The organism is Rhodoferax ferrireducens (assembly GCF_049302455.1).
Taxonomy (GTDB): domain Bacteria; phylum Pseudomonadota; class Gammaproteobacteria; order Burkholderiales; family Burkholderiaceae_C; genus Rhodoferax; species Rhodoferax ferrireducens_B.
The window spans coordinates 1-56548 of sequence record NZ_JBAQMD010000027.1; the positions used below are offsets into that span (position 1 = coordinate 1).

Consider the following 56548-nt stretch of genomic DNA (forward strand, 5'->3'; position numbering starts at 1 on the left):
GCGCCGGTGCCGCTGGAGGTTTACGCCGAGCGGGTGCGCGCCCAATCGGTCACCAACCAGGCGATCACGGCAAACCAGGTGCACGCGGCATTTGCCGACCTGGTGGTCCCCGAGCGCCTGATTGACCTGCTGGGCACGGCCGTCAATTCGGGGCGGCCGATTCTGCTGTATGGCCCGGCGGGCTCGGGCAAGACCTACTTGGCCGAGCGCTTGCAGCGCCTGATCACCGGCGCCGTGGCGATCCCCTACGCGATCAGCGTGCATGGCGAGGTTATCCGGGTCTTTGATGCGCAGTGCCATCGCCCGCTGGCGCTGGACGGCGCACCGCGCGCGGCACTGGACAACCGGGCCCGCCCCGACGCACGCTGGGTTTTGTGCGAGCGGCCCTGCATCGTGTCGGGTGGCGAGCTCACGCTCGAAATGCTCGACCTCAGCTTCGACGGCCGCGCCGGCTACTACGAGGCGCCGCCGCACTTCAAGGCCAATAACGGCTTGTTTATCGTGGACGACCTCGGCCGCCAGGTGATTGCGCCGCGCCAGTTGATGAACCGCTGGGTGGTGCCGATGGAGCGCCGCCACGACCACCTGATGCTGCGCAACGGCGGCAAGTTCACGATTCCGTTCGACATGGTGCTGGTGTTCTCGTCAAACCTGCGCCCGGCGCAGCTGGAAGACGCGGCATTCCTGCGCCGGCTGGGCCACAAGATCGCGATCACAGCCGTGTCACTGGCCGACTACGCACTGATTTTTGAGCGCGCCTGCGCGGCCGAGGGCATTGCCCACGACCCGGCAGCATTCCAGGCGCTGGTGGACGGCTATCACCGGCCGCAGGGTCGCCCGCTGCTGGCGTGTTACCCGCGCGACCTGCTGCACCTGATCGCCAGCCGCGCCCGCTATCTGGAGGTGCCGGCGAAGCTTTCCGTCGAACTGCTCGACTGGGCCTGGCAAGCATATTTTGGCAACGAGGCGCTGATTGAAGCGGCGTCTGAACCTGGGAGTCCATCATGAGATCACGTGGCATATTGATGCTGTTTATTGCGCTCATTGCGGGCTTGGCCGCGGTATTTCTTGCGACGCGCTGGATGCAGGGCCAGGGCGGCGACGGCGGCCGCATCGCGGTGGCGAACACCGACATCGAGCTCGGCGGGCGCATCTCGCCCGAGATGATTCGCATGGCCGACTGGCCCCTGGGTAGCACGCCCACCGGCGCCTACAAGGAGGCCGCCAAGCTCGAAGGCCGGGTTGTCCTGGTGTCGATGCAGCGTGGGGAGCCGCTCATTGAAGCGCGGCTGGCGCCAATCGGCACCAAGGGCGGGTTGTCTGCCGTCGTGCCGCAAGGCAAGCGCGCCATGACGGTGCGCGTGAACGATGTGGTTGGCGTGGCCGGCTTCGCGCTGCCGGGTACGTTCGTTGATGTGATGGTCAACACCCAGGATGAAGGCGGCCAGCGCAACGACCGTGATCACTCGGTCTCAAAAATCGTGCTCGAACGCATCCTGGTGCTCGCCGTGGCCCAGGAGGCCGACCGCGACTCCACCAAGCCCAGGGTGGTGAATGCGGTGACGCTGGAAGTCACCCCCAGGGACGCGGAGATGCTCGACCTGGCGCGCAGCGTGGGCACCTTGTCGCTGGTGCTGCGCAACCAGACCGATCCGAAGGGGGTCGCTGCCACGGGCGGCGCCACGAAGGCCGAATTGCTCGGCCTGGCCAAACCTGAAGCCGCCAAACCAGCTGTGACGCCATTGGCCCCGGCACGCCGTGTCGTGCGTCGCGTTGTCGCCCCAGCTGTGGCGGCTCTGCCTGCGGCGTCCAAAAATTGCGTTGAGATCATTCGTGGCCTGAGCAAGGTGACCGAGTGCTTCTGAATCATCACCCACAACAACACCAAACCGGGAGAATGCTGATGTCATCACCCTCACGCGCTATGGCCATCGCCAGCATGGCACTGGCAGCAGGCCTGACCTTTCCTGCGCCGGGCGCTACGGTACAGGCCGGCAAAGCGACGGCGGCGAAGCTGCCTGCGCCTGCAACTGCGCCTGCGCGCCAGGCGCTCTCAACGACCGCACTATGCTCGCGCGTCAACATTGCGCCCGCGGTGCTGATTCCGGTGGGTAAGTCGACCGTGTTGCGACCGAGTTCGCCCGTCACCCGCATCCTGCTGGGCAATCCCGAAAACGCGCGTGCCGCGCGCCCGGCCGAGACCCCCGATGGCAAGAAAGATGAAGGGGTCAAGACGCCGGCCATCAACACGCGCCCCGGCGTCGCCGATGTGGACGTGCTGTTGCTCGCACCGACCGAGGTTTACCTGCTCGGCAAGACCATCGGCACGACCAATGTGGTGATGCTTGACCGCGACGGCACCTGCACCGCCTTTGATGTTGTCGTCGCCATGGACACCATGGCATTGCAGGCGGTGATCGGCCAGCTGCTCCCCATCGAGAAAGAGGTCAAGGTCACATCGGCTTTCGATTCGATCGTGCTGTCAGGCATGGTCTCCGACACCGAAGCGTTGACACGGGTGACCGACCTCGCCAATGCCTATGTGCGCGGCCAGGATGGCGGCGGCCAGAGCAACCAGCGCGTTGTCAATATGCTGGAGGTGGGCGCGCCGCAGCAGGTGATGCTCGAAGTCAAGGTGGCCGAGATCTCAAAATCCTTGCTGGATCAGTTCGGCATCAATTTCTCCCGCGCCTATGTGCCGGGTGACGGTTCGATGATGCGATTTTTGTCGGGCATCTTCGGCGGCGCTGCCGGCGTCATGGGCCAGATCAGCAATACGGGACCCAACGGCGTGCCTTTCAGCTCGGTCGACGCGGTGATAGGCGGCACGGTGCCAATCGCAGGCGCCAGCGGTGGCAACGTGACGGTGACCTATGACGCCACCACGGGGCGGCCCACCTACACCACCAGCTACGGCACTGTACCGGGCCGCGGCGTGTCCAACACGACGCTGAACATGCAAAAGAACGATGGTCTGGTCAAGGTGCTGGCCGAGCCGACGATCATGGCCATCAGCGGGCAGACCGGCAGCTTCCTGGCGGGCGGCAAGATATTCATCCCGGTGTCGAAGGACAACGCTAGCGGGGGGAGCACCACCACGCTGGAAGAAAAGGAGTTCGGCGTTTCGGTCAGGTTCACGCCCACCGTGCTCGGTAGCGGGCGCATCAACCTGCGCGTGCGGCCTGAAGTGTCCGAGCTCAACGTTGCGGGCGTTCAGATCAGCAGCGGCGGCCTCAACGCGGTGCTGCCATCGTTCACCTCGCGCAAGGCCGAAACCACGGTGCAACTGATGGATGGCCAGAGCTTCGCCATCGGTGGCTTGATCAAGAACAACACCACGACCAACATCAGTGCCTTCCCGTTCCTGGGCGAGCTGCCGGTGGTGGGCGCACTGTTTCGCAGCACCGAGTTTCAGACTGACCGCTCGGAGTTGGTGTTCGTGATCACGGCGCGTCTCGTCAAACCGCTGCCAGTGGGCTACCGGCTGCCCACCGACGGCTACGTGCCGCCAAGCCGCAGCGAGCTGATTCTGGGCGGCAAGCTGGAGGGCCAGCGCACCGATGACGCGGCCAGCGGCGACAACCCCGCCCAAGGCGGCTTCGACAAGGAGAAAAAATAATGCGCGACTCAAACCTCATCGCCGCGGCGGTCTGCCTGCTGGCGCTTGGCGGCTGCGCCGCCACAGCCTCGCCCGACTGGGACGCCCGATTCGGCGACAGCGTGCGAATCCTGAAAGCGCAGCAGTTGATCGAGCCGGGCGCACCTGCACGACATGCGCAGGCGAGTTCACCCACCGACGGCCGCATCGCTCGCGAGGCGATGGACCGTCACGTCGAGAGCTACCGCAGCCCGCCGCCCACGACCGTGATCAACATCGGCGGCATCGGCATGGGGCGCTGAGCGCGACCAGACCGCTATCACAAAGGCGCCATCATGAATCGTTTGCCTTGCCGTCGCCCGCCAGTTCCTGGCCGTCGGTCGCGTCAGCGCGGCGCGGTGGCAATCGTGGTCGGACTGACGATCGTGGTGCTGATGGGCTTCGTCGGCCTGGCGCTTGATGGTGGGCACCTCTACCTCACCAAGACCGAGCTGCAGAACAGCGCCGATGCCTGCGCGCTGGCGGCGAGCTACGAGCTCACCGGGGCACCGGACATTCCGGCTGATGCCTTCAGTCGAGCCGAAGCAGCCGGCAAGACCGTGGGCGGGAAGAACAAGGTCGACTTCCAGGCTTCGGCCATCGCCAGCAGCGATATCGCTGTGTGCTTCGGCACTGCACTGAACGCCGGTATCGGTGCCTGTCCCAGTATCGGCTGGGTCAGTGCCGGGGCAGCGTCGCCCAGCTCGAAGTATGTGCGTTGCACGGTCACGCGCGGCGGCATCTCGCCCTGGTTTATGCAGGTGCTCGGCTTCGGCGACCAGACCGTCAGCTCGCTCGCAACCGCCTCGCTCGAACCGTCGCAATCCAACTGCGCGTTGCCGATGGCGCTGTGCACCCAGGGTGCGGCGCCCAACTATGGCTATTCGCCCGGTCAATGGGTGCCGATGGACTTCCAACAAAACGGGAACGGCAACAGCGTCAACAATTACACCGGCAACTTCCGCTGGATCGACTTCGATCCCAGCGCGCCAACGCCCGGGTGCTCGGGCGGGGGCGCCAACGAACTGGCCTGCCTGCTCGCCGGTGTCGGCCAGTGCAGCCTACCCGAGCCGACGAACGCGGCCTGCTCGAGCAGCGGCAACGCAAACCCGACGCCAGGCTGCGTCGGACAGACCGGTTCGATCAATTCGCTCGACAAGGCCTTCAATACGCGCTTCGGTGTGTATGCCAATGGCGGCGGTTATTCGCCGGCAACGGCTCCACCCGACTTCACCGGCAATGCCTACAGCACAGAGAACTGGACGTCAGGCAACAATGCCTATGCGGGAGTCGTGGCCGGACAGACGAACTTCAAGGACGCCCGCGCCGCGCACTTGCAAATCACCAATCCTGTTGCGGTGACTCCGCCCTTTTACAGCAACAACGACACGATCGCGACTCAGGTCCAGTACGCCGCCAATGGCGCTGATCGCCGGCTCGTTGTCGTGCCGATCGTCGACTGCAGCAGTTTTGTCGGTACCCAGCATGCGCCGGTACGAGCCTACGCCTGCGTGCTAATGCTTGACCCCTACCGTCGGCAGGGAAACGATGTGAAATCTCGGCTCGAATACCTAGGGCGTTCCGACATCCCGGGCAGCCCCTGCGCCACCTCGGGCATCGCCGGCGACGCCAGTTCACTGGGTCCGATGGTGCCGGCCCTGGTGCAATAGCGAATGCCCGACATGAAAAAGTTCACACTTCTTCATTCGTGCCAGCGGGGCGTGGCGGCCGTCGAGTTCGCCTTTCTCTTGCCACTGGTGTTGGTGCCAATGATCCTGGGCACGATCGAGCTAGGGCATGCGATCTACACCTACAACACGCTTGACAAGACGGTGCGTGACGCGGCCCGTCACCTGTCGCAGCATGGACCGGGCGACGCAGTCATCGCCGCCGAGGCCAAGTGCCTCGCCGTCACCGGCACCACCGACTGCTCGGGCTCGCCAGTCGCCCCCGGCCTGACGACCGGCATGGTGTTGATTTGCGACGCGAGTTCGTTAGATCCGACGATTTGCCCCCCGCATGCGAACCAGTCGACCGGTCTCGGGGCAATCAACCTGGTCACGGTCAGCATCCAGAACTACGCTTTCGACTCATTGGTCAAGTTCGTGATTCCGAAGGATTTCCCCTTCAACAACATCTCGGTCACGCTGAGGGCGCAACTGTGAACACAACCAACCAGCCTTCGCGCCAGCGCGGCGTCGCGGCGGTCGAGTTTGCGATTGTCGCGGCATTTGGGGGTCTCTTTCTTGCGCTGCTTGGCGCAATGGAGATGGGGCGCTTGCTCTGGACCTGGAACGCCGCCGTTGAGGCCACCCGACTGGGCGCGCGCCTTGCCGTCGTCTGCGATATAGATCGAAGCATGAATGCGCCGATCAAGTCACGCATGCACGACATGCTGCCGGCACTCACGAACGCCAACATCACGATCAGCTACATGAACCCTGCGAATACGGTTGATCCTTCTTGCACCAACGCCACGTGCAAAGCCGCCCGCGTGAGTTTGTCCGGCTTCGCCCATACCCTCATCATTCCCTTGCCGCTACCGCCGCTGACGTTGCCCCCCTTCAGCACAACGCTGCGCAAGGAGTTTATGAGTAGTACTGCCAACGAGGTGTGCCCGTGAAAATCAAGCTCATCACCCCTGACCCGTTCAACGCCGAGGCGTGGACCGATGTCCTGCGCGTTGAGCCCGCGTTCGATGTCACGCCGATTGTGTGTGCGTTGCGCGACGTGAAGGTGATTTTTAATGGCAGTCGCCCTGACCTCGTGCTGGTCGAGACCGCTACGCCACAAGACTTCGAGGCGCTTGAGGCGCTGGCCAATGCCCACCCCGAGATTGACTACGTGCTGGTCGGCAGCGAGCTTAGCCCCGAGTTTCTGTTGCGCGCCATGCGCGCCGGCGTGCGCGAGGTGCTGCCTTCGCCCGCGGCGCCGGAGGCGGTACTGGCGGCGCTGCGGCGCCAGTTGCGCAAACGCACGCCGTCTACCGCCTTGCCCGCCACGCACCACGCCGAGGTGCTCGCCTTGGTGTCGTGCAAGGGCGGCAGCGGGGCCACCTTTATCGCCGCCAACCTGGCCCATCTGCTGGCTGCGGGCGGGCAACGCCAGGTTGCGCTGATCGACATGAACCTCCAGTTTGGCGATGCTGCGCTTTTTGTCAGCAGCCAAACGCCGGTGAGCAACGTGGCTGATGTGGCGCGCAACATCAACCGGCTCGACGCCGACCTGTTGCGATCCTCGATGAGCGAAGTGGCGCCTGGCCTGTGGGTGCTGGCGGCGCCGGATGACCCGGCCCAGGCGACGGACGTGACGCCGCAGCATGTGCGGCAGATCGTCGAGCTGGCGCGCGAGATGTTTGACTTCGTGATCATCGATGTCGGGCGATCCTTGAGTTCGGTCACGCTGCAGGCACTGGATCTGGCCGACCGGGTCTACGCGGTGTTGCAACTGACGTTGCCTTTCATCCGTGACGGCAAGCGCCTGCGCAATGTGTTTCGCTCGCTTGAGTATCCCGCGCACAAAATTCAGTGGATCGTCAATCGCTACCAGAAGGGCAGCCAGTTCACCATCGAAGACCTGAAGAAAACGCTGGCGATCAACCAAGTGATCACGCTGCCGAACCACTATGAAGCGGTGGCGGCATCGGTCAACCAGGGGGTTCCGGTCGAGCGCATCGCGCCGAACAGCACGATCGCCAGGAGTCTTCGCGAGCTCGCTGAGAATATCGCGCCACCGCCCCTTGGCCAGGCCCGCACAGGCTGGCTGTCGGGTCTGTTCCACGGTGCACCGCAATGAAAGGAATGCCATGAGTTTGCGCGAAAGACTGGGGGCTGCGGCCCAAGGGTTCCCGCCAGCGGGCGACCCGGTGCCCGACGACGCGGGGGCGCCCACCCGCGCGTACCAGGATACCAAGGCACACATCCATCAGGTGCTGCTCGGGCGCCTGGACCTTGAGGCGATGGAAAACCTGTCGCCCGAGAATCTGAAGGAAGAGCTGCGCCAGATGGTTGAGCGCCTGCTGCTTGAAGAGAACCTGGTTCTCAACGCCAGTGAACGTCGCAATCTGGTGCGCGACATCCAGTACGAGATGCTCGGCTTCGGCCCGCTCGAACCCTTGCTGGCAGACCCCACGGTGTCGGACATCCTGGTCAACACCTACCGCCAGGTTTATGTCGAGCGCCGCGGACGGCTTGAGTTGACCGACATCAAATTCACCGACGACGATCACCTGATGAAGATCATTGACAAGATCGTCTCAAGAGTCGGGCGTCGCATCGACGAATCCAGCCCGATGGTGGACGCCCGCCTGCCCGACGGTTCGCGCGTCAATGCGATCATCCCGCCGCTGGCGATTGACGGCCCGATGCTGTCGATCCGGCGTTTTGCGACGGTGCCGCTGAAGCTCTCCAACCTGATCGAGTACCGGTCACTGTCAGACGAAATGGCGCAGTTCATCGGCGCCTTGTCGCAGGCCAAAGTCAACATTCTCATCTCGGGCGGCACGGGATCGGGCAAGACCACGCTGCTCAACATTCTGAGCGCCTTCATCGGCACGGCAGAGCGCATCGTGACCATCGAGGACGCGGCCGAGCTGCAGCTGCAGCAGCCCCACGTCGTACGCCTGGAGACGCGCCCGCCCAATATCGAAGGACGCGGCGAGGTGACGCAACGCGCGCTGGTGCGCAACGCGCTGCGCATGCGGCCCGACCGCATCGTCCTCGGCGAAGTGCGCGGCGCCGAGGCGCTCGACATGCTGCAGGCGATGAACACCGGTCACGAGGGATCGATGACCACCGTGCATGCCAATTCTCCGCGCGATGCGCTGGCGCGGCTGGAAAGCATGATTGCGATGGCCGGCGTGGACTTGCCCGCCCAGGCGGCACGCGCCCAGGTGGCCTCGGCGATCGGCGTGATCATCCAGGAGAGCCGCATGAGCGACGGCACGCGCAAGCTGACGAGTATCCAGGAGGTCACCGGCATGGAAGGCGAAACCGTGACGCTGCAAGAAATCTTCATCTTCAGGCAGACCGGTGTCGGCCCCACCGGTGCCGTGGAGGGGTACTTCATGGCAACCGGCGTGCGGCCGCGCTGCTGGGACCGCCTGATAACACGCGGCATCAAGCTGCCACAAACCCTGTTCGAGCCGGTGCGGCACGAAGTCTGAAGGAGCTGCCATGGACCTGTCTTTTGTACTCTTCGCGGTGGTGGCCTTTCTGGCCGTGGTGCTGGCGCTCGAAGGTGCGTACAACGTCTGGGCCTCGCGCAGCAGCCCCGAGGCCAAGCGCATAGCGACGCGGATCGAGGCGCTGGCCGGTGAGCCCTCGGCGCCGGCGAGCATCGAGCGCTCCCGGCAGCAGTCGCGCATGCCGCGTCTGGATGCCTTGTTGGGCGGCTTTCCCGCAGGCCAGCGCATGCAGCACTTCGTCACGGCTTCAGCGATGGCGGTCTCGGCGGTCGAGTTGATCATGATGTCGGCCGCACTGGGTGCATTCGGATTGTTCCTGCCGGCGTTGCTCGGCAAGCCGCTGATCTTCGGTGCGGTGCTGGGGCTGGGGCTGGCCGTGCTGCCCTGGTGGCGCGTCGCCAACCGGCGCCGCGGCAGGATTGAACGCATTGAGCGCCAGTTTCCCGAGGCGCTGGATTTGATGAGCCGTGCGATGCGGGCGGGCCATTCGTTCCCTTCCGCGGTCAAGATGGTGGCGGACGAGATGACCGATCCACTGGGGCACGATTTCCGTATCCTGTTCGACGAGATGAACTATGGCGTACCCACGAACGATGCGCTGGCGAATCTGGCCGAGCGCGTGCCGGTGCCCGATGTGAGCTACTTCGTGGTCGCCGTGATGATTCAGCGCGAGTCGGGCGGCAACCTCGCGGAGTTGCTTGACAAGATATCCCTGATCGTGCGCGAGCGTCTGAAACTGCTCGGCGAAGTTCGAACCCTGTCCGCCGAAGGCAAGCTGTCGGCCATCATCCTCACCGCCTTGCCCTTCGGCGTGGGGCTGGTCGTGAACCTCGTCAATCCGAAGTTCATGGCCGTGCTCTGGACCGACCCCGCGGGCTTGCGCATGGTCGGCGTCGCGCTTTTCATGATGCTGCTGGGCATTTTGTGGATGCGCAGCATCATCCGCATCCGGGTATGAAGGAGACACTCTGATGACACCGATCCAGCTCGCTTTTATTGCGCTCATCTTCGTCCTCGTCGTCGCCGGCGTTCTCGGCGTCTCCAGCCTGATGAACCCGAATGTCGCACGCCAGCGGCTGGTCGGGCTGGTGGCCGACGCCCCGCCGCGACCGCCGCTCGCGCATCGCTGGCTGCACTGGATCGCCGATGTGACGCGCCCCATCAGCAAGCTTTCGATGCCCGAGGAGGGCTTTGAGAAGTCGAGCCTCAAGCTGCGCTTTGCCCACGCCGGCATTCGCAATGCCAACGCGGCATCGGCGTTCTTTGGCATCAAGACGCTGTTGACCCTGGGTCTGCCCTTGGTCACGTTCGCGCTGCTCACGTTGTCAGGCTCGCCACTGAAAGGCAACACCTTGCTGCTCACCATGCTGGCGCTGGCCGCGTTGGGCTACTACGGCCCCAACCTGGTTCTGTCGCACCTGGTCATGGTCAGGCAGCGAGAAATATTCGAGTCTTTTCCTGACGCACTTGATTTGATGACGGTCTGCGTGGAGGCGGGTTTGGGCACTGAGGCCGCGATGATGCGCGTGGCCGATGACCTGCAATTCAAGAGTCCGGCACTCGCAGAAGAGATGCGTCTGGTCAACCTTGAGTTGCGAGCCGGCGCCGTGCGCGAGCGGGCCTTGCGCAACCTGGCCATACGCACCGGCGTCGAGGAGGTGGACGGTTTCGTCACCATGATCAGCCAGGCGGAACGGTTCGGTACCAGCATCGCCGCTTCACTGCGCATCCACGCCGACTTGCTGCGCACGCGCAGGCGCCAGCGCGCCGAGGAGGCCGCCGCCAAGATCGCGCTCAAGCTGCTGTTCCCGCTGATCTTCTGCATCTTCCCTTCGTTGATGGTGGTGCTGATGGGCCCCGCCATGATTCAGATTTATCGCGTTCTGTTGCCCACGATGGGCGGACACTGATTGGAGAATTTACGATGGACACCTGCCACCCTTGTTCAAGCTGTCATGCGCTCTCGGTGATGGCAATCGCCCTCGTCTTGACCGGTTGCGCCGCACCCGTGCCCACTGTCTGGCGCGTGGCGCCGAACTATCGCATCTCCAATTCAGGCCCGGACCGAGTCGCTGCCAACGGTTACATGGCGTTGGCGCGCCAATTTGAGGGCGAGCACCGCTGGCGTGATGCACGGGACGCCTGGCGCAAAGCCGCGCTCGAAGCGCCGAACAACGCCGACGTCATGAACGCGCTTGGCATGGCAGAAGCGGCTCAGGGGTTGTTCGGCAACGCGGTCGCGGCTTTGCGTCGCGCCGTGGCGCTGGCACCGCAGCGCGCGGCGCTGCTCAACAACCTCGGGTATGCCCTTTTGCTCGATGGACGCACTGACGAAGCGAAAGACGTGTTGCGGGAGGCACTGGTGCTTAATCCGGAGCATCGTCTGGCACGCAGCAACCTGAACCGCGTTGATCAGGTCGCGCTCAACGCAACCCCGCTTGCAACACCACCCAAGGACGCTTCCGCGACGTCTGAGCTTGCGGCATCGACCCAGGCACCGCAATTGCAGAGCGTACCCAACCTGGAGCCCATGCCACTGAGACAGGCCGGCTTGTCCGCTGTGGCAGCGGTGACGGTCCCGCCAATCGCGTCGCCCGCCGTCCCGGTTGCAGAGGCGCCGCCGACCGTGGCGCCAACGCCACCCGTCACAGGGCGCGCCCGCGAGGTGCTTCAACCGCGGGTCGAAATCGCCAATGGCAACGGCGTTGAAGGCATGGCCGCGTGGCTTGGGGGGTGGATGCGTGCGCGTGGTCTGGTGCAGCGCACCGCTCTGACCAATGCGCGGCCATTCAACACCGCGACCACGGTGGTGCAATACCGGGTGGGATATTTCGGCGCTGCGCAGGCATTCGCCGAGCGCATGCCGCATCCCGTCAAGCTTGCCTCCGAGCCGGGCGGTGCACTGGGTGCCGATATCAGGATCGTGCTTGGCCGCGACTATCGTGCTGCCGCCCCATGCCAGCGTCGCTGCCCAGGTTACGACGCGACGACTCTGGCTAAAATGGGCCTCTAGCCCCCGATGGATGGTCGTCTATAGCTATCAAATTTGTAGCGTAAAAGAGTCAACCCGAGCCAGCGGCCAGTGCTGCTGGTAGACCAGCGGCAGAGTGCTCAAGTTGTCTTGCAGCAGGGCGCCCACGGGCAGCGGGGTCAGCAGCAACTGCGCCAGTGACTTGACTTGATGCTTGGCCGTGCGCCGCAGGATATGGTGCGCCGTGATGTCGCGCGGCTGCGTCAGCCCCGCCGCCTGCACCAGCTCTTTGAGCGCGCGCAGGGTTTGCTGATGAAAGTTGTAAACGCGCTGCGCCTTGTCCGGCACCACCAGCGAGCGCTGGCGCAGCGGGTCTTGCGTGGCCACGCCCGTCGGGCACTGGTTGGTGTGGCAGTGTTGCGACTGAATGCAACCCAAGGCAAACATGAAGCCGCGCGCACTGTTGCACCAGTCGGCGCCGAGCGCCATCAGGCGCGCCATGTCAAACGCGCTGGTGACCTTGCCGGCGCAACCCAGTTTGATCTGCTCGCGCAGGCCCGCGCCGCGCAGCGTGTTGTGCACCAGCAGCAGGCCTTCTTCCAGCGGTGCGCCCACATGGTCGGTAAATTCCCGGGGTGCGGCGCCAGTGCCGCCCTCGGCGCCGTCCAGCACCATGAAGTCGGGCGTGATGCCGCTGGCCAGCATCGCCTTGACCAGCGCAAACCATTCCCACGGGTGACCGATGCAGAGCTTGATGCCGGTCGGCTTGCCCTCCGAGATGTCGCGCAGCCGCGCCACGAACTGCAGCAGCTCCAGTGGTGTCGTGAAGGCGCTGTGGGCGGCGGGCGACACGCAGTCCACGCCGGTGGGCACACCGCGGGCGGCGGCAATTTCGGGCGTGACCTTGATGGCGGGCAGCACGCAGGCTCCGCCTGCCTGGGCGCCCTGGCTGAGCTTGAGCTCGATCATCTTGACCTGCGGGTCGCGCGCCTGGTTGGAAAACTTGTCCGCGTTGAATGTGCCATCGTCATTGCGGCAGCCAAAGTAGCCCGAGCCAATCTCCCAGATCAGGTCGCCGCCGTGGACGCGGTGATGGCTGGAGATGGAGCCCTCGCCGCTGTCATGGGCGAAACCGCCGCGCCTGGCGCCGGCGTTGAGCGCCAGGATGGCGTTGGCACTCAAGGCGCCAAAACTCATGGCCGAGATGTTGAACACGCTGGCGCTGTAGGGCTGCGCCCGTTCGGCGCCGATGGTGAGGCGAAAGTCGTGCGAATCCAGGCGCGTGGGTGCCATGGAGTGGTTGAGCCATTCGTAGCCTTCGGCCTGCACTGCCAGTGAGGTGCCAAACGGGCGTTGCTCGAATTGGGCCTTGGCGCGCTGGACCACCAGGGCACGCTGGGCGCGTGAAAACGGGGCGGCTTGACGCTCGCTTTCACCCATGCCCTGGCCTGCTTCAGGCTGTAGATACGCCAGCATGAAGTGAAGATGGCCGACGATGGGGTAGTTGCGCAGCAGGGCGCGCCGGGTTTGCAGCAGGTCAAAAACACCAATGCTCACCAGCAGCAGAAACAGCAGCGCAAGTGCGGCCCCCTCACCCAAGGCCACCAGCGAAAAAATGGCCAGCAACAGGCCGAAGCCGCTCAGGCCAAAAACGGTGTAACGAACCGGAAAGATCGTATTCAGATAGTCGAGCATGGCGGCGCTCCTTTCAAGGCCACCATACTAGCCGCAATGCCTTGCGCCCCGAATGCAGCCCGGCGGCAGGGCAAAATACGATGATTTCCCAAACCATGAACAAAGCCAGCACCATGAGCCCAGCACCCAGCAGCGCAGCAGACCCCCTCGCCGGATTTGCGATCGAGCCTTTGAGCCCGCAAGAATTTGACGAAATCGACGCCATTCTGGACGATCTGCGCACCCGCTACGACGAGACGCCGCAATGGGAATTTTGCGAAGGCTTCATGGCCGCGCTGATCTGCTGCCGCCGCCTGATCATGCCCTCGGAGTACTTGCCCGTTTTGTTGGCCATTGGTGACGAAGGCATGCAGGATGAAGGTTCGTTTGCCGACGACGCCCAATTCGGTCGTTTCATGGCGCTGTGGACACGGCGCTGGAACGAGGTGGCCCAAGCGCTCAATGCCAAGGTGGAAGATCTGGGCGACGAGGCCGCTTACTTTCCCGAGGTGGTGGATATACGTGGCGCTGTAGCCTCGCTGCCCGAGGAAGCACGGGCCGAAATTGGCCCTGAAACACCGCCGTCGTACGCGCAAATCTGGGCGCTGGGCTTCATGTATGCGGTGGAGAGCTGGCCCGAGGAATGGGCGGCGCCGCGCGACAAAGAGGCGGCCCAGTGGCTGGACGAGGCCTTAGAGGCCATTGTGGCCCTGACTGACGACGACACCGACCCACCCACGCTGTCGGTCTACGATGAAAACGGCGCACCCAGCGTCAGCACCCAGCGCCTGGACGCCTATGCCAGCGCAATCTGGGCCGTGTACGACCTGCGCGAACTCTGGCGCACCCTGGGGCCGCGCCAGCAGACCGTACACAAGGCGCCTACGCCCGGCCGCAACGATCCCTGTCCTTGCGGCAGTGGCAAGAAATACAAGAAGTGCTGCGGGGCGTGAGATACACCTTCAACCGTCGAACCGCTTATCGGGCAGATTCACCCAGCCGGCCATCGCGGAAATCACTCAGGGCCTGGTAAATTTCATCTTTCGAGTTCATCACAAACGGGCCGTACTGAACGATGGGCTCTTTAAGTGGCTGCCCTGAAATGAGCAGCACTCTGGCGTCAATGCCGGCCTCGATCACCACGCCATCGGCCTGCGCGTCATTGGCCAGAATGGCCATGCGCTGCACCGGTACGACCTTGCCGGCAATGCTGACTTCACCGCGGTAGACGTAGATAAAGGCGTTGTGGCCAGCGGGCAGTTTTTGCTCGAAGCGCGAACCACTCGGCAGGTGCAGGTCGAGGTAGTTCGGCCGCGTGGTGTCGCGTGTCACGGCGCCACTGATGCCATGGCTTTCACCCGCAATGACCGTCACCGCCACGCCTTCTTCAGTCACAAACTTGGGCAGATCTTCGGCCTTGAAGTCACGGTACCAAGGGGCGTTCATCTTGTCGCGTTGGGGCAGGTTCAGCCAAAGCTGAAAGCCTTCCATCACACCTTCCTCCTGCTGCGGGATTTCAGAATGAATCACACCTTTGCCGGCGGTCATCCACTGCACGCCGCCGTTTTCCAGCAGACCCTCATGGCCAGCACTGTCACGGTGCAACATGCGCCCGGCAATCATGTAGGTCACGGTTTCGAAACCGCGGTGCGGGTGATCGGGGAAGCCGGCAATGTAGTCGTCTGGCTGGTCGCTGCCAAAGGCATCGAGCATCAGGAACGGGTCGAGCCGATGCTGCAGGTTTTGTGTCAGCACGCGGGTCAGTTTGACGCCAGCGCCGTCGGACGTGGCCTGGCCGGCAACCAGCTGCTCGATGGTGCGTGTTACTTCAACGCTGTGCTTGTCGGTGGTGGTGTTCATTTGCAGTTCCTTCTTGATTCGGTGGATTGCGATGGATGAAGTTTATTCACCAACAATGGGTTTGAAAATCGCTTGAAATGGATATCATTGATCCCATGATGGAACAATCGAACGCGGGCATCGACCCCAATGACCTGCTCATTTTTGCCAGCGTGGCCGAGCTGGGCAGCTTTAGCCGCGCAGCGGAACGCATGGGGTTGCCCAAATCCACCGTATCGCGCCGACTGGCCGCACTGGAGCAGCGCCTGGGCGAGCGCCTGCTGCTACGCACCACCCGGCGCCAGTCTTTGACCGAGTTCGGCCTGCAACTGCTGGAGCATGCGCGTCAGGTGGTGTCTGAAGTGGAGGCGGTGACGGCGCTCAGCGAGCGCCGCCAGGCCACGCCGAGCGGGCGCTTGCGGGTTTCCATGCCCAGTGACTTTGCCAACCTGCTGTTGGCCGATACGCTGGCGGCCTTTATTGCGCTTTATCCGGCGATCCAGCTGGAGCTCGATTTGTCACCGCGTCGGGTTGACCTGCTGGGTGAAGGCTTTGATGTCGCCCTGCGCATGGGAAACCTGCCCGACGATGCCTCGCTGGCAGCGCGGCGCCTGGCCGTATTTTCTTTCGGTTTGTACGCTGCCCCCAGCTATCTGGCCGAGCACGGCGAGCCCGCTGACCCGGATGATCTGGTCCGGCATGCGGCCATCAGGATGCTGCAGGCCAATGGGGAGGCGGCCTCCTGGACGTTGGCACAGGGAGAGCAGCGCTGGCAGGGTGTGCCGCCGGGCAGGGCCAGCGCCAATGCGCCTGAGCTGCTGATCAAGCTGGCCTGTGCCGGCGCGGGGATTGCGGCGGTGCCAGACTACTTTGCCGCACCTGACGTTCGCCGGGGCGCGCTGCGGCGGGTGTTGCCTGGCTGGTGCCTGCCCAGCCACCCGGCGTGGGCGGTGTTTCCGGAGCGCAAGCTGATGCCGGTTAAAACACGGGTCTTCATCGACATGCTGCAAACTGCGTTGGCACAAGTGCAGCCTTGATATATCAGCAGTTTTGACAGGCTTGCATCGCACTGTTGACTTCAATGCGCGTCTGCTCGGACAGATACTCCAGAAAAACGCGCGTGCGCTCGGGCAAAAACTTGCGACTGGGAAGCGCCGCATACAGAGGATCGTCCTGGCGTGCCGCATTGAACAAGCGCCATGTGCGCGGACGCAGCCCTGGCGCCTTCAAGCGCAGGACTTCGTGCTGTGGCCAGGTCTTGCGGTGTTGCCGGCGCACCCTTACCCTCGCCTTGGCTGCTCTGGCTTGCGCTCGCAGCATTGAGAACTCCCATTGGATGATTGTTCTATTTTTGGAACTATGTATCTCAGTAAGAGGGGCTTATCAAGAAATATCATCATAAATAGAATAATCAAACTTGCTGACCAAACTCGTGTCGGCACTTCCAACCAAAGAGAACATTGATCATGAAATTACTGCACGTTGACTCCAGCATCCTGGGCACCTATTCCGTTTCCCGCCAACTCAGCGCCGAAATCGTCGCCGAATGGCGCAAGAGCCGTCCCGACACCATGGTCGAGTACCTCGACCTGGCGCTGAATGCCCCCAACCATTTCGGTGCCGATGCCATCGCCATCAAGGGTATCGCCCAGCCCGAGCCCACCGAAGCACAGCGCACGGAGAACGCCTTGTCCGAGCAGCTGGTGAGCCAGTTCCTTGCTTCCGATGTGATCGTCATCGGTGCACCGTTCTACAACTTCTCCATCCCGACCCAGCTCAAGGCCTGGATCGATCGTCTGGCGCAACCGGGTCGCACCTTCACTTACAACGAGAAGGGCCCGGTGGGTCTGGCAACCGGCAAGACCGTGATCGTGGCGTCCACACGCGGTGGTGCCTATTCGACCAGCGAAGGCGGTCAGGCCATGGAACACCAGGAGAGCTACCTCAAGGTGGTTTTTGGCTTCTTCGGCATCACCGACGTGCGCATTGTTCGTGCTGAAGGTTTGGCGATGGGTGATGCACCCAAGGCCGCAGCACTGAGCGCAGCGCGCGTCGACATGGAGCTGGCCACGGTCTAACCCTCACCATCAGAAAGTTACATCGTGCGTCGTCAGTTATTGATTCGTCTGTTCGCAGTTTTCGCCCTGGCAACAAGCAATCTGCTGGCGGTGCCGGTGCGTGCCCAGGATCAGACTGCAGATGCCTTCATCAAGCACCTGTCCTCGGAGATGCTCAACAGCATCAAGACCGACCCTGCAAGTCGGGTTGGCAATGTGCCCGCCATCATCGCGTTGGTGGACGCCAAGCTCATGCCCAACGTGAACTTCAAACGCATGACCTCTTCCGCCGCGGGGCCGACCTGGCGGCAAATGACGCCCGAACAGCAAAAGCGGTTGCAGGAAGAGTTCAAGATCTTGTTGGTACGCACGTATGCCGGTGCTTTGTCCCAGATCGATGATGTGACCATTGCCGTGAAGCCCTTGCGTGCGGCCCCGGATGAGAAGGAACTGGTAGTTCGTACCGAAGTCAAAGGTCGTGGTGACCCGATTCAGTTGGACTACAGGCTGGAGAAAACCCCCGGAGATGGAAGTAGCTGGAAAATTTACAACCTGAACATCATGGGTGTCTGGCTGGTGGAAACCTACCGCAGCCAGTTCGCGCAAGAAATTAACGCCAAGGGTGTTGATGGCTTGATCGCTACCCTGGCAGATCGCAACAAGTCCAATGCGAAAAAGGGTTGACGCCAACCGGTTCGCCTGTGGAAGCAGTTGATTCAACAAGTCACTGTCAGCCATGGGCACGATGCAGGCCCAGCTCGTGGTCGGTTCTAAAGGATCTTTGACACCCAGGTGGCCAGCAGACTGAGCACAATCGTCGTGCTCAGCGGAATGAACCAGTCACGACCGAACAGCCGGAACGAGAAGTCGCCGGGGAGTTTGCCAAAGCCCAGTTTCTGTAGCCAGGGCATGAGCCCGTTGAGCAACAGCAGGGCGAGAAAAACGACGACGAGCCAGCGCAACATGAGGGTCCGTGAAGCAGGCGGGTGGCGGCACACGCGCTACAGCGTGTGCGTGCGGTCACCTTCGGAAAAGCCCAAGGCCTGCCACGGCTCGCCTTTGTAAAAACCGATGACCTTGAACAGCTCGCCCATCTCATGCTCCATGATCAGCTTTTGCGCCCGCACCCGTTCCTGCAAAGTGGCGTCTTCCATCCGGGCGACCAGACCGCAGTTGATCAAGAACCGCGCCTGCGTGCAATAGCCCAGCACGCCCCAATCCTCCATCTGGCAGGCCAGCGCCATGCCGGTGAAATTGACATGCGCGGTGATGTCTTTCAGGCCCACGTCGGCCAGCGGGTCGGTATCGGACTGGTGGCTGCGGTGGCACATCACGGTGCCCATGTGGCGCTGCGCATGGTAGTACTCGTGCTCGGGAAAGCCATAGTCGATGAAAAAAGCCGCGCCGGCGCTCAGCTTGTCGGCCAGCGTTCGGATGAACGACTCGCCCTGGGGATGGATTTCGGTCAGGTAGTCATGCTCGCCGTCAATGGCCAGCGGCGGGCGTAACTCGGTCGGGCGATCCTGCCAGATCAATTCTGAAGCCGCACCGAGTGCCACGCCGCGCTCGTACCAGGCGCCCTTGACCCGGGCCAGCAACTTGACCGGCATGGCATCCAGCACTTCATTGCCGATCACCACGCCTTGCAGGGTGTCGGGCAGTTCATTCACCCATTGCACGGTGTCGCCGAATTTTTCCAGCGTGGCTTGCTGGCGCTCGCGCAGGCTGCCGGACAAATCAACAATGCTGTAGCGCGTCAAAGCTTGCCCCTGCGTTGCCAGTGTCTCCAGCACCTGCAAGGCCAGCGCACCCGAGCCCGCGCCAAACTCCCACACCTCGTGCGTCTGCGTCACCTGCAAGGCCTGCGCCACCTGGGCCGCCAGGGTCTGGCCAAACAGCGGCGTCATCTCGGGCGCGGTGACGAAGTCGCTGCCCGCCACGGTCACGCCCGCTTGTCTGGCATAGGGCAGGGCGCCAAATTTGGCGCTGTCGTTGGCGTAATAGCCCAGACCCGGCGTGTACAGCGCCAGGGCCATGAATTCATCAAAGCCAATCCAGCCGCCGTGGTGAGCGATGGTTTGGCCAATGTGGGCGCCGAGGGCGCTCGTTAAACTGTAGGGTATTGTCATAACACGCTGAATTGTCCCCGAATGTCTGCCCCCTCTTCAACCCGCACGGTCCTGGTTACCGGCGCTGCCAAACGCCTGGGGCGTGAAATCGCGCTCGCGCTGGCCAAAGACGGCTGGCAGGTGGCGGTGCATTATCGGGACTCGCTTGAAGATGCTAGAAAAACAGTAGCTGACTGCGCAGATTTGGCGGGGGCTAGCGCCTTGTTTCGTGCAAATTTGACGAACGAGGCAGCGGTGCGTCATTTGCTGCCGCAGGTGATTGCCCAGTTCGGCCGGGTTGACGCCATCGTCAACAGCGCCTCCACATTCGAGCATGACAGCGCCGCCAGTTTCAGCTTTGCGGCGATGGACAAGCACATGCGCAGCAATGCCGGGGCCGCCATCATTCTGAGCCAGGCGCTGCACGCCCACGTGGTGGGGCGCGACGGCCCGGCCAGCGCGCAGGCCCGCCACCCGCTGGGCGTGGTGGTCAACCTGCTGGACCAGAAGTTGTGGAACCAGAACCCGGATTTTTTCAGCTACACACTGTCCAAAGCCGCACTGGAGGCGGCCAACACCATGCTGGCGCTGGCGCTGGCGCCACACCTGCGTGTGGTCGGCGTGGCACCGGGCCTGACGCTGACCAGCCACTTGCTGAACCACGACAAGTTTGAAGCGCTGCACCAGCTCTCGCCGCTGGGCCGCTCGTCGACGGCGGCAGATGTGGCGGCGACGGTCAAATTTGCCATCGACAACCAGTCCATCACCGGCACCACGCTGCTGGTGGATGGCGGCCAGCACCTGATGAAATTCGAACGCGATTTTTCCATGCTGTGACCCTCGGCACGGCCAACTCTCTCACCCCCAAAATGATGAATTCCCCCACCAGCGGCCACAGCCTGGGTCAGCAGACCCTGACCCTCACCGGCTTGCGTTTTGATGCCAACCTGGGCATTCTGGAAGCTGAAAGAACAGCGCCACAGCCGATTCAGGTCGATGCCGAACTGAGCCTGGGCGCGCAGCCGCTGCTGCCCCATGATGACGAGATCACCCATGTGCTGGACTACCGCAAGGTGCGCAAAATCATCATTGACGAATGCACCGCCGAGCACGTCAACCTGCTCGAAACCCTGATTGGCAAGCTGGCCAACCGCCTGATGCAACTGCCCGGCGTGCTGGGCGTGCGGGTGAAGATTGCCAAGCTGGAGATTTTTGACGACTGTGAAGTGGCGATTCGCATGGAAACCGGACAGTGGTCGTAAGACCTAATAGGAACAAGATGATGAACGCAGTCTGGACAGACAACGATACGCAAGCCGAAGATTTGAGCCCGCAAGCTCGCGTTGCAAGCCAACTGGTCAGGCTGAAGTCTGACCTGCAAGCTTTTGCTGCCGCGACGGCGAGTGCCCCGGCAGCGCGCGAACCCAAAATCGAGCGTGAAACCCACAAGCTTGAAAAGCGCCTGTGCCGCCAGGTCGGCCAGGCCATCATGGACTTCAACATGATTGAAGAGGGCGACCGCGTGATGGTCTGCGTCTCGGGCGGTAAAGACAGCTACGGACTGCTGGACATCTTGCTCAAAATGCAGCAGCGCGCGCCGATCAACTTTGAGATCGTGGCCGTCAACCTGGACCAGAAACAGCCCGGCTTTCCGGCGCACATCCTGCCCGAGTACCTGGCCAAACTCGGCATCGAGTTTCACATTGAAACCCAGGACACCTACAGCATCGTCAAAAAAGTCATCCCCGAGGGCAAAACCATGTGCAGCCTGTGCAGCCGCCTGCGCCGGGGCATTTTGTACCGGGTGGCTGACGAGCTCAAAATCACCAAAATTGCGCTCGGTCACCACCGCGACGACATGCTGCAAACCTTCTTTTTGAACATGTTCTTCGGTGGCAAACTCAAGGGCATGCCGCCCAAACTGGTGAGCGACGACGGCGGCCACATCGTGATCCGTCCGCTGGCCAATGTGGCCGAAAAAGACCTGACGCGCTGGGCCGCGCACCGCCAGTTCCCGATCATCCCGTGCAGCTTGTGCGGCAGCCAGGAAAACCTGCAGCGCCAGCTGATTGGCCAGATGCTGCGGGACTGGGAAAAACAGTACCCTGGGCGCACCGAGACCATGTTCACCGCGCTGCAAAACGTGGTGCCCTCGCACCTGATGGACGCCACGCGCTACGACTTCAAGGGCCTCAAAATCACCGGCGTGCCGGATGCCGATGGTGACCGGGTGTTCGATGAAGAAACGTTCCCGATGGCCAAACTGGCTGGTATGCAGGTGCTGGGTTCGCTTTGCTGAATTCATAAGAAATCAGCCTCTAGCCCTTATGTAACATGCGTATTATGCTATTTTAATGATAGCACGTAGTCATCCCCATAAACGCACTCCAATCGCTCAAAACACCATGCACGCCACCCGCATCATTGCCATTCGCCACGGCGAAACCGCCTGGAATGTCGATACCCGCATCCAGGGGCAGCTCGACATCGAACTCAACGCCAAAGGCCGCTGGCAAGTCCACCGCCTGGCCAAGGCCCTGGCGCGTGAGCCCATCAGTGCCATTTATTCCAGTCATCTGCGGCGCGCCCATGACACCGCACGCGCCATTTCCAGTGCCACCGGCCGCACGTTGCAGACCCACGCCGGCTTGTCCGAACGCGGTTTTGGCGTGTTTGAGGGCAAGACCTTTGCCGAGCTTGAAGCCGTCTGGCCCGAGCAGGCGCTGCGCTGGCGCCAGCGCGATCCGCTGTGGGCGCCCGAAGGAGGCGAGTCGCTGACCGACTTGCGCGAACGCATCACGCGCACCGCCTCCGAATTGGCGGCGCGCCACGTGGGGGAGCAGATTGTGCTGGTCGCGCACGGCGGTGTGATGGACGTGCTGTACCGCGCCGCCACCGGGCAAGAGTTGCAGGCGCCGCGCACCTGGGACCTGGGCAACGCCGCCATCAACCGCCTGCTGTGGACGCCGGGTGGCTTCACGCTGGTGGGCTGGTCCGACACGCGCCATCTGGACGACGATGCGCTCGATGAGACGAGCGCCTGAGGGCGCCGAGCTGCGGCCCCACTGCCATGAGCCGGCGTTCCCACACCTCCATGGCCGGCCGTAGCCCTCGGCTGGTGTTGCTGCTGATCTTGGTGGCAGCTCTTTCGACTGCGACCCGCGTGCTGGACCTGACAACGCTGCACTTTGTCTTCAAACCGCTGACGATGCTGGTAGCTATTACTTTGGTAGCTGCTCGTTCCTATTCGACGGGGGCTGGAGCCCGATTTGATGTCTATCTTATGGCCGCGCTGGCGGCCTCGCTGGCGGGCGATGTGTTTCTGATGTTGCCCGGCAATTACTTCATCCCGGGTCTGGCCTCCTTTCTGGTGGCTCATCTTTTCTACATCGCCTTGTTCCGTCAGGGTGTGCCCTGGTTTCCCAGCCGCCGCGCCTTGGCTGGCACGCTGGGTATCGGTGCCGCCATGTACGCCTGGGTCTGGGGCGCTCTGGCTGATCCGGTGCTGCAAGTCGCCGTGGCGGCCTACGTCAGCGTGATTGCACTGATGGTGGCGCAGGCCATCGGCCGTGCGGCGACGGTGCGTGATGCAGGCGCCAAGGCCGTGGGCTTGGGTGCTTGCGTCTTCATGCTCAGCGACGCGCTGATCGCCGTCAACCGCTTTGTGCAGCCGCTGCCGCTGGTGTCTTTGTGGGTGCTGGCGAGCTACTACACGGCGCAGATTCTGATCGTGCACAACGCCCGGCCGGTTGGTCCAGTTGTTCCGGCGGCTCCCGCTACACTTGCCTGACATAGCCCGCGTCAACGTATTCAGCGACTTCAGCGCCCAGGCAGTGTCTTGTTTGGGGCGCCAACTTTTGGAGAATTTCAGTGCAGCTCGTTTGTCTTGACCTTGAAGGTGTTCTCGTTCCCGAAATCTGGATCGAGTTTGCCAGTCGCACCGGCATCCCGGCGCTCTCGCGCACCACCCGCGACGAACCCGACTACGACAAGCTGATGAAATATCGGCTCGACTTGCTCAAGACCCACAAGCTGGGTCTGCCCGATATTCAAAAGGTGATTTCGGATATGGGGCCGATGGCCGGTGCGCGTGACTTTCTGGACGCGCTGCGGCGCGACTACCAGGTCATCATCCTGTCCGATACTTTTTACGAATTTGCAATGCCTCTGATGGCGCAACTGAACATGCCAGTGCTGTTCTGCCACAAGCTGGAGGCGGACGCTGATGGTTTTTTGGTGAACTACCACCTGCGCATGCCGAACCAGAAGAAAGAAGCGGTGCAGCGCTTTCGGGAGCTGCAATTCAAGGTGATTGCGGCCGGGGACTCCTACAACGACACCGCGATGCTGGCCGCGGCCAACGCCGGCATCCTGTTCCACCCACCGCAAAACGTGATCGACGAGTTCCCCCAGTTTCCGGTCACGCTCAATTACACCGAACTGCGTTCTGAGATCGACAAGGCAGCCAGGCGCTAAGCGCTTCAATCGCTTCCCGTTCTTGGCCCATACTGGCGGCCATGCTGTCAGTATGGGCAATTCATCCATGGCAACTGTTTGCTTCGAATTGTCTCCAGCTCCCTACATGAACAGTCAAGCGCACCATGTAGGCGCAAGCCAGCAAACCCCGTAGAGTTGGCAGCAGGATTGGTTTGGACGCACCCACGGGGCGGGCCAATCAACATGAGAGCGACAAAACATCATGCAGACCGTTCAAACAGGATCGGCCCAAGCCGATTGGCTGCCCGTGGCCGCCCCCATTATTGCTTCGGCTGAACCGGGCGGTTCGGCGTCGGACACTCAGATTTCGCGCCTGGTCGGCCAACTCTACGAGTGCGCCCCAACGGCCGAGCAAGTCCCCTTGCTGGAGCATTTGTTGAGCCCCTTGGGTGCGCTCGCTCGCGTCACCGTGGCCCATGGTGTTTTTGCGGAAAGCGTGTTTCGCAGTGGCTGGCGTGACTTGCAGGTTCGACTGGCGGATGTGCCGAAGGTGCGCATCGACCACGTCATCGACCTGGTCGATTATGTCCAGCAGGTGAGCGTCGAATCTGTCGATGCCTTGGCCGAGAAGATCAAGGCGTGGCCGGTGATCGCCAGTTCGGTGACTTCAGGACTGCTGGTGACCGAACTGATGCAGCGCGCAAAACTCCATCGTCTGGTGCGTGATCGGGACGACTGGGAGTCATGACGCACGCGCCGCATCGCTTGACCTGATGCAGGTCCAAGCTGTTACTTATTTTGCCTACTCTGGCCGCATGGCGCCAAACATATCGCCACCGTTTTGCGCAGCAGGCGGCGTAACGCCCAGGTGTTTGTATGCCGCCAGCGTGGCAATACGCCCGCGCGGCGTGCGCTGCAGGTAACCTTGCTGGATCAGGTAGGGCTCAATCACGTCTTCAATCGTTTCTCGCTCTTCGCCAATGCTGGCGGCAATGTTGTCCAGGCCCACCGGGCCGCCGTCAAAGCGGTGGATCACCGCTTCCAGCAGCTTGCGGTCCATCAGGTCAAAGCCTTGCGGGTCAACGTCGAGCATGACCAGGGCGCGGTGGGCAATGTCGAGCGTGATCTCGCCCGCACCTTTCACATCGGCGTAATCGCGCACCCGGCGCAGCAGGCGGTTGGCAATGCGCGGCGTGCCACGGGAACGCCGGGCAATCTCAAAGCCTCCCTTTTCATCGGTCGGCACCTTCAGCAGGCCGGCACTGCGCCTGACAATGCTCGCCAGTTCTTCGGGGGAGTAGAACTCCAGCCGCGCCACAATGCCAAAACGGTCACGCAGCGGGTTGGTCAGCATGCCGGCGCGGGTGGTGGCGCCGATCAGGGTGAAGGGCTGCAAGTCGAGCTTGATCGAGCGCGCCGCCGGGCCTTCGCCGATCATGATGTCGATCTTGTAGTCTTCCAGCGCGGGGTACAAGATTTCTTCCACCACCGGGCTCAGGCGGTGAATCTCGTCGATGAACAGCACATCATTTTTTTCCAGATTGGTCAGCAGCGCCGCCAGATCCTTCGGTTTTTCCAGCACCGGGCCGCTGGTTTGGCGCAAGTTGACGCCGAGTTCGTGCGCAATGATGTGGCTTAGCGTTGTTTTGCCCAGGCCGGGGGGGCCAAACAACAGCACATGGTCGAGCGCCTCGTCGCGCATCCTGGCGGCACTGATAAATATTTCAAGCTGCTCGCGCACCTTGGCCTGCCCGACATACTCATCGAGCAGCTTGGGCCGCAAGGCGCGCTCCACCGCCTCCTCGTTGGGAGAGGCGGGCGCGCCCGACAGGATGCGTTTGGGCGGCGGGGCGGCAAAGTCGTCGGTTTGAATGCTCACGGCAGGCGGGGGTGCTAAAGGGAGCTTGACTATAGCGCGCAGCGGGGCTCGCAAACGTGCACCGGAGGGGTGAATTTTCCCTCACCACGCGCGCCCGGTGCAGGCGGTCCCTGGGCGGCTGGCACGATGCTGCCTGGCTGGCGTGGGCCGCCCAAAGAACGGCGACAATTGCGCCATGAATACTTCAACCAACTCCAGCGCTTTTGCGCCTCTGAAAAACGACACCTTCCTGCGCGCCTGCCTGCGCCAGGCCACTGACTACACGCCCATCTGGATGATGCGCCAGGCCGGGCGGTTTTTGCCGGAATACCGGGCCACGCGCGCCAAAGCGGGCAGCTTTATGGGTCTGGCCACCAACACCGACTACGCCACCGAAGTCACGCTGCAGCCGGTCGAGCGCTTTCCGATTGATGCTGCCATCTTGTTCAGCGACATCCTCACCGTGCCCGACGCCATGGGCTTGGGCCTGTCGTTTGCCTTGGGCGAAGGCCCCAAATTTGCCCATCCGGTACAGGACGAGGCCGCCGTTGCCAAGCTGGCCGTGCCCGACATGGACAAACTGCGTTATGTGTTTGACGCCGTCACCTCGATTCGCAAGGCCCTCAACGGCAAAGTGCCGTTGATCGGTTTTTCAGGCAGCCCCTGGACGCTGGGCTGCTACATGGTGGAGGGTGCCGGCTCGGACGACTACCGCTTGGTCAAGACCATGCTCTACAGCCGCCCTGACCTGATGCACAGGATTTTGCAAATCAACGCCGACTCGGTGGCGCAGTACCTCAATGCGCAGATCGAAGCGGGCGCCCAGGCCGTGATGATTTTTGACAGCTGGGGCGGTGTGCTGGCCGACGGCGCGTTCCAGGAGTTCAGCCTGGCCTACACGGCCCGGGTGCTGGCGCAGCTCAAGCGTGAACACAACGGGGCGCGTATTCCGCGCATCGTCTTTACCAAAGGCGGCGGCATGTGGCTGAAGGAAATGGGGCTACTTGACTGCGACGTGCTGGGCCTGGACTGGACCGTCAATCTGGCCAAGGCGCGTGCCATTGTGGGCGACAGCAAGGCCTTGCAAGGCAACATGGACCCCAACGTGCTGTTTGCCTCGCCGGCCCAAATTGCCGCCGAAGCGACCAAAGTGCTCGACAGTTTTGGTACGCCCTATGCTGGTGAAGGAACCGGTCCGACGCATATTTTCAACCTGGGACATGGCATCAGCCAGCACACACCGCCGGAGCATGTGGCGGCGCTGGTACAGGCGGTGCATGAGCACTCGCGCAAGATGCGGGCCTGAGGTCGCCTTGAACCGGCCGGTGCCAGGCCTTTTCATCATTTTGACCTGAACGCCTAGCACTTTTTGATCCGAATGGGGGATGTTGCGATTTAACTTATGCACAAAAATTTGTCTTTGTAAAGAGCTACTGCCCTGATCACAAGCAATTTGCTATTAAACAAATAGCGATCACAAGTGATTGATTTATAACGATATTAATTTTTGCTAATTTTGTAAGCAATTTAAACAAAGCCTTGATCTGCAAGGGTTTGAGGGCAATCCAGGCAAACTATCAACAAAGTTATCCACAGAAATTCTGGATGATCATCAAATCGCTTATGAATCAAGGGTTTAAGCCAGCTTTCGCAAGTTCACATCAACAAAATGCCCAAAGTCGGGCGCTGGCATGAGCCATCAGCTTGCAGTTCTGGTTCACACGCCAGTCCACAGTGCCGTCGCCGGGACGCTGAGCTATGTCAGTGAGCTGCCACTTACCGTCGGCAGCCTGGTGCGTGTGCCACTGGGCCAGCGTGAGCTGTTGGGCGTGGTGTGGGACGCGCCACTTGATCCCCCAGCGGCCAGCTTTGATCCGCAGAAACTGCGTCCCATCAGCAGTGCCCTGGAGGGCATTGCGCCGCTGAGCGCCAGTTGGCGCCAGCTGGTGACCTTTGCGGCCCATTATTACCAGCGCTCCGTGGGCGAGGTGGCGCTGGCAGCCTTGCCGCCACAATTGCGCGACCTGAGCACCCAGCAGTGGGGCCGTCGCCTCAAACGTCACGCCAAGGCGGGGGCAGTGGGTGAGCCTGCCCTGGCTGATGCTTCTGAATTGGTAGCGCTTAGTCCAGAGCAGACGGGGGCTATAGCCCAATTTAATATAAATTCAGGGCCGTTTTTGTTGTTCGGCGCCACCGGCAGCGGCAAAACCGAAGTCTATTTGCAGTGCGTCGAGCAGTTGCTCGCGCGCGAGCCCGATGCCCAGGCGATGGTGATGGTGCCCGAGATCAACCTCACGCCGCAGTTGGAGGCGCGTTTCATGGCGCGGTTTGCTCCCATTTATGGTGACAGCGCCGTGGTGTCCATGCACAGCGGCATGACGCCGGCGCAGCGCTTGAAGAGCTGGCTCGCGGCCCACAGCGGTGCCGCCCGCATCGTGCTGGGCACACGCATGGCCATCTTTGCCTCGCTGCCCAAACTCAAGCTGATCATCGTGGACGAGGAGCACGACCCCAGCTACAAGAGCGGGGAGGGCGCCCGCTACTCGGCGCGCGATCTGGCGGTGTACCGGGGCCGACTCGACGGTGCCAAGGTCATGCTGGGCTCGGCGACACCGTCGCTGGAGAGCTGGCACCACAGCCGTCCGGCAGCAGAAGGCGGGCGCTACCTGCGCCTGGTCATGCCCAGTCGCATCGGCAGCATCACCGCGCTGCCCACCGCGCAAGGCGACACAACACGGTTGGTGAACGATGCGACCGCCGCCAACGCTGGCCTGCCCGTGGTGCGCCGGGTGGACATGAATCATCAGCCCAAGCATTGCGTGTTTTCGCCACCTCTGCTTGCCGCCATCGTGGAGCGCATTGCACGCGGCGAACAAAGCATGGTGTTCTTGAACCGGCGCGGCTACGCCCCGGTGCTGCACTGCGCCGACTGCGACTGGAAAAGCGAATGCCCGCATTGCAGCGCCTACCGGGTCTTTCACAAAATCGACCGCACCCTGCGCTGCCACCACTGTGGGTACGCCGAGCGCGTGCCTCGTGCCTGTCCCGCTTGCGGCAACCCCGACATTGCGCCGATGGGCCGCGGCACCGAGCGGCTGGAAGAGCACCTGGCCGAGCTGCTGTTGGACGTGCGTCGCCCCAACTCGGTGTCAGATCAATGGCCCGAGGGCGAACCGGTGCGCATCGTGCGCATCGATGCCGACAGCACCAAACTGAAAGGTGAGCTCCAGGCGCAGCTGGCCCGGGTGCATTCGGGTGAGGTGGACGTGCTGGTCGGCACGCAGATGATTGCCAAAGGGCACGACTTTCGCCGCATCACGCTGGTGGCCGCCATCAACCCCGATAATGCGCTGTTTTCGAGTGACTTCCGGGCGCCGGAGCGCTTGTTCAGCCTGCTGATGCAAGCCGCCGGCCGCGCCGGGCGGGACGCCGACATCAGCGGCCAAAGCGAGATGTGGGTGCAGACCTTCCACCCGCAACATCCGCTGTTTGAGTCCCTGAAACGCCACGATTACCCGGCCTTCGCCGCCGAGCAACTGAAAGAGCGCGAGCAGGCCGGTATGCCCCCGTTCAGTTTTCAGGCGCTGGTGCGGGCCGAGGCGCGCACGCAAGAGGTGGCGCAAGGTTTTTTGAGCGCGGCCAGTGCTGCCGCCACCCAGATGGAACAAGCCGACCAGTTGCTGGCGCACTTGACCCTGTACCCGGCGGTGCCCATGAGCATCCAGCGCGTGGCCAATGTGGAGCGGGCGCAAATGCTGATCGAGAGCCCGTCACGCGCCGCGCTGCAACGCTTTTTGGCGGCCTGGCAGGCGGTGCTGCACGCGACCCGCAAACAGCCCGCGGGACGCGGCTTGCTGCGCTGGGCCATTGACGTGGATCCTTTGGCTATTTGAGCTGTAGCCCGCGTGTTGTATGCTTAATTAGCTACATAAATAGTAGCATCAAAGAACTGCAAGCCCGCTCTTGCATCCTGACTGACACCCGGCTGAACGCTAGATATGGTCAGTCTTGTTGATTTTGCTGGGCGAGTAGGTGAGCACCTCGCTCGACAGCGTGCCCGGTGTGGCGTTCCGGTTGGGTAGAGAGGTGTCGAACTGATTCTTGACCTGCTGCTGCACCTGGACCGCGCTGGCACTGGCAAGCCATAGCGACTTGATATGGTCCATCAACAGTTGGGAAATGGGCACCGGCGGCGGGTCTTCGACTTTTTCAGGCGCTGGCCGGTGAATGGTCCAGTCTTTTTCAGACGTGGCGGCTTCGGAGCCGCGCCGCGCCGGATCAGACACGCTGGTGTAAACCGCCTCGCCGGTGCTGGGCTTGTTGGCCTGATTCACCAGGTTGACCACACTGGGTGTCGGCTCTGCCGGTGTGATGGCCGCATGGGCTGAAGGATTGACGGGCGCCACCGGTATGACTCTGGCCGCCGCCATGGACAACGCTTCAGCGCCAATGGGCCGAAGATTGGGGGTTCGTTCAAGGGGCGGCAGTTGCATTTTTTGTGGGGCGGCAGATCAGGTCTGGGGCTTTCCTCCGTATTCGTAACTTCTTAACGGCAGATTTAGGGGGTTATTTAGGGTTATTTCTGAAAAATTTCATTTATTTTCAAATATTCTGAACATTTGAAGAAGCAAACAGGCCCTGGACTTGATTACACGGTGCCAGTTTGGCCAGGCGCACCCGGCAGGTTTCCCCACCGGTTGGCTGAAAACGCCTTGATGAAGCTTTCCAACTGGTGCGCTGGCAGCTGGTTGATGCCCGCCGCCCCGGCCCGTCCATCGCCGCCGAAACCGCGACAAAACTCCGCCGCCCCGGCCGGGGCAGACATGGGCGCGCGCACGCTGACGATGAAGTCACCCGAGGCCGTGGCCGTCAGCAGGGCATGAGCATGTTGCGGATGCGCTGTCGCGAGCACGTTGCTGAAGCTGCCTGACACACGCCGGCTCCATGGGGCGTCCGGCAGAAGGTAGACGCTGACATGCGCGTCCTGAAAATAGGGTTGCATGGCTTGTGCCTGTCGCAAATCACTTTGCCGCCGGGCGGCAAGCTCTTGGCCAATGCGCTCATGTTCAAGAAAAAGCAAGGGGTCGGCGTAGCGAACCAGTCGTTCATACAGATGCGCCGGTGTGATGTAAACATCTTGCTCGCTGTCGCCATAAGCGTTGTAGTTGATCGACTCGCCCAAGGATTGCAGACGCCTGCGGTCCTCAAAAGACAAGCCCAGCGCCACGGCCAGATCTTCGGCCACGCCGGTCAGATTGTCCCCAAAAGCACCCACCACGGCCCAGGCCCGGAACCGGCCACCGAGACAGTGGTCCATCAGCAGACTTGTGCACGTGTTGCTGGCAACATCGATATGCGCCTGCAGCAGCGGATGCACCGGAATGTCGTCCACCTTGTGATGGTCGAAGTAGCGCACCGATACGCCGGCTTCCAGCAAGCGCATCAGCGCTGGCCGGTTGCGCCGCATGGACAGGTCGCACACCAGCAGTCTGTCGCCCGGCCCGGCCTGGACACGCTCCAGCAGTTCAATGTCGCGTTTCAGCCCGGTGATCAATTGGGCCGGCTGCGGCTCGTGCAAGCGCCACTGCACCACGGCACACAGGCCGTCGGCGTCGCCATTGCATACGTCGATGTGCATCGCCCGGCGCCCCATTTGACTCACGCGCGCAGCACGCATTTCTCGTACAAGCCCAGCATGCGCCCGGTCGGGTCGTACCTGGCCTTGAGCGCCTGATAGTGCGACAGGCCATAGGCTTGCGCAAACTCTTGCGGTGTGAAGTAGCTGTCCGAGTAGAGCGACTTGATGCCGCCCAGCCGCATCACTTCGCGCTCCACCAGCCGGTTGAAGTGGCCCGGCTCGTAGGCGCGCGCAGTTTCGACCACGTCCCAGAATCCGAAGTTCGCATAGAGGCTGTCGGGTGCCAGGGGAAACAGGGTGAATCTTGCATCGGGAGCAGGCCCACGCACGGGGCAGATCCAGATCGGCAGGATGCCGATCTCGCGCAACAGAAAGGCGAGGAAATCGGGCGCGGCAGCCATCGGAATATCGACGTCCTGGATGACGGATTCGGTAAAACGCCCGCGCCAGCGGGCCAGCCGGCGCGTCAGGCCCCAGCGGGCGTTCCAGCGCATGACGCGGGTATAGAAACGAGAATTGAGCCTGGCCCTGCCAAGCAGTCGCCGCACCAGCGGCTGCTGCGCATACAGGTTCTTCGAGCACCAGAACCAGTCGGTGTCCCAGCGCCAGATATAGTCCTGCACCGTCAGGTAATCGACTGGCTTGTCCAGTAGTGAACGGTAGTAGATGTGCTCGAAGCGGTAGTCACTGAGCCAGGGTGCGGCATCAACGAAGCAGGCCCGGTTGATCACCTGCTGCTGCGGCCCGAACACCACGCCATCGACAAAGTCAGCAGTGCCCTGGCAGTGCGCGGCGAGGTTGCTGAAAAATGCGCCCGGCGCATCAGACTGCAAATGTTCCACCTTGACGTACGGCTTGACCGGCAAGGTGCGCAAGCGCAGGCGCAGCGCATAGCCCAGTGTGCCGTAGGAGTTGGGAAAACCGAAGAACAGGTCGCGGTGCTCGTTGTCGGGCGTGCAGTGCAACACCTCGCCGTTGGGCAGCAACACGTCGAGTTCCAGCAGGGTGTCGTGGACCAGACCGTGTTGATGCGAGGTGGCCTCGATGCCGACGCCGGCGGCCGCACCGCCCACGGTGATGGTCTTGAGCTGCGGCACCACCGCCGGCATGAGACCGCGGCGCAGGGTTTGCGCGACCAGTTCCTCGTAGCTCGTCAATCCCTCGACATCGACCCAGCCGCCTGCCGTGTCGATGTCAAGCACGTGGCAGAAGGCGCTCAGGTCCAGTCGGCGCTTGGCGCCCTCGTGGCGGTCCCGAAACAGGTTGGAGCTGCGTTTTCCAAGACCGAGCGGCGCCCCGCTGCCCGCTGTGCCGGATTGCATGGTGGCAAGCAGTTCGGCCCGGCGCCGGGCATGGGCCAAGGCTTCAGGCGTCATACAAGTACGCCCGGCTCATCGGGAAGCTGGCCGGCGTGACGTTGCCCTTGCTGAAGACAATCTGGAACAAATGGGTGTAACCCCCCGGCGAGCGGAACATTTCGGCGCACCCTATCAGGTAGGTCCGCCAGACCCGGTAAAAGCGTTCATCAAAACGCTGCGGGTCAAGTGCCCGGATCGTCTCCCATTGCGCCTCAAAACGCCGGGCCCACTCGTCCAGTGTCAAGGCGTAGTGGCGGCGCAGGTTTTCAATGTCAAGCACCTCGAGCCCGCAGCGCTCCATCTCGACGATCACCTCGGACAAGCCGGGAATCCAGCCGCCGGGAAAGACGTGCTTGCGGATGAAGAGGTCGGTCTCGCGCGGTCCGACATGGCCAATGAAATGCAGCAGGCCCAGCCCGCCGGGCTTCAAGAAGTCGGCGTGTGCCTGGATCACCGCGGCCAATTGGTCACGCCCGGCATGTTCGAGCACGCCGATCGACACCACCTTGTCATACTGGGTATCGGCCGTGCGGAAGTCGGCCTCGTGGACACTGAGCTTGTCGTCCAGGCCACGGCGCGTGATTTCGTTGCGCAACCAGTCAACCTGTTCGGTTGTGGTGTTGATCCCGGTGCCGATCGCGCCCAGCGTTTCCCACGCCCGGAACATGAAGCCGCCAAAGCCGCAGCCGATGTCGACAAAACGCTCGCTGCGCGCGAGCCGGATCTTGCGGCAGACATGGTCGATCTTGCGCTGTTGCGCCTGCTCCAGCGTCTGCGTGCCCTCAGACCAGTAGCCGCAGGTGTACATCATCAGTGGCTCGTCGAGCCAGAGGCGATAAAACGCATCTCCCAAGCCATAGTGAGCACGGGCATTGGCCTTGGCCTGCGCCGGGCTGTGGTTGGAATAGCGCAGCTCATGCAGGCCGTTCTCCATGGTGATCAAGGCCTTGCCGTGCAGATCCAGGCCACTGAGCAGGCCGGCCGCCAGCGCCGCGCCGAAATCGCCTTCGACGTCGACGCTCTGGTCGAAATAAGACTCCAGCAGACCGATTTGCCCGCGTGTGAAGGCCTGCAGCAACGCGGCGTCGGAGCGGAACAGCATCGTGAACGCCGGCTCGCCCGGGCCGGCGCGGTAGCGGCTGCCATCGGGCAGCCCGATCGCAAACGACATCCCGGTTCGGGTCTGCATCGCGTCGACGATGTTCTGCATGGAAAAAAGCACGCGGGGTTCTCCGGTTGGGTGCGCAGGCCCTGATGCCAGCGAACTTGATTTAAGCTGTTTGCTGGCAGCGAGACTTGCGCATAATCAAATCGGCTTGTATCCGCTTGTCCACCTCTTCGGCCAGTTGCCTGAGCGGCGGCGCCAGGGTCACGCAGTAAGGTGCTGTGGCCGGTGTCAATGCACGCAAATGGACAGGAAGTCTGGCCAATTCGGCGTAGGCGTGTTCGCGCACCGCATTGAGCACGGGCATGTTCGCCAACCGCCGTCCTTGCCGCATCACCGGCACCAGCAGCGGCTCGCCCGGCGCGACATCGTCAGTCGTGGTCAGCACGTCGCCCGTCATGAGGCCGTCAGCGCCGTAGCTGCGGTACACCTGCTTGCGCCCGGGCCAGGTGGCTTTACCTTCAGACTGTTTGCGCCGGGCCAGCCCGGCGTATTCCTGCAGCTTGTAGGCGCAGTCCAGATAAGGTTGGTCAGCCGAGGTGTTCATGCGGGTGCCCACGCCAAAGCCGTTGATCGGCGCGCCGGCCGCGACGAGTTCGGCCAGCCTGTATTCATCCAGGTTGCCGCTGGCAAAAATGCTGATGCCGGGCAGACCACCTTCATCCAGAATGCGCCGCACCTGGCGCGCATGCGCCGCCAGGTCACCACTGTCCAGCCGAACCGCTTGAATGGTGATGCCCTCACCCGCCAGCTTTTTGGCCAAAGGCACCAGGCGCCGTGCGGCCGCCTCGGTGTCAAAGGTGTTGATCAGCAGGGTGCACGCCTTTGGGTACGAGCGGGCGAAATGCTCGAACGCATCAACTTCCCCGTCATGGACCTGGATGAATGAGTGAGCCATGGTGCCGTAAAGGGGAATGCCCCAGTTCATGCCTGCCAGCACGGTGGATGTGCCGTCAAAGCCGGCCAGATAGCTGGCGCGGGCTGACAGCAAGCCCGCCTCGGCACCGTGCGCACGACGCAGGCCAAAGTCCACCAGCAATTTGTCCACTGCCCCCAAGCGCACACGCGCCGCCTTGGAGGCCACCATCGTCTGAAACTGCAGCAGGTTGATGATCCTGGTCTCAACCAATTGAGCCTGGGGCAGTGGTGCGACCACGCGCAGAATTGGCTCGTCAGCAAAGAAAACAGTGCCCTCCGGCATCGCCTGCACCTCGCCCGTGAAGCGCAGGTCGCGCAGCGAGTCGACGAAGCGGCGGTGGAAGCGCCCGCACCCTGCCAGCCAATCCAGCTCCGCGGGGGTGAAGTGCAGGTCCTCCAGAAAATCGAGTACCTGTTCCAGCCCCGCCGCCATCAGGAAGTTGCGCCCGGGCGGCAGCTTGCGCACGAAGAATTCGAACACTGCGGTGTCGGCCATGTTTTGGTCAAAGTAGGCCTGCAGCATCGTCAGCTGATAGAGATCGGTGAGCAGGAGACTGGTGCGCTCCGTCATGTTGATAGCACCCTGATTTGTTTCAAGGTCACGGCCATGGCGCCTTTTTCCAGCATTTGGCCCATAGCACGCGCGCCATCACCCGGATGAACATCCACCGCGCGGACCGCGTCTTGCAGCAACACCGTTTGATAGCCCAGTTTCAAGGCGTCACCCACCGTATTGAGCACGCAATAGTCAGTCGCCAGACCGCCAATGAAGAGACGCCTGACCCCGGCTTCGCGCAACAAACGGTCGAGTTCGGTGCCTTCGAATCCTGAATAGGCATCACGGTTCCGGTCGGTGGCCTTGGAGATCACGATGACATCAGCCGGCAGCTTGAGCCCTGGCGCAAGGCTGGCTCCCGCACTGCCTGCCACGCAATGCGGTGGCCAGGGCCCGCCTTGCGGCAGGAAGGAACAATGATCGCTCGGGTGCCAGTCGCGCGTGGCCAGCACCGGCAGTCCTGCCTGCTGGAATGCGGCCAGATAGCCATTGAGCACAGCGATCACCTCATCGCCCCGGGGCACCGCCAGACTGCCGCCGGCGAGGAAATCGGACTGAACGTCAACGATCAGCAGTGCATCACCGGTTTGCAGTGAAATGGGGTGCGTATGACTCGACATGATGCCCCCAATTCAAAGTAATACGATCCACTTTGTAGCGTCACCACTACCCTGCGAAAAGAATATTCGACGCACGGGAACGGTGTATTGAGAATTGTCAGCGTAGAGCACGGTCACTGGCCCACGCCGCGAGTCATGGTGGCAGCCAATAGGGAGCGCAACTGACCCAGCGTCCGGGTGTTGAGCACATCGCCGGTTTCCAGCCAGCCGCGCCTTGCCTGACTGACCCCGAAGCGCAGATTGTCAAATTGCAGATGACTGTGCGCATCCGAGTTGATGCTGACGAGCACGCCCTCACTCTTGGCCATCCGGCAGGCGGCATCGCTCAGGTCGAGCCGGGCCGGATGCGCATTGAGTTCCAGAAAGCAGCCGCGTTCGCGCGCCTTGCGGATCACGCGCGGCAGGTCGATGTCACAGGGTGGCCGTTCGTTAATCAGTCGCCCGCTCGGATGCGCCAGAATGCTGAAACAGCGGTGGTCCATGGCCCGCAGCAGCCGATCAGTCTGCTTCTCGCGCGTCAACCCGAAGCCACTGTGCACAGCGCCCACCACGAGGTCAAGGCGGCCCAGAATCGCATCAGGCAGGTCGAGCGTGCCATCTTCCAGGATGTCAACTTCCACGCCTTTGAGCAGGACGAAGTCACGCAGACCGGCATTGATCTCATCGATGCGGTCGATTTGCCGCGAGAGCCCGTCGGCGTCCAGGCCGTGCACCAAGGCCAGACGCTTCGAATGGTCCGTGATCGCCAGGTACTGCAGACGGTGCGCGCGGGCGGCCTCGGCCATGGCCTTTATAGGGTCGTGACCATCGCTGTCTTTGGTGTGGGCATGCAAGTCGCCACGCAGATCAGAGAGCTGCAGCAGCCGGGGCAGGGCGCCGTTGCGTGCCGCTTCTATCTCGCCACGGTCCTCGCGCAGTTCCGGTTCGATAAAAGGGAGGCCCAAGGCCTTGTACACCGCAGTTTCGGTGTCGCCTGCAATGCGCTGCTTGCCGCGATACAAGCCATATTCGTTGAGTTTGAGGTCTTTGTCCTGTGCCAGTTTGCGCAGCGCAATGTTGTGTGCCTTCGACCCCGTGAAGTAAAGCCACGCCGCACCGAAACTCGCCGGGGCCACGGCGCGCAGGTCCACCTGCACGCCGCTCTTGAGCACGACGCTGCTGCGCGTCACGCCTTGTTCCAACACGCGCTGTACATCTTCATGTGCTGTCAGCCGATCCATGACAGTGCCAGGGTTCTCGGCCGTCACGAGCAAATCGAGGTCGCCTACCGTGTCGCGCCCCCGGCGCAGGCTGCCGGCCGCAACCGCCTTGTGCACGCCTGGCGTGGCGTGCAGATCGGCCAGCAGCGCCTGCGCCACCGGCTCCATATCGGCCCACTTGTAGCGGCGCTCTTGCTGCAACAGGCGGCCGGTGGCCTCCAGAATTTGCCGCTCACTCTTCGCGCCAAAACCATGGACCAACTGGATGCGCCCTTGCTCGGCCGCCTGGCGTAACTGTGCCAGCGTCTCAACGCCAAGCTCCTGGTGCAGCGTGCGCACGCGCTTCGGGCCCAGCCCCGGAATTTTCAGCAACTCGGCAATCACCGGGGGCAGTTCCTTGCGCAGTCGCTCCAGCAGCGCGCAGCTACCGGTGGTGACAACCTCGACAATCTTGCCAGCAAGGTCAGGCCCAATGCCGGGCAGCGCGTCGAGTTCCGCGGGGCGGTCGACCATGGTTCTGACACTGCGGCCCAACTCGCCCAGCATGCGCGCGGCATTGCGGTAGGCGCGCACGCGAAATGGATTGGCGCCTTCGATTTCCAGCAGATCGGCGATCTCCGAGAAAACAGCAACCACGTCGGCATTGGTAATTGGCATGACGCTCACCGATCAAGGTTTTGAGCCGGTCGCAAGCGCACGCAATTTTTCATACAAGTCGCGCTCCGGGGTGCTCAGCTGCTGCGGCACTTGCACCTTGATGCGCAAGAACATGTTGCCACGCGGGCCCTCGCCGAAGGCGGGCAGGCCTTGTTGTTTCAGGCGCAACACCGCATCGGGCTGGGTGCCGGGCGGCACCACCACGCTGACAGAGCCCGTCAGCGTTGGCACCGTCAGGTTCGTACCCAGAACGGCGTCTGTCACGGAGATGGTTGTCTGGCGCAGCAGGTCGGTGCCCACGCGCTCGAAACGCGGATCGGGTTGAGTCCGCACGACCGCGAACAGATCACCGGCGACACCACCGGTATCGGGACTTGGCATGCCTTTGCCGGGAATGCGCAGGCCCAAGCCTTCCTCGGCACCGATGGGAATCTTCACCGTCAACGACTCTTCCTGCTCTACTTCGCCACGCCCGTCGCATTGGGGGCAGGGATGCACATGGGTGAAGCCCTGGCCCCCGCAGGCGGTGCAAGTCGTGATTTGCTGGATGAGAACTTGCTCCTTGTCGTCGCGCCGGCTATGGGTGATGCGCCCGCTGCCGTGGCAAGCCTCGCATTTGGGCGGCGCAGCTCCGCCTGCCTCACCCGTGCCATGGCAGGCCGGGCAAGTGACCGGGCGTTTGAGACGCACTTGCGCCTCGCCCCCGCTCACAATCCGCTCCAGCGGCACAGTGACTTCTACTTCGATGTCGGCACCGCGCGCCGGCCCGGAAGGGCGGCGACGAAAGAAGCTCTCAAACGGGCTGCCCCCGCCGAAACCAAAATTCAAGCCGCCAAAAATATCTTCAAAATCAATACCGCCAAACAAGTCCTCCCGGCTGAAGCCGGCCACGCCGGCAAAGCCGCGGGCATCGTAGTCGGCGCGCTTCTTTGGGTCCGACAAAATGGCATAGGCCTCGGCAATTTCCTTGAACCGTTCCTCGGCACCGGCTTCCTTGTTTCGGTCCGGATGGTATTTCAAGGCAAGGTCGCGAAAAGCATCCTTGATTGCCTTCGCGTCTGCGTCTCGGGCAACACCCAGCACCTCGTAATAGTCACGTTGCGCAGCCACGGCAGTTCAATGGTTCCGGTCCATTTTTTTCTCTTCCGACGGGTGGGCAAACGCTTTGCGCAGGGCGCTGAGTCCAGCCACCCGCGCCGCGACCCGGCGATTGATGCTCTCCATCGGGTATTGACCGTCTGCCCCCGCCTCTCCCGCCGGCACGCCGGTGAGAATCGTCATGGCCTGATCCACATGGTCAACGGCGTAGATGTGGAACTGCCCATTCTCTGCTGCCGCGACCACATCGCGGCGCAGCATCAAGTGCTTGACGTTGGCAGCGGGTATCAACACCCCTTGCTCACCGGTCAATCCGCGCGCCGCGCAAATGTCAAAAAAACCCTCGATTTTTTCGTTGACGGCCCCAATCGCCTGCACCTGGCCTAATTGATTGACCGAACCCGTCACCGCCAGCGACTGCAGCACCGCCGCATTGGCCAGGTTGGACAGCAGCACACACAGTTCGGCCAAGGATGCGCTGTCGCCCTCGACCTGGCCATAGGACTGCTCAAACACCAGGCTGGCAGTCAAAGACAGAGGCTGGTTGCGTGCGTAGCGGGCGGCCAGAAATGAGGAAAGAATCAGCACCCCCTTGGAGTGGATGGCGCCGGAGAGCTTGACTTCGCGCTCGATGTTGATCATTTCCCCCTGACCCAGGCGAGTGGTGGCGGTAATACGGGTCGGCTGGGCAAAGGCAAAGTCCCCCAGTTCGAGCACCGAGAGTCCGTTGATCTGGCTGACCACCGCGCCTTGCGTGTCGATCAACAAGGTGTCGCGCAGAATCGCGTCCTGCAACTGGGTGCGCAGCCGGTCCTGCCGACGAATTTGAGCGTCAATGGCTTGTTGAACGTTGTTTGCCGTTGTCACCGCCAGACCCGCCTCGCGCGCCCAGAAGTCGGCCTCCTGCAGCAAATCCGCAATGCTTCGCATATGGGTGGACAGGCGCTGCGCATCGCCGACCAGCCGCGCGCTGTGCTCAATCACCCGGGCGACGGCGTTGCAATCAAGCGGCAATAACTTTTCCTTGATGCAGAGCGTGGCGATCAAACGGGCATACAGCAGATGCGTCTCGGCATTGCGCTCAATGCGGTCCTCGAAGTCTGCCGCCACCTTGAACAGTTCAGAAAAATCGGGGTCGTACTGCTGCAGCAGGTAATAAAACAGGCGATCGCCAAACAGCACAATCTTGACGTCCAGCGGCATCGGCTCCGGCTCCAGCGACACGGTGCTCACCAGGCTGTACATCTGTCCCAGCGATTCGATGCGGATCTCGCGCGCCTGCAAGGCGCGCTTCAGGGCGTCCCAGGCAAACGGTTGCAGTAGTACTTTGCGCACGTCGAGCAACAAGTAGCCGCCATTGGCGCGGTGCAGCGCACCCGGTTTGATCAGGGTGAAGTCGGTCACCAGCGCGCCCAGTTGGGCAATGTGCTCGACCCGTCCGATCAGGTTGCTGTAGGTCGGGTTGTCCTCGCTCACGATCGGGGCGCCGGCCTGCTTGCCGTTACCGACCAGCACATTCACCTGGTAGCGATGAAAGCTCTTGCGGGTCACGATCGTCAAGCCGGAGAGATTGGCCGATTCCTCCTCATTGCGAAAGTCGTCGGCGTTCTCAATCATGTCTTGCTGCACCCGGTCGAGGTAGGTCCGGATCTCGGGCAGATCGGAGAATCGGGTGCGCAGCTCGTCCATCACATGCGTGACGACCGCGCGCGTGGTTTCGCGGTTGAGTTGCTTGACCTGTTCACCGCGTTCTTTCATCCACTGGGGAATGTGGCTGAGGATTTTCTCCAGTCTTTCCTGCAGTTCAGCAATGACGCGCCTTATTCTGTCTTTCTCCTCTTGGGGCAGCTTTTCGTATTCATCCGGCGCGATCACTTCCTGATTGCGGGTGGGTGCAAACGCAAACCCGCCCGGTGTGCGCAGCAGGACGATTTGCTGCGTGACAGCGTCGTCGCCCAGTTCCTTGAGTGCGCTCTCTTGCCGCTTGGTGAATTCATCCTGGATCGCCTCGGCCTTCGCCCGGTATTCCTCACTCTCAAATAATGCCGGAATGGCGGCGCGCAAATAGTCAACCAATTGCGCCATGTGGTGCTGCAGCTCCGCGCCCTTACCTGATGGCAAGCGGATGGCCTGGGGCTTATGGGGCTGCGAGAAGTTATTGATGTAGCACCAGTCGGACGACTTGGGCTCGGCCTCTGCCTTTTTAGCCAGAAACTGGCCCACCATGCTGCGTTTGCCCACGCCAGCGGGCCCCAAGACAAAGATGTTGTAGCCCTCATGCCGGATGCCCGCGCCAAAGCGCACAGCCTCTGTGGCTCGGGTCTGGCCAATCAACTCGTTTAAGGCCTCCAGTTCAGCCGTGGTCTGGAACCCAAATTGCGCCGGGTCACACGATTGATGCAACTGCCGGGATTCAAGCGCAAGTGGGGGCAAAAGTCCTGGGGGGTTTGTCATTTTTGTTTGTTTTCCCGGTACTCGGCATCCATGACCTTGCCCCGGGGCCCATCGCCGCTGGGGTTGGCCTGCGCGCCTGCGGCCCCGACATGGGGTTGTGGCGTGGGGCCTTGCCAGCGGGTCTCCGCATAAGGCCCCCCTTTTTCGGCCTGCCCCGATTGGGTGTAGAGCGTGGCGCCGGCTTCTTTCAGCACCTTTTTCAGGGCTTCGGCACGGTCCGTGGCCTGTGCAACATCCTTCTTGAGCAGCGCATCTTTGGTCTCTCGCAAGGAGGCTTCGAGCCGCTTCTTCAACTCGTCGGTGAGTTTGTCGGCGAAGTTGGCCAGCAGTTTCTCGGCTTCGTAGCAGGTGCCATCCGCGGCATTGAGCTTTTCCGCATCGTCGCGGCGTTTTTTGTCAGCGTCGGCATAACGTTCGGCATCTTCCACCATGCGCTTCTTCTCACTCTCCGGCAGGCGGGTGGAAGACGTGATGCTGATGGACTGGGACTTGCCGCTGGCCGTATCGCGCGCTGCAACGCTGAGGATGCCGTTGGAGTCGATGTCGAAGGTCACCTCGATCTTGGGCACGCCGCGCGGCGCGGGCGGCAATCCATCCAGTGTGAACTCACCCAGGCTGGTGTTGTCAGAAGCCATGGGCCGCTCGCCCTGGAAGACATGAACCGTCACGTTGGTCTGCATGTCGGCCGCCGTGGTGAACAGCTCGGTGCGCTTGACCGGGATGGGCGTGTTGCGCGCAATCAGCGAGGTGGCTATGCCGCCCAGTGTTTCCACGCCCAGCGTCAGCGGCGTCACGTCCACCAGCACAATGCCGCCGACCTCTCCGGCCAGCACGCCGGCCTGAATGGCGGCACCTGCGGCCACGCATTCCATCGGGTCAACGCCCATCTCGGCCTTGTGGCCAAACATCTCCTCGAAAAAAGTGCGTACCGCGGGCATCCGGGTGGGGCCGCCGACAAACACCACGCGGTCCACCTGCTTGGGGGTAATGCCCGCGTCATGCAGGGCCTGCTCCACCGGGGCGCGGCAGCGATCAATGACCGGACGCACCAGGCGTTCAAGTTCGGTGCGGTTGAGATCGAGCTCCAGGTGACGCGGCTCACCCTGCACCGCGGCCAGATAGGGCAGGCTGACATGGGTGCTGACGCTGGCGGTCAGGTCGATTTTTGCCGCTTCGGCTGCCTCCATCAGGCGCGCGGCGGCCTTGGGGTCAGTGCGCACGTCCACACCGGTTGCCATCTGGAAGCGCTCGGCCAGATGCTCGTAAATGCACTGATTCATGTCGGTGCCGCCGAGCTGGGTGTCACCGCTGGTCGCCTTGACCTCGAACACCCCTTTGCCAAACTCCATGATGGTGACATCGAGCGTGCCGCCACCAAGGTCAATCACCGCAATGCGCAACTCTTCGCTCAGGCGGTCCAGGCCATAGGCCAGTGATGCCGCCGTGGGTTCGTTCACCAGACGAATCACTTCCAGGCCGGCAATGCGGCAGGCGTCCTTAGTGGCTGAACGCTGGTTGTCATCAAAGTAGGCGGGCACGGTGACCACGGCTTTCTGAACTGGCTCGCCCAGAAAGGCCTCGGCATCACGCTTGATTTTCTGCAGCAAGAAGGCGGAGAGCTGTTCGGGGGAGTAGTCGCGCCCCCGCAGCACAATGGTTTCGCGCCTGCCCATCTTGCGCTTGAAGGCCGTGACTGTGCCTTCCGGATTGGCCGTCGCCTGGCGACGGGCCGGCTCGCCGACCAACATCTGGCCATCCGCCGTCAGGGCCACATAGCTGGGAAACGCCTTGCCGCCGATGCTCATGCCCTCGGCGCTGGGGATGATGACCGGTCGACCGCCGCGCAGCACGGCAGCGGCCGAATTGGAAGTCCCGAGGTCAATACCAATGATTGTCATGCCTGCTCCTTGCCCATCTATCTCAACTCATCACGCTGGGTATACCGCGCTAAAGACTTGTGCCAACGCCATAAAGCCGCAGGCCTCACGACACCGACAGTGACCTGGCCTGGTCTTTGCCTTCCTTGGGCAAGCGAACCGTCAACACGCCATTCTTGAAGCTGGCCTGGGCCTTGTCGATGTTCACGTTGCGCGGTAGAGGTATGGCGCGCTGGAATGAACCGTAGGCGCGCTCCATGACGTGGTAAGTGCTGTCACTGGTTTCGCGTTCAAAGCGTTTCTCGCCGCTCAGATAAAGCGTGTTGCCGTCAATGGTGATCTGACAATCGTCCTTGTCCATGCCGGGCAACTCGATCCGCACCAACACATCCTTCGCCGTTTCTTCCAGTTCACCGGCCAGCAGACTCCAGCTTGGAAACACCGCAAGCGCGCTGCCCTGAGTTGGAGCCTCTTCTTTGTGGCGGGTGAATTTGGTGAGAGAGTCGCTGCTGCGGCTGAGCAATTCGCGCCAGCCGTCGGACAGGCTATCCCAAGCGTGACTGATCTCGTGCCCAATTTTTTCACCGGTCTTTTTGAGGGAGTTCAGCATGGTCATCGTTTCAATAGGTTGGATTGAACCAGTCCGCTACCGCGATGGGCCGACGCAATCGAGCGTGATTGATCCAAAAAAAGATCGCTGAAACGGAACGGCTTGACTCTATGACGCTGCGTCACGGGCGGCTTGATATTTCACAACGACGGGGGTCATCCTGAGACCATTCAGCGCCGCGTCCGGCCGCAATCAACCGATCCGCGCAGAGGTCGCCAAGGACTGCAGAACCGCCATGCCTGGTCAAGACTTAGTGCCTGGGACCAATTCCCTGCAAAAAATGATTGTTTGTGTCGGGTTCTTTTACAGTTCAAATATCCGCAACAGCTGTTTTTATCTAACTCGTTGATTTGTAAGCATTTGTTTTATCGGTATGTTTTTTGCTTATGTTCTCTGCAGAGATTTTTCCAAGCGATCGGGGAATCTCGCAACACAATTCAACGTGGAGAATTTAAATGAAAAATAAGTGGATCAGCAAGGTCTTGTCACCGGTCGTCGGGGCCGCTCTCTTGATTGCAAGTGCCGGTGCTGGCGCTGCGCAGATCTACTGGACCGATTGGACCGGTCAGAACACTGTGGCGCAGGGCTTCCAAGGTGTTGGAACGATCACAACAGGCACATCGACGATTCAGGTGACGTACACGAATACGAACGGGATCGGTTTTTTTAACACGGGCGGTGGCACCGATTATTGGACCGGCGGGTCTGGCGCAACCTCGCCCTATACAAGCACGGCCGTGGACAACCGCCCCACCGGATCAGACATCATCGCGCTGAGCAAGGCCGGGACTCAAACCCTGCAGTTCTCACAAACGGTGGCCAATCCTGTCTTTGCGTTTGTCAGTCTCAACGGCAACGGTTATGCCTTCAATCAGGATTTCCAGCTTCTCAGCCTGGGTGGCGTTGATGGCAACGCCTGCGGCTACTGGGGTTGCGGCGGTGCAAGCAAGGTGGTCGTCGATCTTGGCGGTGGAAATTTCGAGTACCAATTGAACAGCAATGGCGTCGGCGGGTCGGAGCCGCATGGCGCACTTCAGTTCACCGGCGCATTCGACACCGTCACCTGGAGAAGCGCCACTAACGAATTCTGGAACGGTTTCACCGTGGGCGTGCAAGGGACGGCCGCGGAGGTTTTCCCCGGGACGAGCGTTCCAGAGCCAGGTTCACTTGCGCTTCTGGGGCTGGGTCTGTTGGGTCTGGCCGCAACACGCAAACGCAGGCAAAGGTAGCTTGCGAGCCAACACGCATGACACATGACCTCGCTTCGGCGAGGTTTTTTATTTCTGCGGCATCCGTGACCGCCCGCTCATGGTCGGCGCCGCTTTGGCGTCAACGCAATTGCCTGGCATCTTCGATCGCTACTGCCGCTGCACCGCGTCAATGCCAAGCACGCAACAGTCGTCAGCGCCGTGTCCGGCCGCAATCAGCTGATCCATACGGGTCGCCACCGACGGCAGCACCGCCATGGGTCGATCACCCGCAGTCTCCAACATGAGCCTCACATCTTTGCGCGCCATCGTCAGCTCAAAACTCGGGCTGTAGTTTCCTTTTGCCATGTTCACGCCACGCCCGGCCACGATGGCATTCAAATCGATAAAACCCAACAGCTTGATGGCGTCTTCGGCGCTGACATCGCTCGCCTGTGCCATCGTCAGTACGTCCGCCATCACCGCCGTCACGCCGATGATCATGGCATTGCCGAACAGTTTGTTCACGGCGGCCACATCCGTGCGCTCACCCATGTACGCCAGCCGACCCGTCATTGTGGCCAGATCAGCTTTGACGCTTTCGAACAGCGCCCTGGGCCCGGCGACCATCATCGTGCCCTGCGCATTGCGCGCCGCGGGCGGGCCCATGAAGACGGGGCAGTGCAGGTACTTCACTCCTTCGGCATGGAGCCGTTCGGCACGCGCCGCAGTGAGTGTCGGTAATGTGGTGGTGTGGTCAATGATGATCGCATCGGGTGAAAGCCCGGCGCGCGCGGCCGCCAGCACCTCTTCAACCACGGCGTCATCCTTGAGCACGATGTGGACGCGCGCCGCATTGCGCACCGCCTCGGCCGGGCTCGCTGCGCCCATCACGCCAAACTGCGCCAGCGCATGAACTTTGTCGGGTGAACGGTTCCACGCGGTGACCGTGTCGCCGCGCTTGGCGGCAGCTTCGGCGAAGGCGCCGCCGAGCAGGCCGGTGCCGAGAAAAGCGATGGTTGACATAGGTGTGATCCTCGAAAAAATGTTTGGAATGTCATCGGGTGCTGACTCAGCCAAACTCAGAGTCGGCGCCACCAGTTGGTTTCAAATAAAGTCCTTGGCCAGTTGCTGCACGTCGACCCGTGCTTTGAGCCGGGCTGCCAGCAAATACATGCCACCGAGCTTGCGATGCAAAAACAAAGTGTCCACCGGTGGTATGTGCCAAAAATCCCGGCCCAACGCCAAGTCCATGCCGGCAGCATGCAGGCGCTGCGCTATATCGGAGCGCCCAAAATCATAAACTCCCGCGAGACGAAACGGCTCCAGCGCGGTGTCAACCATGCCGAGCACCGCCAACTGATGCTTTTCCTGTGTGCCGGCATCAAAGTAGCCCAGTGACAGAGCGGCTTTTTGCATGGCCTGCTGATCGCCCGCCGCAACGGCCATCAGCAGTCGACGGTAGGCCCTGGCCATGGTGTCCTTGTAGGGCCGGGTGGCGCCAAAATCAAGCAAAATCAAGCGCTTGGACTTGGTGTCATAGCGGTAATTGGCAAAATTGGGGTCGGTCTGAACCAGCCGAAACTCAAAAATCTCGCGAAACAAAAGACGAACCAACAGCGCGACGATTCTGTCGCGTTCTTCCTGGGGCGCATCGACCATCGATTCAACGGGAACACCGCCAACGAAGGACATGGCTAAAACACTTGGGGTCGTCAATTCGGAACACAGTTCGGGCACCAGAAACTCTGGCGCATCAGCCAGCAAACTGGCGTAACGCTGCAAATAGCCACCCTCGCGCAGGTAATCGGCTTCCTCGCGCAGTTGGCGCTTCGCCTGGGTGAGCAGCGGTTTGATGTTCAGCGTTTTAGGCAGCAAACCTGACATGCGCAGCAAAGAGGCCACATTGTTCACGTCGCTGTCGATACTCTCCCTGACCCCCGGGTATTGGATTTTGATGGCCAAGTCCTGACCGTTTTTGGTCTTGGCCCGGTGGACCTGGCCGATGGATGCCGCGGCGATGGGGGTGAAGGAGAATTGGTCAAATTGCCGCTGCCAGTGCACGCCCCAGTTGGCATCCAGCACGCCCTGCACCTGCTTTTTGGGCATGGCCTGCGCGTCCGAGCGCAAGCGCGCCAGAATGGCGGCCAACTCCGGTGGCAACATGTCACCGGCGTCCATGGAGATCATTTGCCCCACCTTCATGGCGGCACCCCGCAGCTGGGCAAGTTGCTGTGTCACCCGGCGGGCATTGGCGGGCGTGAGCAGCAGGTCGCTGATGCGCGGACGTTTGCCCTGAGCCAACTGGCGCGCGCCCTCCATCAACATGCCGCCTGCGACCCCTGTGGCCATGCTCCCCAGACGTGCCAGCCGGGACAAGCGTCCACGGGGGACCGGTGCGCTCAACGATTTATTTGAATTGGGCAAAACTCTGGGTACCAGGTTGAAGTTCAGCAATCATTTTGTCACCCCGGCGGCAAGGTCTTCGCTGAGTCGCCACAATCTCCACACTCCTTGAAAGCAAGCACGCCGCTTGATGCCCATGACCAACAACCACCGCTTTGTGAAATCGACCCAATGGATGCGCCCTGTCATCCGATGGTCTACCCGCTTTTCTTTGAACTCGCCGCGCTGGTTGCCCGCCTTTGTGCGTCACGCGCCCTTGCGCTTGTCGTCTTTCATCCTGCGCTGCTATCACCTGGCATTGCGTTAACCAAGGGGATGCCCGCGTTGGCCGCTCTTGGGGTATTGGGCTTCCATGACCTCCATCAGCCGGGCCATGGCACCACCTGTTCCAACTTCTCCAATAGCAAGAGTAGTTGTCATCGGTGGCAATAGCCACGCACCAAATACAAGCAGCTGCGCACCAATTCAACCAATAGTGACTACTAACTGGCGCGGGTTGAATCCCTTACCAATGCATTTTCAAACTTCCAATCAAAAAAACGATGGCATGTGTTTTGCTTATCCATAATTGCAAGAAAAGCGATTTGTGCAACGGTGCACAAATGCTCTAGCGTAGGAGCACTAGGGTTCCGGTTGCCGAATGTTGAATTCGCGCGATGTCTGGTCCGAGAGTGCTCCGGCCTCGCAAGAGGCTCCACGGAGGGATAAAAGCCCGGGAGAACGATGTACAGATCGTCTCTTCCTGCGCCCTTTATTTACTTCAGGAGCTTCGTCATGCGTTCGTCAAGTTTTTCTCCCACCACCGCCACCTCGTCCCTGCTGAGCCGCTTGTTCAAGCCCGCCTTGGTCTTGGCCGTGTCCCTGGCTGCTGCCTCAAGTTTTGCAGCCGGCCCCACCACCATGAAGATTGGTACGGTGGTCTGGATCGGTTACGGTCCCTTCTATGTGGCCGAAGCGCTGGACTTGTACAAAAAATACAATCTCAAAGTGTCCTTGCAGGTCTTTAACGACCCGGCCTTGATCCCCTCCGCCATCGCTTCAGGTGCCATTGATGGTGGTCATTTGACCTATGACCAGGTGGTGGGCCAGGTGGCCGGTGGCAACGCGCAAAAAGTGGTGATGCCCATCGACTACTCCAACGGCGGTGATGCCATCGTGGCCGACAGCAGCATCAAGACCGTGAAGGATTTCAAGGGCAAGAAGATCGGCTTCAACCCCTTGTCGCCGTCCGACTTTTTGTTGTCTTACGCGCTCAAAACCAATGGCATGAGTGACAAAGACATTGTTCCCGTCAGCATGACCCCTGAAGCAGTGCCTGCCGCCATGGCCTCTGGCCAGATGCCCATAGGTGTGACTTACGAACCCAGCCTGTCGCAAATTTTGGGGCAGGGCGGCGGCAAAAAATTCAAGGTGGTGTTTTCGTCCAAGAACGCCCCTGGTCTGATTGCCGACGTGATGGTGTTTGACGACAAGGTCATCAAGGCCAAGCCGACCGAGATCAGCGGCATCATCAAAGCCTACCTGGATGGCCTGGCCTATATGAAAGCCAAACCCGATGAGTCCGCGAAGATCATTGGCAAGTTCATGGGCGTGAGCGCCAAAGAGGTGAAGGAACAACTCTCCGGCGTGCACAACATCGCGCTGGCCGAGATGCCCAAAGCCTTTGTGAAGGCCAAGGAAACCACCTCCTACTATGCCAGCGGCGAGATCATTGGCGAATTGCTCAAAGCCAAGGGCCAGATTAAAACCATCCCAGCCGCAGAAGCCACGTTTGACGCGCAATTCGTCACAGCGCTGGCTAAGAAGTAGTGTTTGTTTGACTCGTTGCAGAAGTGGCGGGCCGGTTCCGTCGCGTTCTGCAAGCCCTGTCTCTTGACTTAAGAGGTGTTTGATGGCGCAGATTTTTCACTACCCTGATGGCCGCTGGCCTAACGTGTTCGCGCTCGGCTTTACCTTGTTTGGCTTCGGCACCGGCATGGCCCTGCTGGGTTCACCGTCTTGGACGCTCAACGCATTAGGTTTCTTTCTGGTAGCCCAAACCCTGGTTTGGTCGGCCTATTTCATTCATGAGTTTGCCCACAAAGCCATCTTCATGACCGCCAACGCCAACGAGCGTTGGGGCACGCTGATGAGTTGGATCAACGGCAGTTGCTACGCCAGTTTTGCCGACATGCGGCGCAAACACATGCGCCACCATGTGGAGCGGGCCGATGTGATCACGTTTGACGTGCGCGGCTTTTTGCTGCGCGCGCCGGCCTGGTTTCGCAACGCCGTGCTGGCGCTGGAGTGGGCGTACTTTCCGGCGGTGGAGTTCTTGATGCGGGTCTTTGTGCTGGCACTGCCGTTTCAGGACGAGCGCAAGCGGTCGGCCAGAGGCCGTATTCTGGGCATTGCCGTCATCCGCCTGAGTGCCTTTGCCCTGCTGGGCTGGTGGTCGCTCAAGGCCTTGCTGCTGTACTTTTTGGCTTACCTGGTGTTTGTCACGGTGCTGCGTTTTGCCGATTGTTTTCAGCACACCTACGATGCCTATCCGATCCTGAACGACCAGCCCATTCCGGCTGACAAGGTGCGTGACCGCGCTTACGAACAGGCCAACACCTACAGCAACGTGGTGGGGCTGAACCACCCGTGGCTCAACCTGCTGTGGCTCAACTTTGGCTACCACAACGCGCACCATGAGCGTCCCGCCGCCCCCTGGCACCGCCTGCCCGCATTCCACCGTGAGCTGTACCCGCAGGACTACGCCCAGGTGACCCCGGTGCGTGAGCTGTTGCGCAGTTTTCATGTGAACCGTGTCAAGCGCGTGCTGGCCAGCGACTACGGCCAGGTGCTGCCACCCGGCACGCCAGGCCGGGCCAATGACTTTCTGGGCGCGGTGGGCGTGTCCTTTTTAACGGCGGTTTAAGGTGAAACCCAACTACGCCTTGCAGGGCAAGACCGTGCTAATCACCGGCGCAGCCGGTGGCATTGGCCAGGGGCTGGCACAGGCGTTTGCCGCACAAGGTGTGCGCCTGATGCTGCTGGATCGGCAAGCGGCTTCGCTGCAAACTTTGGCCGAAACGCTGGCCGAGCAAACCGAGGTGCACACCGCCGTCTGTGACCTGGGTGACGATGCCCAAGTGGCCGACTTGGCCGGGCGCTTGCAAGCGTTATGGGGCCGGGTGGACGTGCTGGTCAACAACGCCGGGGTGGAATACCCCACACCCATCAACAGCCGCGCCCCCGATGCCATGGCACGCTGGGCCAGCCTGCTGGACAACAACGTGGTCAGCATGGTGCGCTTGACCCGTGCGCTGCTGCCGCTGATGCAACCAGGTGCCAGCGTCATCAACCAGTCGTCCATCTGGGGCAAGACCGGCGTGCCCGATTTCTCGGCCTACGTGGCGAGCAAACACGCCGTCATTGGCCTGACACGTTCGCTGGCGTTTGAGCTGGGCGGGCGTGGCATTCGCGTCAATGCGGTGTGCCCAGGCTGGATTCGCACCGAGGCCGCCATGCGTTCGCTGGCCTGCATGGCGCAGCAGCAGGGCCGCAGCGAGCAGGAGGTGGAGCGCGAATTACTCGCCCGGCAAGCCTTGCCCGGCATGCTCACCCCACAGGACCTGGCGGGCATCTTTCTCTTTTTGGCCAGTGCCGATGCGGCAGCCTTGACCGGGCAGGCCATGGTGGTCAGCAACGGCGAGGTGATGAGCTGATGGCCGCCGCCGCATTGTCGCTATCGCTGTCGCTGGCTGGCCGCACGGCACTCGTCACCGGGGCTGCCACCGGCATTGGCCGGGCCATCGCGCTGGTCTTTGCACAGGCTGGTGCGGCGGTGGTGCTCAACCACCTGGGCCGTAGCGAGCAGGCTGGTGCGCTGGTGCAGGAGATTCACAGCCTGGGTGGCCAGGCCTGGGCCTTGGAGGCCGATGTCAGCCAGTCTGCCGACGTGAGCCGTCTGGCCGCGCAGGTGCAGCAGGCCTGCGGTGGGCTGGATGTGTTGGTCAACAACGCCGGCATCCTCCAGGAAAAACCGTTTTTGCAGACCACCGAAGCCGACTGGGACCAGATGCTGGGCGTGGACCTGAAGTCGGTGTTTTTAACCTCACGCGCCTTTTTGCCTGCCATGCTGGCACGCCAGGGCGGTGTCATCATCAACATCGCCTCTGACCTGGCGCTGCTGGGGCGGGCGCAGTTTGCACCGTATTGCGCGGCCAAGGCTGGGGTGATTGGCCTGACACGTTCGCTGGCGCGTGAATTTGCGCCGCAGATTCGCATCAACGCCATTGCGCCGGGGCCGGTGGCCACCGCCATGGTGTCTCTGGAGGCCATGAGCCAGAGCGCCATCGACAAGGAGCTGGACATTCCCCAGCACCGCCTGGCCGAGCCACAAGAGATTGCCGCCACCGCACTGTTTCTGGCCTCTGACTTGTCACGTTTTTATTGCGGCCAGGTGCTCGGGCCCAATGGCGGCTCGGTGATGCCATGAGCACCCCGCTCACCCGCTCCACGGCGCTGCCTTTGCTGGTGCTGCTGTTTTCCTCGTCGCTGTGGGGTTTGTCCTGGTGGCCTTTGAAGCAGTTCGTCAGCGTGGGCCTGGGCGGGCCGGTGTTGTCGATGTTGGTGTACGGCCCGGTGGGCTTGGTGCTGGCGTTTTATCTGTGGCGCGAACGCTCTGCCTGGCGACCACAAGCAGGGCTGGTACTGGCCCTGGCGCTGGTGGGCGGCTGGGCCAACACCTCGTTTGTCAATGCGCTGATGGCAGGTGACGTGGTGCGTGTCATGTTTTTGTTTTACCTCTCGCCGGTCTGGTCGGTGCTGGGCGGCTGGCTGTTTTTGGGGGAGCGGGTGGATCTGCGGCGCAAGCTGGCGGTGGGGGTGGCGCTGGCCGGGCTCTGGTTGGTGCTGGGCGGCGCACGGGCCTTGGCCACGCCCTTGAGTGTGGCCGACGTGCTGGCGCTCACGGCGGGGCTGGCGTTTGCGGGCAACAACATCCTTGCGCGTGCCGGCCAATTGATTCCGATTCGCTCCAAAACAGCGGCTGTGTTTCTGGGTTGCGGCCTGCTCTCGGGTCTGTGGGTGCTGGGCTTGGGTACACCGGTGCCTGCTGTGACGCTGACGGTGTCATTGGCCGTTTTGGCCTACGGCTTTGGCTGGATGCTGCTGGCCACCGCTACCTGGCAATTTGGCGTGACACACATGGAAAGTGGTCGCGCGGGCGTGGTGATGCTGGCCGAGCTGCTGGTGGCGGTGCTCAGCGCCACCTGGTGGGGTGGCGAGCACTTGTCCACTCTGGAATGGATCGGCGGCGCACTGATTGGCTGCGCCGCACTGATTGAGGCCACCGACACCGGCGTAGCGCCAACCCCTGTCAACGTTTTGAAGAAGGAAACCCCATGAGCACCGTCTGGATGAATCAACTCTCGTGGCTGGACTACCAGCGCCGCATCACCACCGACCAGCCGCCGGTGCTGCTGCCGGTGGGCGCGCTGGAGCAGCACGGGCCGCATTTGCCGCTGGGCACCGATGGCCTGCTGTCGGCCTCGGTGGCGGCAGATACGGCAGCCCGTGTCGGCGGCCTGGTGGCCCCCACGCTGTCTTATGGCTACAAGTCCCAGCCCAAGTGTGGCGGCGGCCAGCATTTTTGCGGCACCACCAGTGTCGATGCGGCCACGTTGATTGGCTCGGTGCGTGATGCCGTGCGCGAATTTGCCCGCCACGGCGTCACCCAACTGGTGGTGGTCAACGGCCACTACGAGAACCAATGGTTTTTGATCGAAGGCATTGACCTGGGGCTGCGCGATGCGGGCCCCAACACCCAACTCGAAGTCATGCGGCTCGAATACTGGGACTTCATGACCCCGGCCACGCTGGCCGATGTGTTCCCGGATGGCTTCCCCGGCTTTGCGCTGGAGCATGCGGCCGTGCTTGAAACGTCGATGATGCTGCACTACCACCCCTCACTGGTGCGGCTGGACCTGATCCCCGACGATGGCCCGGCCGACTTCCCGCCGTATGACATGTACCCCGCGCGCACCGACTGGGTGCCGCCTTCCGGCGTGTTGTCTTCGGCACGCGGTTCAAGCGCGGACAAGGGTCGTTTGCTGGCGCAGGAAGTCGCTGCGCGTATGGCCCAGGCGATTAAAAGCGGGTTTCGCCAAGTGAGGTTCTCATGACGCAAGTGACAAAAATGTGGCCCTTGCTGACGGCCACCCACCGCTACGACAAGTCCATCTCCACCTTCAACCGGGGCCGGGGTCAGCAGATTGAAGCGCCCATATTGGCCTACCTGATTGAAACCGCGAATGGCCGCATTTTGTACGACGTGGGTTGCGACCACGCCAAGATCCATGACCCGCAAGCCCGGGCCCGCTACTACAACCCGGATGTGTTTGAGTTCGGTGCGCCCGAGATGCTCGAAGAGCAGCGCATTCCCCGACACTTGTCGCGTTTGGGCCTCACACCTGCCGATGTGGATGTGATCTTTATCGGCCACCTGCATTTTGACCACGCCGGTGGTTTGAAAGAGCTCAAACGCTGCGGCTGCGGAGCCGAGATTCATGTGCAGGAAGACGAGGTCACGGCTGCCCGCAGTGGTGCCGACCCCGCTGTTTTTGCCGACGAGCTGCTGGACGACGCCGGCGCGCCGCTGCAGTTTTGCCTGAAACACGGTGAGTACAGCGTGCTGCCCGGTGTGCAGGCGGTGGCCACACCGGGGCACACGCTGGGGCACATGTCGATGCTGATTGAACTGCCCAAAGGCCCGCCCGTTTTACTGGCCGGCGATGCCGCCGACCTGCAGGAGAACCTGGATGACGAAGTGGCCCCCGGCACCTTGTGGCAGGGGCGTGAAGCGCAGGCGGTGCAGAGCATCCGCAAACTCAAGGCCCTTGCCGCCGAGACCGGTGCGCAGATTTGGCCCAACCACGACATGGCCTTTTACCGCAGCCTGCCCCCGTTTCCAAAGGCCTGCGAATGAACCCCGTGCCCGAGCACTACCGCGGTGTCTGGGTGCGCAAGCTGCTGGAGACACCGCAGCAGCGGGACGAGAGCACCTTTGTGCGCTGGCTGCAGACCAGTGTGTGGCATGCGGATGTGCGAATTCCGGCAAGTTCACCGGCGGCCGCTGCGCAGCTTCGGCTGGCCAGCCAGCAAGGGTTTTGCGGTGTGACCCAGGTGGAGCCACAAGCCCAGGGCGAGCTGTGCAGCTGGCACCGCCGCAGTGATTACCAGCCGCCCCGCGCCGATGGGGACGTGGGGGTGATGGTGTTTGAAAACCCTGAGCGTGTCATCGAGACCGGCGTTCATGCGCCGTATCTGGAGGTGTGGGAGCGGTTGCCGCAGTCCACCGGTCGCTTCATCGCGCTGGCCGGGCTGGACGAGGCGGGCGGCGACACCCAGGAACGCTATTTGGTGGCCGGCCGCTACGCCATGCACGTTCGGCCCCGGCGCATGGCCTGGCCGTCGGGCACTCAAGCCGGGCAGACGTTGGGCGATGTGCTGCTTCTTCATCCCGCCATTGCACAGGATTTGCTGGACTTTGAAATCTCGTTTGGCACGCTGGAGGATGGTCAGTGGACCGTTGAGCAATCAACCTTGCCCGCGCTGCAAGGCGCCAGCTTTCCTTTCGCCGTGCGCCAGCTCAACGACACCCAAGCCAGCATTGACAGCCCTGCGGGCGCAGCGCGTTGGCAGATTCTGGAGTGGAGCTGCACTGAGTGCTGCCTGTGATGTGCGCGGCCATCAGGCCGACATCGCTATGAAATTTATAGCTTATGGCCCAGGTATTTATTGGGCTAGAGGCACATTTGGCATGTAATTGTCTCCGCACTGAGGAGACAATCAAGTTGCATTTGCCAACATGGCCTGTGGCCGCCGTCCCATCTGCTCATGCAGCTGTAAAAGCTATAGTGCATTGGATGTTGCCCAATCCACGACGTGAAGACCGACCATGAACATGCACCCCGCTTTCCCCATCCGCTACGTCAACCCGGTGTTTCGCCCACCCAGCGAAGCGCAGTCGCTGATCCTGCCGGTGACCAACGGCTGCTCGTGGAACAAGTGCACTTACTGCGAGATGTACACCGCGCCGCAAAAGAAGTTTCAGGTGCGCGACGAAGCCGAGACGCTGGCGAGCATCCGCAGCTGTGGCGAACAGTCCGCAACCGACGTGCAGCGCGTCTTTCTGGGCGATGGTGATGCCATGGTGCTGTCCACCCGCCGGCTCATGACCTTGCTGGCCGCCATCAAAGACCATTTGCCCAAAGTCAGGCGCATTTCCAGCTACTGCCTGCCGCGCAACCTGCGCAACAAAACCGTGGCGGAGCTGCAGGAACTGCGCGAGGCGGGCCTGTCGCTGGTTTACGTCGGCGCCGAGTCGGGTGACGACGAGGTGTTGCAGAAGGTCAGCAAGGGCGAAACCTTGGAGTCCACCCGCGAGGCCCTGGACAAGTTGGGCGCAGCGGGCATCAGCCGCTCGGTGATGCTGCTCAACGGCCTCGGTGGTCGCCAGTTGTCACAGCAGCATGCCGCCAACTCGGCGCGCCTGGTCAATCTGACCCAGCCGGAATTCCTGGCCACCCTGGTGGTCAGCTTTCCCCAGGGCGAGGAGAGATTTCGCCAGACTTTTGCGTCTTGGGAGCCACTCAATCAGCAGGAATTGTTTGCCGAGATGGCGCAGTTTCTGCAAGCCCTGGAGCTCAAACGCACCGTGTTTCGTAGCGACCATGCCTCGAACTGGCTGGTTCTCAAAGGCATTCTGGGTGCGGAAAAAGAGCGACTGTTATCGGAAGTAAAAAACGCCATGAGCCGCCCGGAGTCGGCCCGGCTGCGCGCGGATTGGCAGCGGGGTCTGTAGGCCAATTGACTGTTCACCGCTGTGTTGGCGCAAGCTCTGGCCGCCTCACTGCTGCACCTGCGCGTTAAAGAAGGGCCTGCATCATCCCGCCGTGCGTGCCGCCGACGCACTGCGACCGTGCCAAGTTACCAATTTGGTGCAGGCCCGCACATAAATACCTTGTTTCAAGCTGGCATCCAAGTTGCTTAGTTAAATCCAAGAGA

The 56548-nt window shown here is 61.9% G+C and carries 55 protein-coding genes and 1 riboswitch; of the genes, 36 read left to right on the forward strand and 19 right to left on the reverse strand.

Going from position 1 to position 56548, the window contains the following annotated elements:
• From WA157_RS04370 to WA157_RS04425, 12 genes are all read left to right on the forward strand, one after another.
• Positions 1 to 1008: ATP-binding protein (locus WA157_RS04370; protein ID WP_422619800.1), on the forward strand; the 1008-nt coding region annotated here is incomplete at its 5' end.
• Positions 1002 to 1865 carry a Flp pilus assembly protein CpaB gene (gene cpaB / locus WA157_RS04375; protein ID WP_422619869.1) on the forward strand — a complete coding sequence of 288 codons (864 nt, stop codon included), beginning with the start codon at positions 1002 to 1004 and terminating at the stop codon, positions 1863 to 1865. The genes WA157_RS04370 and cpaB, both read left to right, overlap by 7 nt.
• A 38-nt stretch (positions 1866 to 1903) precedes the next feature.
• Complete coding sequence (locus tag WA157_RS04380; RefSeq protein WP_422619801.1) at positions 1904 to 3619, forward strand: type II and III secretion system protein family protein; 1716 nt, start codon at positions 1904 to 1906, stop codon at positions 3617 to 3619.
• The gene (locus WA157_RS04385; RefSeq protein ID WP_422619802.1) at positions 3619 to 3900 is read left to right on the forward strand and encodes a hypothetical protein; all 282 of its coding nucleotides are present in this window, start codon (positions 3619 to 3621) and stop codon (positions 3898 to 3900) included. The genes WA157_RS04380 and WA157_RS04385 overlap by 1 nt, the downstream gene beginning before the upstream one ends.
• A gap of 33 nt (positions 3901 to 3933) precedes the next feature.
• On the forward strand, positions 3934 to 5307 hold the full coding sequence (locus WA157_RS04390; protein ID WP_422619803.1) for a pilus assembly protein TadG-related protein: 1374 nt from the start codon (positions 3934 to 3936) through the stop codon (positions 5305 to 5307).
• A gap of 12 nt (positions 5308 to 5319) precedes the next feature.
• Positions 5320 to 5802, forward strand: coding sequence for a TadE/TadG family type IV pilus assembly protein (locus WA157_RS04395; RefSeq protein WP_422619804.1), 483 nt, complete (start codon positions 5320 to 5322; stop codon positions 5800 to 5802).
• Positions 5799 to 6260 (forward strand): TadE/TadG family type IV pilus assembly protein, encoded by a 462-nt coding sequence (locus tag WA157_RS04400; protein ID WP_422619805.1) that lies wholly within the window; start codon positions 5799 to 5801, stop codon positions 6258 to 6260. The genes WA157_RS04395 and WA157_RS04400 overlap by 4 nt, the downstream gene beginning before the upstream one ends.
• Positions 6257 to 7432, forward strand: a complete 1176-nt coding sequence (locus WA157_RS04405) for an AAA family ATPase (RefSeq protein WP_422619806.1) — start codon at positions 6257 to 6259, stop codon at positions 7430 to 7432. Before WA157_RS04400 ends, WA157_RS04405 begins: the two co-directional genes overlap by 4 nt.
• 10 nt (positions 7433 to 7442) lie before the next feature.
• Positions 7443 to 8801 carry a CpaF family protein gene (locus WA157_RS04410; RefSeq protein WP_422619807.1) on the forward strand — a complete coding sequence of 453 codons (1359 nt, stop codon included), beginning with the start codon at positions 7443 to 7445 and terminating at the stop codon, positions 8799 to 8801.
• A gap of 10 nt (positions 8802 to 8811) precedes the next feature.
• A complete protein-coding gene (locus WA157_RS04415) occupies positions 8812 to 9780 on the forward strand; it encodes a type II secretion system F family protein (protein WP_422619808.1) in 969 nt (322 codons plus the stop codon).
• 13 nt (positions 9781 to 9793) lie between these two features.
• Positions 9794 to 10732: a type II secretion system F family protein gene (locus tag WA157_RS04420; RefSeq protein ID WP_422619809.1), complete on the forward strand. Its 939-nt coding sequence runs from the start codon at positions 9794 to 9796 to the stop codon at positions 10730 to 10732.
• A gap of 59 nt (positions 10733 to 10791) precedes the next feature.
• Positions 10792 to 11835: a tetratricopeptide repeat protein gene (locus WA157_RS04425; protein WP_422619810.1), complete on the forward strand. Its 1044-nt coding sequence runs from the start codon at positions 10792 to 10794 to the stop codon at positions 11833 to 11835.
• Between the two features lie 27 nt (positions 11836 to 11862).
• On the opposite strand, the gene WA157_RS04430 is transcribed toward WA157_RS04425, so the two are convergent.
• Positions 11863 to 13488, reverse strand: coding sequence for an FMN-binding glutamate synthase family protein (locus WA157_RS04430; protein ID WP_422619811.1), 1626 nt, complete (start codon positions 13486 to 13488; stop codon positions 11863 to 11865).
• A 113-nt stretch (positions 13489 to 13601) separates the two neighbouring features.
• On the opposite strand from WA157_RS04430, the gene WA157_RS04435 reads away from it, so the two are divergent.
• Positions 13602 to 14420, forward strand: coding sequence for a UPF0149 family protein (locus tag WA157_RS04435; RefSeq protein WP_422619812.1), 819 nt, complete (start codon positions 13602 to 13604; stop codon positions 14418 to 14420).
• A 25-nt stretch (positions 14421 to 14445) separates the two neighbouring features.
• Here the strand turns inward: WA157_RS04435 and WA157_RS04440 are convergent, their stop codons facing one another.
• A complete protein-coding gene (locus WA157_RS04440) occupies positions 14446 to 15327 on the reverse strand; it encodes a pirin family protein (RefSeq protein WP_422619813.1) in 882 nt (293 codons plus the stop codon).
• A 77-nt stretch (positions 15328 to 15404) separates the two neighbouring features.
• Here WA157_RS04440 and WA157_RS04445 point away from each other — a divergent pair, with 77 nt between their 5' ends.
• Complete coding sequence (locus WA157_RS04445) at positions 15405 to 16343, forward strand: LysR substrate-binding domain-containing protein (RefSeq protein WP_422619814.1); 939 nt, start codon at positions 15405 to 15407, stop codon at positions 16341 to 16343.
• Positions 16344 to 16347: 4 nt separating this feature from the next.
• Here WA157_RS04445 and WA157_RS04450 read toward each other — a convergent pair whose 3' ends face one another.
• Positions 16348 to 16626, reverse strand: coding sequence for a hypothetical protein (locus WA157_RS04450; protein ID WP_422619815.1), 279 nt, complete (start codon positions 16624 to 16626; stop codon positions 16348 to 16350).
• A gap of 146 nt (positions 16627 to 16772) precedes the next feature.
• Between WA157_RS04450 and WA157_RS04455 the strand changes: the two genes are divergently transcribed.
• A complete protein-coding gene (locus WA157_RS04455; RefSeq protein WP_422619816.1) occupies positions 16773 to 17384 on the forward strand; it encodes an FMN-dependent NADH-azoreductase in 612 nt (203 codons plus the stop codon).
• A gap of 24 nt (positions 17385 to 17408) precedes the next feature.
• Entirely contained in the window at positions 17409 to 18047 is a 639-nt protein-coding gene (locus WA157_RS04460) for an MlaC/ttg2D family ABC transporter substrate-binding protein (RefSeq protein ID WP_422619817.1), read from the forward strand.
• A gap of 86 nt (positions 18048 to 18133) precedes the next feature.
• On the opposite strand, the gene WA157_RS04465 is transcribed toward WA157_RS04460, so the two are convergent.
• Positions 18134 to 18328: a DUF2905 domain-containing protein gene (locus WA157_RS04465; protein ID WP_422619818.1), complete on the reverse strand. Its 195-nt coding sequence runs from the start codon at positions 18326 to 18328 to the stop codon at positions 18134 to 18136.
• A 36-nt stretch (positions 18329 to 18364) separates the two neighbouring features.
• Positions 18365 to 19492, reverse strand: a complete 1128-nt coding sequence (locus WA157_RS04470; protein ID WP_422619819.1) for a class I SAM-dependent methyltransferase — start codon at positions 19490 to 19492, stop codon at positions 18365 to 18367.
• Positions 19493 to 19513: 21 nt separating this feature from the next.
• Here WA157_RS04470 and WA157_RS04475 point away from each other — a divergent pair, with 21 nt between their 5' ends.
• The 7 genes from WA157_RS04475 (at position 19514) to WA157_RS04505 (ending at position 24656) form a co-directional block, all read left to right on the forward strand.
• Positions 19514 to 20308, forward strand: a complete 795-nt coding sequence (locus WA157_RS04475; protein WP_422619820.1) for an SDR family oxidoreductase — start codon at positions 19514 to 19516, stop codon at positions 20306 to 20308.
• Between the two features lie 32 nt (positions 20309 to 20340).
• Positions 20341 to 20733 (forward strand): dihydroneopterin aldolase, encoded by a 393-nt coding sequence (locus WA157_RS04480; RefSeq protein WP_011463137.1) that lies wholly within the window; start codon positions 20341 to 20343, stop codon positions 20731 to 20733.
• Positions 20734 to 20753: 20 nt separating this feature from the next.
• Entirely contained in the window at positions 20754 to 21770 is a 1017-nt protein-coding gene (ttcA, locus tag WA157_RS04485) for a tRNA 2-thiocytidine(32) synthetase TtcA (RefSeq protein WP_422619821.1), read from the forward strand.
• A 106-nt stretch (positions 21771 to 21876) separates the two neighbouring features.
• Positions 21877 to 22515, forward strand: coding sequence for a histidine phosphatase family protein (locus WA157_RS04490; RefSeq protein ID WP_422619822.1), 639 nt, complete (start codon positions 21877 to 21879; stop codon positions 22513 to 22515).
• Between the two features lie 26 nt (positions 22516 to 22541).
• The gene (locus WA157_RS04495) at positions 22542 to 23261 is read left to right on the forward strand and encodes a lysoplasmalogenase (RefSeq protein WP_422619823.1); all 720 of its coding nucleotides are present in this window, start codon (positions 22542 to 22544) and stop codon (positions 23259 to 23261) included.
• An 80-nt stretch (positions 23262 to 23341) separates the two neighbouring features.
• Positions 23342 to 23947, forward strand: a complete 606-nt coding sequence (gene thrH / locus WA157_RS04500; RefSeq protein ID WP_422619824.1) for a bifunctional phosphoserine phosphatase/homoserine phosphotransferase ThrH — start codon at positions 23342 to 23344, stop codon at positions 23945 to 23947.
• A 223-nt stretch (positions 23948 to 24170) separates the two neighbouring features.
• Entirely contained in the window at positions 24171 to 24656 is a 486-nt protein-coding gene (locus WA157_RS04505; RefSeq protein WP_422619825.1) for a hypothetical protein, read from the forward strand.
• A gap of 54 nt (positions 24657 to 24710) precedes the next feature.
• On the opposite strand, the gene ruvB is transcribed toward WA157_RS04505, so the two are convergent.
• Entirely contained in the window at positions 24711 to 25787 is a 1077-nt protein-coding gene (gene ruvB, locus WA157_RS04510) for a Holliday junction branch migration DNA helicase RuvB (RefSeq protein WP_422619826.1), read from the reverse strand.
• A 175-nt stretch (positions 25788 to 25962) separates the two neighbouring features.
• On the opposite strand from ruvB, the gene hemE reads away from it, so the two are divergent.
• Both hemE and priA read left to right on the forward strand, forming a co-directional pair.
• Positions 25963 to 27072 carry a uroporphyrinogen decarboxylase gene (gene hemE, locus WA157_RS04515; RefSeq protein ID WP_422619827.1) on the forward strand — a complete coding sequence of 370 codons (1110 nt, stop codon included), beginning with the start codon at positions 25963 to 25965 and terminating at the stop codon, positions 27070 to 27072.
• A 385-nt stretch (positions 27073 to 27457) separates the two neighbouring features.
• Entirely contained in the window at positions 27458 to 29659 is a 2202-nt protein-coding gene (priA, locus tag WA157_RS04520; RefSeq protein ID WP_422619828.1) for a replication restart helicase PriA, read from the forward strand.
• 99 nt (positions 29660 to 29758) lie between these two features.
• Here priA and WA157_RS04525 read toward each other — a convergent pair whose 3' ends face one another.
• The 11 genes from WA157_RS04525 to WA157_RS04575 all read right to left on the reverse strand — a co-directional run bounded on the left by WA157_RS04525 (position 29759) and on the right by WA157_RS04575 (position 43916).
• Positions 29759 to 30259 carry a hypothetical protein gene (locus tag WA157_RS04525; protein ID WP_422619829.1) on the reverse strand — a complete coding sequence of 167 codons (501 nt, stop codon included), beginning with the start codon at positions 30257 to 30259 and terminating at the stop codon, positions 29759 to 29761.
• A gap of 155 nt (positions 30260 to 30414) precedes the next feature.
• On the reverse strand, positions 30415 to 31404 hold the full coding sequence (locus WA157_RS04530; protein WP_422619830.1) for a hypothetical protein: 990 nt from the start codon (positions 31402 to 31404) through the stop codon (positions 30415 to 30417).
• A gap of 20 nt (positions 31405 to 31424) precedes the next feature.
• Positions 31425 to 32780, reverse strand: a complete 1356-nt coding sequence (locus tag WA157_RS04535; protein ID WP_422619831.1) for an FAD-binding oxidoreductase — start codon at positions 32778 to 32780, stop codon at positions 31425 to 31427.
• Positions 32770 to 33984, reverse strand: coding sequence for a class I SAM-dependent methyltransferase (locus WA157_RS04540; RefSeq protein ID WP_422619832.1), 1215 nt, complete (start codon positions 33982 to 33984; stop codon positions 32770 to 32772). Before WA157_RS04540 ends, WA157_RS04535 begins: the two co-directional genes overlap by 11 nt.
• 49 nt (positions 33985 to 34033) lie before the next feature.
• Entirely contained in the window at positions 34034 to 35416 is a 1383-nt protein-coding gene (locus tag WA157_RS04545) for a nicotinate phosphoribosyltransferase (RefSeq protein ID WP_422619833.1), read from the reverse strand.
• Positions 35413 to 36021 (reverse strand): nicotinamidase, encoded by a 609-nt coding sequence (locus tag WA157_RS04550; RefSeq protein WP_422619834.1) that lies wholly within the window; start codon positions 36019 to 36021, stop codon positions 35413 to 35415. Before WA157_RS04550 ends, WA157_RS04545 begins: the two co-directional genes overlap by 4 nt.
• A 113-nt stretch (positions 36022 to 36134) precedes the next feature.
• Positions 36135 to 37877 carry a DNA polymerase/3'-5' exonuclease PolX gene (gene polX / locus WA157_RS04555; RefSeq protein WP_422619835.1) on the reverse strand — a complete coding sequence of 581 codons (1743 nt, stop codon included), beginning with the start codon at positions 37875 to 37877 and terminating at the stop codon, positions 36135 to 36137.
• A 12-nt stretch (positions 37878 to 37889) separates the two neighbouring features.
• Entirely contained in the window at positions 37890 to 38987 is a 1098-nt protein-coding gene (locus tag WA157_RS04560) for a DnaJ C-terminal domain-containing protein (RefSeq protein WP_422619836.1), read from the reverse strand.
• Positions 38988 to 38993: 6 nt separating this feature from the next.
• A complete protein-coding gene (locus WA157_RS04565) occupies positions 38994 to 41429 on the reverse strand; it encodes a Lon protease family protein (protein WP_422619837.1) in 2436 nt (811 codons plus the stop codon).
• On the reverse strand, positions 41426 to 43327 hold the full coding sequence (dnaK, locus tag WA157_RS04570; RefSeq protein WP_422619838.1) for a molecular chaperone DnaK: 1902 nt from the start codon (positions 43325 to 43327) through the stop codon (positions 41426 to 41428). Before dnaK ends, WA157_RS04565 begins: the two co-directional genes overlap by 4 nt.
• Positions 43328 to 43412: 85 nt before the next feature.
• Positions 43413 to 43916, reverse strand: coding sequence for an Hsp20/alpha crystallin family protein (locus tag WA157_RS04575; RefSeq protein WP_422619839.1), 504 nt, complete (start codon positions 43914 to 43916; stop codon positions 43413 to 43415).
• 455 nt (positions 43917 to 44371) lie between these two features.
• On the opposite strand from WA157_RS04575, the gene WA157_RS04580 reads away from it, so the two are divergent.
• Positions 44372 to 45145, forward strand: a complete 774-nt coding sequence (locus tag WA157_RS04580; RefSeq protein WP_422619840.1) for a PEP-CTERM sorting domain-containing protein — start codon at positions 44372 to 44374, stop codon at positions 45143 to 45145.
• Between the two features lie 129 nt (positions 45146 to 45274).
• Here the strand turns inward: WA157_RS04580 and WA157_RS04585 are convergent, their stop codons facing one another.
• Together WA157_RS04585 and WA157_RS04590 are read right to left on the reverse strand one after the other, a co-directional pair.
• Positions 45275 to 46129: an NAD(P)-dependent oxidoreductase gene (locus WA157_RS04585; protein ID WP_422619841.1), complete on the reverse strand. Its 855-nt coding sequence runs from the start codon at positions 46127 to 46129 to the stop codon at positions 45275 to 45277.
• 81 nt (positions 46130 to 46210) lie between these two features.
• Positions 46211 to 47509, reverse strand: coding sequence for an ABC1 kinase family protein (locus tag WA157_RS04590; protein WP_422619842.1), 1299 nt, complete (start codon positions 47507 to 47509; stop codon positions 46211 to 46213).
• A gap of 108 nt (positions 47510 to 47617) precedes the next feature.
• Between WA157_RS04590 and WA157_RS04595 the strand changes: the two genes are divergently transcribed.
• The 10 genes from WA157_RS04595 to WA157_RS04640 all read left to right on the forward strand — a co-directional run bounded on the left by WA157_RS04595 (position 47618) and on the right by WA157_RS04640 (position 56345).
• On the forward strand, positions 47618 to 47941 hold the full coding sequence (locus WA157_RS04595; protein ID WP_422619843.1) for a hypothetical protein: 324 nt from the start codon (positions 47618 to 47620) through the stop codon (positions 47939 to 47941).
• 178 nt (positions 47942 to 48119) lie between these two features.
• Positions 48120 to 48230: riboswitch (guanidine-I (ykkC/yxkD leader) on the forward strand.
• 53 nt (positions 48231 to 48283) lie between these two features.
• A complete protein-coding gene (locus WA157_RS04600) occupies positions 48284 to 49318 on the forward strand; it encodes an ABC transporter substrate-binding protein (RefSeq protein WP_422619844.1) in 1035 nt (344 codons plus the stop codon).
• Between the two features lie 82 nt (positions 49319 to 49400).
• Positions 49401 to 50414: a fatty acid desaturase family protein gene (locus WA157_RS04605; RefSeq protein ID WP_422619845.1), complete on the forward strand. Its 1014-nt coding sequence runs from the start codon at positions 49401 to 49403 to the stop codon at positions 50412 to 50414.
• A 1-nt stretch (position 50415) separates the two neighbouring features.
• Positions 50416 to 51204 (forward strand): SDR family NAD(P)-dependent oxidoreductase, encoded by a 789-nt coding sequence (locus WA157_RS04610; protein ID WP_422619846.1) that lies wholly within the window; start codon positions 50416 to 50418, stop codon positions 51202 to 51204.
• On the forward strand, positions 51204 to 51977 hold the full coding sequence (locus WA157_RS04615) for an SDR family NAD(P)-dependent oxidoreductase (RefSeq protein ID WP_422619847.1): 774 nt from the start codon (positions 51204 to 51206) through the stop codon (positions 51975 to 51977). The genes WA157_RS04610 and WA157_RS04615 overlap by 1 nt, the downstream gene beginning before the upstream one ends.
• Entirely contained in the window at positions 51974 to 52888 is a 915-nt protein-coding gene (locus WA157_RS04620; RefSeq protein ID WP_422619848.1) for a DMT family transporter, read from the forward strand. The genes WA157_RS04615 and WA157_RS04620 overlap by 4 nt, the downstream gene beginning before the upstream one ends.
• Positions 52885 to 53664 (forward strand): creatininase, encoded by a 780-nt coding sequence (locus WA157_RS04625; RefSeq protein ID WP_422619849.1) that lies wholly within the window; start codon positions 52885 to 52887, stop codon positions 53662 to 53664. Before WA157_RS04620 ends, WA157_RS04625 begins: the two co-directional genes overlap by 4 nt.
• The gene (locus WA157_RS04630; protein WP_422619850.1) at positions 53661 to 54467 is read left to right on the forward strand and encodes an N-acyl homoserine lactonase family protein; all 807 of its coding nucleotides are present in this window, start codon (positions 53661 to 53663) and stop codon (positions 54465 to 54467) included. The genes WA157_RS04625 and WA157_RS04630 overlap by 4 nt, the downstream gene beginning before the upstream one ends.
• On the forward strand, positions 54464 to 55219 hold the full coding sequence (locus WA157_RS04635) for a hypothetical protein (RefSeq protein ID WP_422619851.1): 756 nt from the start codon (positions 54464 to 54466) through the stop codon (positions 55217 to 55219). The genes WA157_RS04630 and WA157_RS04635 overlap by 4 nt, the downstream gene beginning before the upstream one ends.
• A gap of 220 nt (positions 55220 to 55439) precedes the next feature.
• Entirely contained in the window at positions 55440 to 56345 is a 906-nt protein-coding gene (locus WA157_RS04640; RefSeq protein ID WP_422619852.1) for a radical SAM protein, read from the forward strand.
• Positions 56346 to 56548: the final 203 nt, after the last annotated feature.

Coding starts and splice junctions, on each gene's coding strand:
- WA157_RS04380 (WP_422619801.1), top strand. CDS start 1,904: ATGTCATCACCCTCACGCGCTATGGCCATCGCCAGCATGGCACTGGCA.
- WA157_RS04385 (WP_422619802.1), top strand. CDS start 3,619: ATGCGCGACTCAAACCTCATCGCCGCGGCGGTCTGCCTGCTGGCGCTT.
- WA157_RS04390 (WP_422619803.1), top strand. CDS start 3,934: ATGAATCGTTTGCCTTGCCGTCGCCCGCCAGTTCCTGGCCGTCGGTCG.
- WA157_RS04395 (WP_422619804.1), top strand. CDS start 5,320: ATGAAAAAGTTCACACTTCTTCATTCGTGCCAGCGGGGCGTGGCGGCC.
- WA157_RS04410 (WP_422619807.1), top strand. CDS start 7,443: ATGAGTTTGCGCGAAAGACTGGGGGCTGCGGCCCAAGGGTTCCCGCCA.
- WA157_RS04415 (WP_422619808.1), top strand. CDS start 8,812: ATGGACCTGTCTTTTGTACTCTTCGCGGTGGTGGCCTTTCTGGCCGTG.
- WA157_RS04420 (WP_422619809.1), top strand. CDS start 9,794: ATGACACCGATCCAGCTCGCTTTTATTGCGCTCATCTTCGTCCTCGTC.
- WA157_RS04425 (WP_422619810.1), top strand. CDS start 10,792: ATGGCAATCGCCCTCGTCTTGACCGGTTGCGCCGCACCCGTGCCCACT.
- WA157_RS04430 (WP_422619811.1), bottom strand. CDS start 13,488: ATGCTCGACTATCTGAATACGATCTTTCCGGTTCGTTACACCGTTTTT.
- WA157_RS04435 (WP_422619812.1), top strand. CDS start 13,602: ATGAGCCCAGCACCCAGCAGCGCAGCAGACCCCCTCGCCGGATTTGCG.
- WA157_RS04440 (WP_422619813.1), bottom strand. CDS start 15,327: ATGAACACCACCACCGACAAGCACAGCGTTGAAGTAACACGCACCATC.
- WA157_RS04445 (WP_422619814.1), top strand. CDS start 15,405: ATGGATATCATTGATCCCATGATGGAACAATCGAACGCGGGCATCGAC.
- WA157_RS04450 (WP_422619815.1), bottom strand. CDS start 16,626: ATGCTGCGAGCGCAAGCCAGAGCAGCCAAGGCGAGGGTAAGGGTGCGC.
- WA157_RS04455 (WP_422619816.1), top strand. CDS start 16,773: ATGAAATTACTGCACGTTGACTCCAGCATCCTGGGCACCTATTCCGTT.
- WA157_RS04465 (WP_422619818.1), bottom strand. CDS start 18,328: ATGTTGCGCTGGCTCGTCGTCGTTTTTCTCGCCCTGCTGTTGCTCAAC.
- WA157_RS04470 (WP_422619819.1), bottom strand. CDS start 19,492: ATGACAATACCCTACAGTTTAACGAGCGCCCTCGGCGCCCACATTGGC.
- WA157_RS04475 (WP_422619820.1), top strand. CDS start 19,514: ATGTCTGCCCCCTCTTCAACCCGCACGGTCCTGGTTACCGGCGCTGCC.
- WA157_RS04480 (WP_011463137.1), top strand. CDS start 20,341: ATGATGAATTCCCCCACCAGCGGCCACAGCCTGGGTCAGCAGACCCTG.
- ttcA (WP_422619821.1), top strand. CDS start 20,754: ATGAACGCAGTCTGGACAGACAACGATACGCAAGCCGAAGATTTGAGC.
- WA157_RS04490 (WP_422619822.1), top strand. CDS start 21,877: ATGCACGCCACCCGCATCATTGCCATTCGCCACGGCGAAACCGCCTGG.
- WA157_RS04495 (WP_422619823.1), top strand. CDS start 22,542: ATGAGCCGGCGTTCCCACACCTCCATGGCCGGCCGTAGCCCTCGGCTG.
- WA157_RS04505 (WP_422619825.1), top strand. CDS start 24,171: ATGCAGACCGTTCAAACAGGATCGGCCCAAGCCGATTGGCTGCCCGTG.
- hemE (WP_422619827.1), top strand. CDS start 25,963: ATGAATACTTCAACCAACTCCAGCGCTTTTGCGCCTCTGAAAAACGAC.
- priA (WP_422619828.1), top strand. CDS start 27,458: ATGAGCCATCAGCTTGCAGTTCTGGTTCACACGCCAGTCCACAGTGCC.
- WA157_RS04525 (WP_422619829.1), bottom strand. CDS start 30,259: ATGCAACTGCCGCCCCTTGAACGAACCCCCAATCTTCGGCCCATTGGC.
- WA157_RS04530 (WP_422619830.1), bottom strand. CDS start 31,404: ATGCACATCGACGTATGCAATGGCGACGCCGACGGCCTGTGTGCCGTG.
- WA157_RS04535 (WP_422619831.1), bottom strand. CDS start 32,780: ATGACGCCTGAAGCCTTGGCCCATGCCCGGCGCCGGGCCGAACTGCTT.
- WA157_RS04545 (WP_422619833.1), bottom strand. CDS start 35,416: ATGACGGAGCGCACCAGTCTCCTGCTCACCGATCTCTATCAGCTGACG.
- WA157_RS04550 (WP_422619834.1), bottom strand. CDS start 36,021: ATGTCGAGTCATACGCACCCCATTTCACTGCAAACCGGTGATGCACTG.
- polX (WP_422619835.1), bottom strand. CDS start 37,877: ATGCCAATTACCAATGCCGACGTGGTTGCTGTTTTCTCGGAGATCGCC.
- WA157_RS04565 (WP_422619837.1), bottom strand. CDS start 41,429: ATGACAAACCCCCCAGGACTTTTGCCCCCACTTGCGCTTGAATCCCGG.
- dnaK (WP_422619838.1), bottom strand. CDS start 43,327: ATGACAATCATTGGTATTGACCTCGGGACTTCCAATTCGGCCGCTGCC.
- WA157_RS04575 (WP_422619839.1), bottom strand. CDS start 43,916: ATGCTGAACTCCCTCAAAAAGACCGGTGAAAAAATTGGGCACGAGATC.
- WA157_RS04580 (WP_422619840.1), top strand. CDS start 44,372: ATGAAAAATAAGTGGATCAGCAAGGTCTTGTCACCGGTCGTCGGGGCC.
- WA157_RS04585 (WP_422619841.1), bottom strand. CDS start 46,129: ATGTCAACCATCGCTTTTCTCGGCACCGGCCTGCTCGGCGGCGCCTTC.
- WA157_RS04600 (WP_422619844.1), top strand. CDS start 48,284: ATGCGTTCGTCAAGTTTTTCTCCCACCACCGCCACCTCGTCCCTGCTG.
- WA157_RS04605 (WP_422619845.1), top strand. CDS start 49,401: ATGGCGCAGATTTTTCACTACCCTGATGGCCGCTGGCCTAACGTGTTC.
- WA157_RS04615 (WP_422619847.1), top strand. CDS start 51,204: ATGGCCGCCGCCGCATTGTCGCTATCGCTGTCGCTGGCTGGCCGCACG.
- WA157_RS04620 (WP_422619848.1), top strand. CDS start 51,974: ATGAGCACCCCGCTCACCCGCTCCACGGCGCTGCCTTTGCTGGTGCTG.
- WA157_RS04625 (WP_422619849.1), top strand. CDS start 52,885: ATGAGCACCGTCTGGATGAATCAACTCTCGTGGCTGGACTACCAGCGC.
- WA157_RS04630 (WP_422619850.1), top strand. CDS start 53,661: ATGACGCAAGTGACAAAAATGTGGCCCTTGCTGACGGCCACCCACCGC.
- WA157_RS04635 (WP_422619851.1), top strand. CDS start 54,464: ATGAACCCCGTGCCCGAGCACTACCGCGGTGTCTGGGTGCGCAAGCTG.
- WA157_RS04640 (WP_422619852.1), top strand. CDS start 55,440: ATGAACATGCACCCCGCTTTCCCCATCCGCTACGTCAACCCGGTGTTT.